Origin of the sequence: Brevundimonas vesicularis NBRC 12165 (assembly GCF_001592205.1) — a bacterium.
In the GTDB taxonomy this organism is placed as follows: Bacteria; Pseudomonadota; Alphaproteobacteria; order Caulobacterales; family Caulobacteraceae; genus Brevundimonas; species Brevundimonas vesicularis.
In genome coordinates this window covers 55,539-113,209 of the sequence record NZ_BCWM01000003.1, presented here as the reverse complement: position 1 = coordinate 113,209, position 57,671 = coordinate 55,539, and the positions used below count along the sequence as shown (strand labels likewise).

Sequence of the window (57,671 nt, the reverse complement as noted above, 5' to 3'; positions counted from 1 at the left end):
GCGCGGATCTGCTGGTTGGTCTCGCTGACCTCGGCCCAGAAGCCCGTGACGTTGGCGAACAGGCCGTTGGCGCGATACTTCATGCCGATTTCGGCCTGGTTCACCGGATCATAGGCCGCGTCGGCCTGCAGCAGGTCGCCGTCGACATTGCTGATGGCCGGCGAACGCAGGATCTTGTCCGCTGCGGCACGCGCGCCCTCGCTGTAACGGGCGAAGGTCGAGAAGCTGTCCGAGACGCGGTAGTTGGCGCTGAGCGAATACGACACATAGTCGTAGTCGTAGTCGACCGGGGTGGCGCTGGCCGCCGGCGCAAAGGCGAAGGTGCGCTCGGCTTCAGAGATGACGCCGTCGTTGTCCACGTCGATGGTGCGAACGTCGGTCAGGCCGTTGGCGATCGTGCGGCCGCTGACGTCGCCGCTGTCGAAGCGGATCGATCCGCCCAGCGCCAGCTTGCCTAGCCGGTAGTTCAGCGAGGCGTAGGGCGCCAGCACCTTGTAGGTCACATCGGTGCGCGAGTTGGACCCGGCGCCCGAGGGACCGAAGAAGTTGACGACGCCGTCCTGCGTGCGGGGCGTGCCGTTCGTATTGAAGATGTCGACCAGGGCCGAGTTTCCACCGCCCACCACGTCCTGAAGGAAGGGGATATATTGGCGATCGAACTTCAGATCCTGCTGTGCCGAATAGACGCCAACGGTGGTCGTCAGGTCGCCGCCGCCGATCTTCCAGACGCGGTTGGCGCGTAGATCGTTGGTGAAGTTGTCCAGGCTGTCGATATCGGTGTGGACCAGGGTCGAATAGGCCAGCAGGCCGTTGCCGTTCAGGGTCGTCGGGCTAGTGATCGCCTGACCGGCGCGCGGTCCCGTCGCATAGGCCAGGGTTCCGGGACGACGACCGAACGCCAGCGGCGCCTGGGCCGCCGGCACAACGGCCAGCGGGTAGTTGAAGGACTGATCGCCCGATTGCTGCGCGTAGCGCATGTGCTCGGAAATCGTCCAGCCGTGCAGGTTGAAGCGGGTCTGGAAGCCCAGCGCGCGCACCTGAACCTGATTGCCGTCCTGCAGATTGACGCGCTTCAGGTTGTTGTCGCCGTCCAGCAACGGGAAGACCGTGGTATTTCGCGACGTCAGGGTGTCGCGCGTCATCGAGAAGTTCGGAACGTCGCTGTAGTTGGGATCGTCGTTCGTGCCGGACACCAGCAGAGGCGTCGGCCCATAGGCGATGACGGTTTCATCCAGGATCTTGCCGTACAGACGCACGAAGCCGCCGTCGAAGGTCTTGGTGATGTTGGCCTTGATCTGGCCGCCCTTGTTGCCCGTGAAGCCGGCGTCGCGCGGGCCTTCACCTTCGCGATAGAAGCCGCCGACGTGGAAGCGCACGGTGTCGCTCAGGTGACCGCCATAGCTGAAGTCGCCGCGATAGGTGTCGTAATCCAGGCCCGAAGACACCTGGACCGAGCCGCCTTCGACCTCACCCGTCTGCGAGATCAGGTTGATCACGCCGCCCGGCGCGTTCGATGCGAAGGTCGAGGACGACCCGCCGCGGATGGACTCGATCTGGCCGACGTTGAAGTCGTAGCGCATGAAATAGTCGGACGTCAGCGCCAGGATGTCGCCGAACTCCAGGACCGGCAGACCGTCTTCCTGGAACTGCAGATACTTCGCGCCGGTGCTGACCATCGGCAGGCCGCGGATCGTATAGTTGCCGTTGGTCTCGCCCGTGCTGGCCTCGGCGCGAATGCCGGGGATGGTGCGGAACAGGTCGTTGATGGAATAGGCGCCGATCTTGGCGATCTCGACATCGTTGATCGAGCTGGTCGAGGTCGCGCTGTCCAGCCTGTCGCGCGCCTTGGCCACGCCCGTCACGATCACGTCGTCACTGGCCCGCGTCCGGCTGGCCTCCCAGGCTGTCTGGCGCTGCGGCGCAGGCTGCGTCTGCGCATGAGCAGGCATGGCGAGGATAAGCGGCGCAAACGCAGCCGTGAGGTACAGGGATTTCAAGGAAGCCTCCAAGGCGTTGTCTTTCAGTGCAGAGACTGGACAACTGATTTTCGTTCGGAAATTCTTCCATGCAGTTTCTTGCATGGCTGTTATCAATAAAACACGGATGTGTTTGATAATTTATAATGCCAGACTACGAATTAATACTGACATAACGGCGCTTACGAAGTTCGGATTGTTGCGCCGGTTTCTTTACCACTCAACTAGATTGATATCTTAGAACTCGTTCCAGTCGTCATCGGCTGCTTCGCTGGACAGCGCGAGCGCACCAACCGTGCGGACGCTCTTAGGCGCCGGTCGCGGCGCGGACGCGGTGTCTCGGCGAGGCGCCGGCGCGGCCGGGGTCGTCGTATTCAGCCGGAACCTGGAAACCAAGGTCGCCAGCTCGTCGGCTTCGGTCGCCAGGATGCGCGCGGCCGCCGTCGCCTCTTCCGCCATGGCGGCGTTCTGCTGGGTCATGCGGTCCATGCTGCCGACGGCGCTGTTGACCTGCTTCAGGTTCTCGGACTGGACCTGCGCCCCTTGCGCGATGTCCACAATTAGGGTGTTGGCGTCGCCGATCTTGGACACGACCCGCGCCAGCATCTCGCTCGTTTCGCCGACCCGATCGACGCCCAGCCGAACCTCGTCCGACGACTTGCTGATCAGTTGCTTGATGTCTTTGGCGGCGTCGACGGTGCGCTTGGCCAGTTCGCGCACCTCGCCGGCGACAACGGCGAAACCGCGTCCGGCATCGCCCGCTCTCGCGGCCTCGACGCCGGCGTTCAAGGCCAGAAGATTGGTCTGCAAGGCGATGGCGTCGATCATGTTGATGATCTCGCCGATCTCCTGAGATCCGGCCTTGATGGCGTCCATGGCGACGATCGCTTCTTCAACGATCACGCGACCGTCCGCGGCGTCGCCATTGGCCAGGGTGATGGCGTTGCGGGCGTTGGCCGCGCTGCGCGCCGTGTCGCCGACCATGTCGGTGACGTGGTTGGTGGCGGTGGTGGTTTGCTGCAGGCTGGACGCCTGCTGTTCGGTTCGCAACGACAGGGTTTCGGACGCGGAGCAGATCTGAGTGGCGCCCAGCCGCACGCTCTGGGCCGACCCGGCGACGCTGGCTAGGCTCTCTTCCAGACCCTGCACCGCCACGTTGAAGGCTGTGCGCAGACGCTCATACTCCGGGGCGAACGGCGTGCGAATGGTGTGGGTCAGGTCGCCGGCGGCCAGAGCCTCCAGCGCCGTGTCCAACGCCTCGACGACGTGACGTTGCGCGGCGTCGGCGACGACCTTCTCGCGCTCGGCGGCGTCCTTGGCCAGGTCGGCGGCCGCCTTGGCCCGTTCGGCCTCGGCCTTGGCCACGGACGTGTCGCGGAACACCAGAACCGCGCGCGCCATGTCGCCCAATTCGTCGGCGTGGCTGGCGTCGACGACGATATCGTTGTCGCCCTTTGCCAGTTGGCCCATGGCCTCGGTCAGAACCGTGATCGGGCGCGCGATCATGCGGCTGAGCATGGCCGACAGCACCATGGCGATCGTAATCAGGGCGATGCCGCCGACAATCAGGGCGATGATCGCGGTGACGATCGCAGCCTGCTGACGTTCCAGATTTTTCTCGGTGACCGCGGCTTCGGCCTCGCGCAGATCGCGCAGAGGCAGGACGGCGTCGCTGACCAGAACCTTCTTGCCCGCGTCGCGCACCTCTTGCTGGGCCTGCTCACGCTTGCCGGCGCGGACTTCGGCGATCATGCGATCGCCCCATTCGGCCCTCCAGGCCAAGGTGGCCAGGCGCGATTTTTCGAGCAGCGCCTGTTTTTCGGCGTTGCCCAGCTGTCCCTTCAGCTCGACAACGACCTTGTCGAACTCGTCGCGCCCTTCGTAGTAGGATTTCAGATAGGTCTCGTCGCCGGTGACCAGAAAGCCCCGGAACTGGCTGTTCTGACGCAGGATCGCGGTTTCCAGCGACATCGCCTGTGCCTCGATCGTGCGGCTGAGATTGTTGCTCTCGATGGACGCGCGGATCATCATGATCGTCGCGAAAAAGACCGCCATCATGATCGCCGCCGAGACGCAGATCAGGATGAAGGAAAGCCGCAACTTTCTCGGAATTCGCATCTTCGACATCATGAGCTCGCCCCCGTTACGCACTTGTACTTACCTAGGGGCAACCGATTACTCAGCTGACGCCACTGCGCACAGCCCGGTTTCGGTTCGAGCTACGCAAAACACCCTGTTTTTCAGGTGACTATCCACCCCTATGACGGAACGACTAAAAAGATAGTTAAGCTGCCGATGCCCGGGCGCTTACATCGACCGGACCTGAACTTCGCGAGATTCATGCGCTGTTAAGCGAGGTGATCATAGGTAAGTCACCCTTCCCGTCCGCGCTTCAAGCAACGCCGGGTCGCAACCCCCGGGTGAATACTTCTTCAGGCCGGGGACACACAAGTAACAGTTCGTTTTATTCGGAATGCGCGACGATGCGATTGGTGACTGGATGATCTGCCCCGTCGCCGACCGTTTCACCCAGGAACTCGCGGCCCAGGCCGACCGCTGCCGCGCAATGGGGTCGCCCTTCGTCGCCCGCGTTCTCGAAGCCGCAAGCCGGCAGCTGTCGCATGCGCCGCTCACCGCCGCACGGCTGTATGACTGGCCGGGAGATCAGGCTGCGGCTGCCCTGGCCCTGCGCTTGAACGGCGCCTTGCACGCCTTGGCGCGTGCGGGCCGGTCCTACGCCCTGACCAGCCTTTATCGTCGCGAACACACCGACTTCGACGCGGCCGTGGCCGACGCCCTGGCCCGGAACGATCGATACATCGCCGACTGGATCCTGCATCCGCCGCAAACGAACGAGGTGGCGCGCGCCGCCGCGCTGATGAGCGCGCTGATGGCCGCCCCTCTGGATCGCGCCATGCCTTTCGAGCTGCTTGAGCTCGGGTCCAGCTGCGGCCTGAACCTGAACTTGGATCGCTACGCCTACGCTCTGGGGGCGGCGTCAGCCGGCGATCCCTTCTCGGACGTGCAGATCGAACCCCTGTGGCAGGGCGCCTCGCCGAGGGTCGGCCCGGTCTCAATCGCGGCGGCGCGCGGCGTCGATCTGAATCCGCTGAACGCCGCAGACCCGGCGCATCGCGAACGACTGCTGGCCTTCGCTTGGGCTGACCAACCGGCGCGCACCCAACGCCTCGAGAACGCCCTACGCATCGCCGCCGATCATCCGCCGCGCATCGATCAGGGCGACGCCGTGACCTGGCTGACCGACCGTCTGGCCGAGCCGCAGCCGGCCGGGCGCTGCCGCGTAGTCATGCACACCATGGTGCTGCAATATCTCAGCGACGACGACCGTCGCCAGATCGTAGCGCTGCTCTCGACCGCAGGCCGCCGCGCCGACGCCGACCACCCGCTGCTCTGGATCAGCTTCGAATGGACCCGCGACCGCAGCCACGTCGAACTGCGCCTGACAGCTTGGCCCACCGGCGAAACCCGCGTCCTAGCGCACTGCCATCCCTACGGCGACGAGTTGGAGTGGCTGGCGTCGCCGGCCTCGATGCTGGCGGCGTAGCTCTAGAACCGACGGCTCGGGTTGTCCCCCAGGCGCCGTTCACTCCCGCCCTCAATCCGCCGGAAGGACGATGGGAACTTGCAGGCCGGTCTGCGAGACCTGGGCGCTGGCGAAGCCACCGGGCGCGTCGATCAGCCCCGTGCCGATGGGCAGCCTGTCATAGAGCTGATAGCGGATCGTCTGCCCCGGCTTGACGGTGGTCGTATAGGTCAGGACCGAGGGATCATCCGAGGACGGGACCAGCCGGATGGCGATCTCACGCGATCCCAGAAAGTCGCCCCACAGCCAAAGGGGGCCCGTCTGGCCGGCGGGCCGACGAATGGTGAAGGTCAGCGGCGCCGGCTGAACATAGTCTTCGCGCGTATAGCCCGCCGCCAAGGTCAGATTGTTGCGGTCGCGCCAGTCGAAGAAGGTCGCGTTCTCCCAGTTCGATCCCACACCCCACCGTGTCGAGCAGGAGGTGGAGACCCAGGCGGGTTCCCAATAGACCACGCCCTTGCCGCCGTTTGAAATGACGGTCTGGGTGATGTCCTTCATATATTTCAGCTGCCCCTCCTGCGTGGCGGGATAGGCGGGCAACAGGGTGTCGGGCCCCAGCAGATTGGGCGAGGCGTCAGCGCCGTCGTTAGTGAACGGATAGGAGGTCTCCACCACGACCACATCGGCGGCATAGCGATGCCGCAGACGGTTGATCGTGCCGCCCAGCCTGTCCAGGTCCTGGGTGGACCATTTGCGATAGTAGCTGATGCCGATCAGGTCATAGCCGGTCACGCCCGATCGCGCGGCGTCCGCAAACCAAGGCTCCACGTTCTCCGGCTGAGCGATGTGAAGCATCACGCGCGGCTTGATTGCACTGGTCGCACCGGCATCGTGAACGGCCTTGATGCCGGCGTTCAGCAGGGCGGCGTTGCGGCTCCAGTTGATGCCGGAGCGCGTAGTCTTCCAATCCGCCTCGCCCATGACCTCGGGATTGGTCTCATTGCCGACCTGCACGACCTCGGGCATCAGGCCGTCTGCGTCCAGCGCCTTCAACGTCTCGAACGTATAGTCGTACAGCGCCTTGGACAGGGCGGGCACATCGTCCCGTATCGATCGCCACGCCTTGGGCACGATCTGCTTGTCGCCATCGGCCCAGTCGTCTGAATAGTGGAAATCGAGCAGAACCTGCATGCCCGCCTCTTTGGCGCGCCGGATCGTCTCGCGAACATCATCCAGATCGCTGTAGCGGGTCCATTCCGCGTCGTTCCACAGGCGCACGCGAACCAGATTGGTCCCCGCATCGGCGAAGATCCGATAGGGATCGCGCGCCTCGCCGCCGACGCGGTAGACGGCCCCGCAGTCCTCCATCTCGTTCACATAGGACAAGTCGGCCCCGAAATAGAAGGCGGGCGGCGCCTCCAACCGCGGCTGGGCCTGGACGGGCGCGAAGACGCCTGACGCCGCCAGGATCGACGCCCCGCAGATCGTGGACATGAGGCGGTTGAAGATCGGCATGGACGAAACTCTGAGATCGGAGGGACGGCCGGGATCGACGCGAGATCGATCCGGCACTGGCAAGGATGGATCACCCGCCGAAGCGGTAGGTCGCGCCTAGGAAGAAGCGACGGCCGAAGCTCTCGTATCGGCCCTGACGCGCCGTATCGCCGTAGTAGGTCTCGAACGGCTCGTCGGTCAGGTTATTGGCCTGGAACAGGAGTTCGACGCCCGACATCCGAGAGCCCTCAGGGAAGGCGTAGGAGGTCTGGAAATCGACCACCGTCTCGGGCGCGGTGAACAAAATGCGGTCGGTGTCGCCCAGCTCGGTCGCGAACTCGCTACGATAGCGGCCTGCGATCCGCGCCTCGAAGCCGTTCTTGTAGTAATAGAACGACAGGTTGGCGACGTGTTCGGACAGGCCCGGCAGAGGAATGTTGCCGATGCTGTTGTCGTTCTCGGCGACGCTGATGTCGCTGTCGGTGTACGAATAGTTGGCATAGACGCCCAATCCATCGAACGGCGCCGGCAGGAAGGTGAAGGCCTGCTGGTACAGAACCTCAAAGCCCTGGATGTATCCGCCCTCGCCGTTAACCGGCTGACGGAAGGTTCCGGTCGTCGGAGTGCCGTTCACATTGACGACGATGTCGGTGATCTGAGGGACGATGTAGGTCTCCAGATCCTTGTAGAAGGCCGAGATGGTGAAGGCCGTGTCCGCCCCGAAATAGTGTTCGTAGGTCAGGTCGAACTGGTTGGCGCGGAACGGCTCCAGCGCCGGATTGCCGCCGAAGGCTTGGGGCGCGCCGAACACGAACACGCCGAAACCGGCGTTCAGATCGTCCAGCGCCGGGCGTGAGATGGCCTTGGACGCCGCAAAGCGCACCTGCTGGCCCTCGCCCACCTTCCACGTCAGATTCAGCGTGGGCAGAGTGTCGGTGAATTCGTTGGTGAAGCTGACGGGCGTCAGCACCACCGCCCCGCCGGTCTGCGCGCCCTGGTCGACGCGGGTGCTGTCCGATGTGGTTTCGGTATGCACCACCCGAACGCCCAGATTGCCGGTCAGTTCACGCCCCAGAAGGGTCGTTTCGAAATCGATGTTGGCATAGGCGGCCTGGGTCTTTTCCGACACTTCCCAGCTGGACCGACGGTCGAAGTCCGACGTCGTCGGATTGATGTCGCCGAAATAGGCGTCGATCACGCCCAGAATGTCGAAAGACAGCGTGCGGGGCACGTTCGAGAAGTCGCCGGGAAAAACCACCGGCGCATTCAGCAGGTTGGCTGGAATCTGCGTGCGGTTCGCCGGGTTGACGAAGCCGAACTGTGTGCGCTGTGTGAAGTCCTTGGACCGATCGGTCAGGCGTCCGCCGAACTGCACGCTGGTGAAGAATCCGTCCAGATCATGTTCGAAGTCGCCGTTGGCGCTGAACAGTTCGTCGTTGATGATTGGCGCGCCGCCGCCGCCTTCCGGAATCTGGAACTCGGTGATCCGATTGATCGACGGATCGGTCAGGTCAACGTTGAAGGCGAAGTCGGCGGCATGTCCCGGCCGCGAGTTGAAGGTGCTAGTCACGCCGGAATTCCGTTCGACCGGCACGCCGCCGATGACGTCGTGAACCTCGGTGCGCACGGTGATGAAGCGTTGGTCGCGCTTGGTCGTCGAATAGGCGACATCACCCGTCGCTTTCCAGCGATCGCCGCGCCAGACCCCGTTCACGCCGCCTGCCCACAGCTCGTCCGTGAAGTTGAACAGCTCGTTGACGTTGCGCAACTGAAGACCGAAGTCCGCCTGTTTTGTCGCCGTGATCCCCGTCACGCCGCCGTTCTGGACCGTGGCGTTCGTGAAGCTGTTGCCGAACGGCAAGTCTTCCAGGCGAAAGCCGCGCTGGGTCTCGTCATAGGCGACCTTGGAGTAGAACAGATCGGCGGTAAGCGACACTTGGTCATTCGGCTTGTACTGAACGGTGGCCAAGGCGCCGTCGCGATTATCCTCGCCTCCCCGCACCAGAGCCTCATAGCCGAAGGGGATTTCGTCGTTGCCCTGACCGTCGCCGTTCAGGTCCGCGAAACTGTTGGTGTAACGGAAGATGTTGGTTCGCGCCGTGGCGACAGCCTGACGCCGCCCGGAATAGCCCAGGGCCACCCCCAGCTTGCCGTCCAGAAACTGGTCCAGATAGGAGAAAGACACGATATAGCCGGCGGGATCGGCATCGGGGATATCCTCGGCCAGATCGCTGTAGACGCCGCGCACATTGGCGACGATGCGGCGCGTTGAGAAGTCCAGCGGCTTGACCGTGCGCAGGTCCACCTGACCGGCGATGGCGCCCTCGACCTGGGCCGCAGTGGGCGACTTGTAGACATAGGCGCCGTTGATCAGTTCGGCCGGATACTGTTCGTAACGGATGTTGCGGCTGGCCTCGGCCGAGACCAGTTCGCGCCCGTTCAACAAGGTGTTGACCAGGTTCGGCCCCATGCCTCGGATCGAGATCTGGGTGCCGTTGCCACGGTCGCGGTTCGACGTCAGGCCCGGCAGGCGGGCAAGAGATTCGGCGATCGAGGCCTCGGGCAAGGCGCCGATGTCGTCGGACGACAGCACCTCAACCACATTGCTTGCGGCTTGCTTGCCGGCCAGGGCGTTGCGCAGCGCCGCCCGAATACCGGTCACCACGACCTCGCCGACCTCTGTCGCGTCCTGATCAGCGCTCTGATCAGCCGTCGTGCTCTGCGGGGTCGATTGCGCCAGGGCAAAACCCGGTGTCGCCATCAATGCCGTCACCAAACCCGTCGCGGCCAGCAGCCTGTATTTGTTGACCCTCATCTTGTCTCTCCCTCTTCACGCCGCCTCGTGTGCGAGCGCCCCTCGTGTTGTGTTTGGTTTCGACGTCTCAGGTCGTCCGCAGACGCACCGCTCCGGATCGCAGGCCGGGCGCCGAGGCGGTCACCGTGATTGCGCCGCGATCGGTCGTCGTCTGAAGGATAGCCTGGGCCAGACCGTTGAAGGCCCGCCGTCGGCCGGTCCTGTCCGGCTCGTGGCTGTTGGGATCGCCGTTGCCCACGCCGATGATCCGGCCGACGCCCTGGACGTCGAAGGTCAGCAGGTCGTTGGCCGCCGGCGCCTCGCGTCCCCTGGCGTCCAGAATACGCGCCTTCAGCATGGCCACGTCCTGACCGTCGGCGTTCAGCCGGGTCCGGTCTGCCGTCAGTTCGACGACGGCGGGCGCGCCTGCGGTTTCGCGGCGTACCGGCGGCAACGCCCTGCCATTGTTCCAGCCGCGCGCTTCGATCACCCCCGGCTCATAGGGGACTGTCCATTCCAGATGTCGGTTCGGCACGACGTCCTTGGCGCCCTGCGAACGGCCGTTCACGAACAGCTCGACCCGATCGACATTGGCGTGGACCCAGACCGGGATCGGCTGACCCTCGCGGCCCGGCCACGTCCAGTGGGGAAACAGATGCACCAGCGGCTCAGGACGCCACCAGGCGCGATAGTACCAATAATTGTCCTTGGGAAAGCCGCAGGAATCCATCGCGCCGAAGAAGGACGCGACGCTGGGCCAACGTCCGAAAGGCGTCGGCTCGCCGCGATAGTCGAAACCGGTCCAGATAAAGCCGCCGGCGATATAGGGTCGCTCGGCCGCCAGCGTCCACCAGGCCTCGGCCGTCGAGGCCCACCAGGGATGCTCAATGTCGTAGGCGCGCACGATGTGACGGGCCGGGTCGTTGAAATATTCGCCGCGCGTGGACACCGTGCTGCCGGTCTCGCTGCCTAGGATCGGCTGATTGGGAAACCGCGCGTGGTAGGCTTCCATCTGATCGGTGCGGTAGTTGAAGCCCAGGATGTCCACGACCTGGGACACGCCCTCGCCGAAGCCGCTGTCCAGGGCCGCCGTCACGGGCCGCGTCGGATCGAGGCGGTTGATCAGGCGCTTTTGCACGCGGGCGATGCGGGCGCCGCGCGCATTGCTCTGAATGGTCTGCTCTTCGTTGCCGATGGACCAGGCGATGACGCTGGGGCGGTTGCGATCACGCCGAACCAAAGCCTCCAACTCGCCCATGGCCGCGACGTCGGTCGCCATCCGCCGCGTCTCGTCGATGACGACCATGCCCAGCCGGTCGCAGGCGTCCAGCAGTTCGGGCGTCGGCGGATTGTGCGAGGCGCGATAGGCGTTGCAGCCCATCTCCTTCAACTGTTCGATCCGCCACGCCTGAAGTCGATCGGGCACCGCCGCGCCGACACCGGCATGATCCTGATGGCAGCAGGCGCCCTTCAGCTTGACCGGCCGGCCGTTCAGCAGGAATCCGCGCGCGGCGTCGAACACCGCCGTGCGCACGCCGAATAGCTGCTCGAATCGATCCGTCAGGCGGCCCGCAACGACGACCTCGGCGACCAGGGTGTAAAGACGCGGCGTCTCAATGGACCACAGCGCCGCACGATCCCACGACAGCGCCGTCGAGACCTGCCCCCGGCTGTGCGGCGCCAGAGTCGTCGCCGCCAGAGTCGTCGCCGCCTGACCTGCGGCGACCGGAACACCCTCGGGATCGATGACTCGAAACGCGATCTCGCAGGCCGCTGCGTCGTCGCCGTCGTTGACGAGATCCAGCTCGATCTCGGCCGTCGCGCCGTCGCCTGCGGGGCTGGCGCGCACAACTGCGCCCCACTGTGGCACGTGGACGGGGTCTGTCGTCACCAGCCAGACATGCCGATAGAGACCGGCGCCCTCGTAGAACCAACCCTCGCCCAGGCTGGCGTCCACCCGCACGACCAGGGTGTTCGGCTCCCCGACCGCGATCAGGTCCGTGATGTCGACGCGAAACGGCGAATAGCCGCCTTCATGCTCGTGGGCGATGAAGCCGTTGATCAGGACCAGGCTCTCGCGAAAGGCGCCGTCGAACTCCAGCCACAGCCGCTTGCCGGCCGCCGAAGCCGGGATGTCCAACGCGCGGCGATACCAGCCGACGCTGGTCGCGGGAAACTCCCGGCCCAGCGGCTTGAACCCATGAGCGGCGCGAGGATCGTCCGTCGGCGCCTCGCCCGGAATGCCGGACGCCTGCGCCAAGCGCGCATCGACGCTTTCGACAAAGGGCAGATCCACCGCCCAATCATGCGGCAGCTGAACCGCTGACCATCCGCTGTCGTCGAACTCGGCGGCTGCGGCCGCTGCGACCTTGCCGCCTGCTTTGGCATAGGTGCGCTGATCCAGCCCGAAGCCGAAATCCTTGTCTGGATCCTGGGCGTGGCCAAGATGAAAACGCCAGCCGGTGGCCAGCCTCTCCCGACTGCGAGGGGCATACCTGCCGCGTTGGACGCTAGCCTTGGAGTTCGCCGCGACAGGCACAGCCAGAGCGATGCCCACCAAGCCAGACCCCTGAAGAAGACCTCTGCGAGACGGCCTCATGACTGCGCGCCCGCCCGCCCCGACAAGGTCGGCCTCCGTTCGATTTGGGCTGCAGACCTAGGCATATCCAAGCGTTTCCCGACGCGAATGTTCTCTTCGCTGCCGGTGTCAGAGACCCCCTCTCACCCACATCCGTCAAGCGCTTTCATCATATGTGGAAGATTTTTTACAAATGAATATGTTCGAAATGACCGTCGATGCTAATCAGTTCAACCTGGCCTTCACCTTACAGGGCGCGCCAATCCCGCCCCTCGGGCCGTGCTATTGAAGCGGCGCCTGTGATCTCGTGCGTCGATGTCTGGGGCCGAGGTTGGCTGGGAGATCGTCGCCTTAAGCGTTCCATCACCGACAACAGAAACGGCATGCGTCACGCGTCGCGCCGATCAGGGTTAGCCGGACCTGCTAACGCGTCGGCAGCAAGCTGCGGGCCTGACCTCGGCAGCTGTCGCCTATCGCTGATAAAAGGCTGGCGATCTGACGCGGGTCAGATCGCCAGCATCTCCCGGGTCATGCCCGCGACCGACTTGGCCCCGGTCAGGGTCATGGCGACACGCATTTCCTTTTCGAACAGGTCCAGCAGGTTTTCGACACCTGCCTGACCGTTCGCCGCCAAGGCATAGATGAACGCCCGGCCCAGCAGGACCGCGTCGGCGCCCAAGGCGATGGCGCGAACCACGTCCAGACCGTTACGGATGCCGGAATCCACCAGGATCTTCAGCTCGCCCTTCACCGCGTCGGCGATGGCGGGCAGAGCGCAGGCAGACGACAGCACCCCGTCCAACTGACGCCCGCCGTGGTTCGACACCACGATGCCGTCTGCGCCGAAGCTGACGGCGTCGCGGGCGTCCTGCGGATCCAGGATGCCCTTGATGATCATCGGCCCGTCCCAGAAATCGCGGATCCATTGCAGATCCTTCCACGAAATCGACGGATCGAAGTTGTTGGCCAGCCAGCCGATATAGTCGGCGAGACCCGTCGGCTTGCCCAGGTAGGCCGAGACATTGCCCAGATCGTGCGGCGTGCCGCGCACCCCGACGTCCCAGGCCCAGGCCGGATGGGTCATGGCCTGGACCATGCGGCGGATCTCGGCATTGGGCCCGCTCATGCCCGAATGGGCGTCGCGATAGCGAGCGCCCGGCGTCGGCATATCGACGGTGAAGACCAGGGTCTTCACCCCTGCCGCCCTGGCCCGCTCCAGCGCATTCTTCATGAAGCCCCGGTCGCGCAGTACATAGAGCTGGAACCACATGGGCCGGTCGATGGCCGGCGCGACCTCCTCGATCGGGCAGACAGACACGGTCGACATCGTGAACGGCACGCCGCGCGAGGCCGCCGCCTTGGCCGCCTGGACCTCGCCCCTGCGCGCATACATGCCGGTCAGCCCTACGGGCCCCAGGATGATCGGCAGGCGCAGGGTCTCGTCGAACAGCTTCGTCTCAAGGCTGAGACTGGTCATGTCCTGCAGCACGCGCTGGCGAAGGGCGATGGACTGCCAGTCCTCGACGTTGCGACGCAGGGTCTGCTCGGCATAGGCGCCGCCGTCGATGTAGTGAAACAGGAAGGGCGGCAGCTTGCGCCGCGCGGCTTCCCTATAATCGCTCGGCGACGAAATGATCACTGCCTGGCCCTACTGAAAGTTGGCGAAGGCGCCGCCATCGACCAGCAGCGCCGCGCCGGACATATAGCCCGCCATGTCCGAGGCCAAGAAGTCGGCGACCGAGGCGATGTCCTCCGGCCGGCCCAAGCCCCAGCGGGATGCGGCCTTCGACGCTGTCCCGGGAGTTCAGGATCAGAAGGGCTAAGTGATGCGACGAACGGGTGGATTGCCTAGATCAGGCAGGTTTGCAACGGCGCCCCGTCGCGACTTCAGCGAACGCCGCAAGCTAAGAGACCACTCGGTGAAAGTGTGTGGCGGACAGAGAGGGATTCGAACCCTCGGTAGGCTTTCACCTACACACGCTTTCCAAGCGTGCGCGATCGACCACTCCGCCACCTGTCCGTTTCACGCTGCGTCTTGCGCGCCGCCGGAGGTCGATCCGGCGGGAGGCGGGCCTGATAGAACACCCTCGCCCCCTCGGCAAGCGCCTCTCGCATCCCCATATGGACTTCAACGTCATTTTCCGATGAGGGAGCCGCAAATGCTGTTCAAGAAGACTGCCGAAATGCCCAAGCCCGAGACGGCCCTGCCCGGCCGCGCCGAGCCGCTGGACACCGATGTGAACCACTATGTCAGCGGCAACCCGCTGAAGGGGCCCTATCCCAACGGTTTCCAGACCGCCATCTTCGGCATGGGCTGTTTCTGGGGCGTGGAGCGCATCTTCTGGCAGTTGCCGGGCGTCTGGGTGACCTCGGCCGGCTATTCCGGCGGGATTACGCCCAACCCGACCTATGAAGAGACCTGCACCGGCCGGACGGGTCATACCGAGGTGGTCAAGGTCGTGTTCGACCCGAGCGTCATCACCTATGCCGAACTGCTGAAGACCTTCTGGGAGAACCACGACCCGACCCAAGGCATGCGCCAAGGCAACGACATCGGCACCACCTATCGCTCGGCCATCTACACGCTGAACGCCGAGCAGCAGGCCGAGGCCGAAGCCTCTCGCGACGCCTATCAGGCCGCCCTGACCCAGGCCGGGCGCGGGACGATCACCACCGAGATCGAGCCGGCGGGCGACTATTTCTACGCCGAGGGTTATCACCAAGGCTATCTGGCCAAGAACCCGGCTGGATACTGCGGCATCGGCGGGACCGGCGTGGTCTGCCCCATCGGGGTCGGCATCGACGCCTGACCCATGCGACGGCCGCCGGGTTTCAACCGGCGGCCAGTCGGCCTATGGATCGGCGAAAAATGGGAGCGCTCATGTCCGCCTTCGTCCATCCTGACGAGATCCGCAGCCGGTTTTCGGCCGCCCTGTCCGCCATGTACCGGGCCGAAGTGCCGCAATACGGCGACCTGCTGACGCTGGTGGCGGACATCAATGCGCAGACGTTGAAGGCCGATGCCGCCGGCGCGGACCGGCTGGCGGCGTCCGGCGAACTGGCGCGTCTGTCAGAGGAGCGCCACGGCGCCATCCGCGTCGGCACGGCCGATGAACTGGCCACGATCGCGCGCGCCTTTGCGGTGATGGGGATGGAGCCGGTCAGCTATTACAACCTGGCGCCGGCCGGGGTGCCGGTCCATTCGACCGCCTTCCGTCCCATCGATCCGGCGGCCTTGGCGCGCAATCCGTTCCGGGTCTTCACCTCGCTGCTGCGGCTGGAGTTGATCGAGGACGACGCCTTGCGCGCGGAGGCGGCCGAGACCCTGGCTCGCCGCGACATCTTCACCCCCGGCGCGCGTGAGCTGATCGAGACGGCGCAGGCCGCCGGCGGTCTGGACGAGGCTCAGGCCGATCGTTTCGTGTCCGAACTGCTAGAGACCTTCCGCTGGCACGCCCAGGCGACGGTCAGCGCCGAAACCTACGAACGGCTGGTCGCCGCCCACCGACTGATCGCCGACGTGGTCAGCTTCAAGGGTCCGCACATCAACCACCTGACGCCACGCACGCTGGATATCGACGCGGCCCAGGCGGCCATGCCCGCACGCGGCATCGCGCCGAAGGAAACCATCGAGGGTCCGCCCGCCCGCGCCTGTCCGATCCTGCTGCGCCAGACCAGCTTCAAGGCGTTGCGGGAGGCGATCACCTTCCCCGGCCCCGACGGCCCCACGGCGGGCGCCCACACCGCCCGCTTCGGCGAGATCGAACAGCGCGGCTGCGCCCTGACCCCGGCCGGTCGCGCCCTGTATGACGAGGCCCTGGCGAAGAAGGACTTCTCCGCCCTGCCCGACGATTGGGACGCCCTGCGCCGCGCAGACCTGGCCTGGTTCCGTTATCGCGCGACGTCTGAGGGGCTCGCCGCCCGCGCCGAGACCGCCGATCTGGACGCCCTGATCGCGGCGGGCCACGTCGTCGCCGAACCCATCACCTACGAAGACTTCCTGCCCGTCAGCGCCGCCGGCATCTTCCAGTCCAACCTGGGCTCGGAGGCCCGCGAAACCGCCTACGCCGTCGATCCCGCCAAGGCCGATTTCGAACAGGCGCTGGGTCGCCCCGTCCAAGACGAGATGGCCCTTTACCGCGCCGAACAGGACGCCTCGATCACGGCGACGCTTAAGGCCTTGGGCCTGACGGAGATGGTCTAGTCCGTTCGCCGGTATGCGGGGCTGGCGGCGCCCGCGTCCATCCGGCGTCTTGCCTGATGCGCAGACGCGGATCATAGACGCGGCCGTGAACCCGTCCGCTTCCCCGACCCAGCGCCGTTATGATCTCGACTGGATCCGGGTCGGCGCCTTCGGCCTGCTGATCCTGTATCATGTGGGCCTGGTTTACGGGGTCTATGACTGGCACATCCACAGCGCCCACACCTTCGAGTGGATGCGTGAGGCGATCCTGGTCACCAATCCCTGGCGACTGACCCTGCTGTTTCTGGTGTCGGGCGCCGCGCTGCGGTTCATGACCTTCCGGCGCACCCCGCGCGAGGTCGCTCGCGCCCGGTTCGAGCGGCTGGTCCCGCCCCTGATCTTCGGCGCCCTGGTTCTGGTGCCGATCCAGTCCTGGATCGAGTCGATGGACAAAGGCGGCTGGCCCGGCGGCGTCGCCGGCTTCGTCGCCTGGCTGGGTCATGAGTTCGGCTGGAGCGGCCTCGCCGACGGCGTGCCGGTCAACCATCTGTGGTTCATCGTCTATATCGCCGTCTACAGCCTGGTCGCCGTCGTCCTGTGGCGCCAGCCCGGCCTAGTCGATCGGCTGGGGAACGGGCTGGAAAAAGCGCTGACAGGCCCGCGCCTGCTGATCGTGCCGATCCTCTATCTGTTCGCCATCCGGTGGCTGCTCTTCCCCTGGTTCGGCCTGACCAACACCCTGCACAATGACTGGTACAACCACGCCCTTTCGCTGGTCGCCTTCCTGTTCGGCTTCAGCATCGTCGGCCGCGAGAGCCTGTGGCGCACGATGGAGCGGTATCGCTGGATCGCCCTGACCCTGGCGGCCGTCGCCCTGCCGATCCTGATGGTCCAGGTCTGGCATCCCGGCGCGCGGGCCTTCTGGGGCGTGCCCAAGGCCGCCGTTTACGCCATCGACCAGTGGGCGGTGATCGTCGCCATCCTGGGCTTCGGCTATCGCCATCTGCGCGACCGAGGCGGCCCTGCACTCAGCTATCTGACCCAGGCCACCTTCCCCCTCTATCTCGCGCACCAGACGGTGCTGGTCGCGGCCGTCTGGATCATCCGCCCGGCGAACCTGCCGGCGCCGGTCGAACTGCTGTCCCTGATCGCCATCACCTTCGTCGGCAGCCTGGCGATCTATGAGGTCGTGAGGCGCATCCCGGCCATTCGCCCCTTGTGGGGGCTGAAGCCCTTAGACGACCGGCCCTGGCCGCTGGACCTTCAGGCTCTGCTGAGGCCGCAGGTTCGCTATCACCGCCGTCGTCGTCTGCTGGGCGTCGGCGTCGCCGCGCCGCTTCTGGCCCTGACGGTGGTCGCCGTGGCTATCCTGGCCTATCCCGGCTTCAACAATGCGACCCAGTATCTGAGCGAACTGGGCGGGGCGACGGCCAAGGCGCCGATCATCTTCAACGGCGGGGTCTTCGTCGCCGGCGTCATGGCCGGGCTGGCGGGAATCGGCTTCGGCCTGGCCATCTACGCCCTGACGGGCGCGCGGGTTGCGGCCTGGGTCATCGCCATCGTCTTCATCCTGGCCGGCGGCGGCATGTCGGCCTCCACCCTGTGGCCCTGGCCCGATCCGCGCCACATGGTCATCAACCTGGCCCTGGGCATTCAGCTGGCGCCGATGCTGCTGCTGTGGGGCCTGGCCAAACGCCGCGACCTGCCGCGCCTGAAGCTCTTCCTCGCCGTCACCTTCGTCGTCATGGCGATCCTGACGGTCCTGACCAAGCACCTCGTCTTCCCGGGCACGGTCAATGACGCCAACGTCGGCTGGTGGGAGCGGCTCTACGCCATTGTCCTGGTCTGCTGGGTTGGGGTTGCAGCCTGGGTACTGGACCGTAAACTGCTGTCGGTCGCCACGGAGTCGCCGCACGGTCGCCCGGCTGCCGCCCCGTTCGACGTCCCGGCCTGACTTCACCCCCACATTTTTTGGTTTCATCAACATTGCGTGATTGAAAATCGCGCGAATGTGATCGATTATGCAGGTCGTGTTGCAGTGCAGCACTCCGCGTCGTCCCCAGCCCTCGGGACGACATCCGGTTCACTCGGGGGCGTCCAGAGCGGCATGAACAAGCTGGCGATCCGGCCTGTCGAACAGGCTGAAATCGAGACGACGATCCACGGCGCGCAAACGCCTAGCTGGTCGTGGCTGCCCGACGAGGCGCCGCTGGCCATGCCGGTTCAGTCCATGTCCGCGCCCGACGCCGTCGCCGACGTGACGCCCGCGACCTCGCCGCGCACGGTCGCGACGCGACGCCTGGCCCTGCTGGCCGGCACCATCGTCCTAACCGGCCTGTCGGCCATCACGCCCTTCTACCTCTATGCCCGCAAGGGTTGGGACGGCACCGAGATCCTGGCCTTCAGCCTGTTCATGGTCCTCATCACCGCCATCTCCTGCTGGTTCGTCAGCGGCCTGATGGGCCTGTTCGTCATGCTGCGCGGCAAGGATCAGGCGGACCTCGCCTTCTCGCCGCATCCGCCGATGCCGCGCACCCGCACGGCCTTGCTGATGCCGCTGTACAACGAGGACGCCCGTTCGTCCTTCGCGCGCCTGTCCCAGATCGATTCCTGCCTGGCGCGTCTGGGCGCCTCATCGGCCTTCGACATCTTCGTGCTCAGCGATTCGACCAAGGAAGACGCCGCCGCCGCCGAGCGTTCGGTGTTCCAGGCGTTCCGTATGGCCGCCAACTCCAAGGCCTTCTACCGTCGCCGCACCGACAATGCCGAGCGCAAGGCCGGCAACCTGGCCGAATGGGTCCGCCGTTTCGGCGGCGCCTATGAAAACATGATCGTCCTGGACGCCGACAGCACCATGGCCGGCGAGACCCTGCTGCGCATGGTCGACGCCATGGAGCGTAATCCCGGCGTCGGCCTGATCCAGACTGCCCCGGTCATCATTAAGGCCCGCACCATCTTCGCGCGCGTGTCGCAGTATTCGGTGCGCCTGTACGGTCGCGTCGCCGCCGCCGGCCTGGCCTACTGGACCGGTTCGGAATCCAGCTACTGGGGCCACAACGCCATCATCCGCACGCGCGCCTTCGCCGCCTGCTGCGGCCTGCCGCACCTGAAGGGCAGGAAGCCCTTCAGCGGTCACATCATGAGCCATGACGTCGTCGAGGCCGCCCTGATGCGCCGCGCCGGCTGGGCCGTCCACGTCACCGCCTCGCTGGACGGATCGTGGGAAGAGACCCCGCCGTCAATCACCGACTTCATCCGCCGCGACCACCGCTGGTTCCAGGGCAACCTCCAGCACCTGGGCCTGATCACGGCCAAGGGGCTGTCGCCGATGAGCCGCCTGCAGCTGCTGATGGGCTGCATGGCCTATCTGTCGTCGCCCCTGTGGCTGGCGTCGCTGATGGTCGGCCTGTTCATCCAGATGTTCTATCCGGTCGACTGGACCAGCTTCTTCTACATCCTGAACCCCCAGTTCACGCCCTTCATGCTGGCCTCCTTCCTGTCCGGCGTGCTGCTGATCGGGCCCAAGTTCATGGGCGCCGCCCTGGTCCTCAGCCGTCCGGCCGAGCTGCGCGCCTTCGGCGGCCGTCGCGCCATCGCCAAGGGCATGGCGGCCGAGATCGCCCTGTCGGCCATCCTGGCCCCCATCCTGATGGTCGCCAACACCAAGGCCTTCATCCAGATCGTCTCGGGCCACGACACCGGCTGGTCGACCCAGCAGCGCGAGGCCGACGGCCTGGCCTGGGCGGACGCCTTCCGCGCCATGCGCTGGCAGATGATCGCCGGCGTCGGCTTCCTGATCCCGCTGGCCGTTCGTCCCGACCTAGCCACCTGGTTCGCCCCGATCGTCCTGCCGCTGCTGCTGGCCGCGCCGATCACCGTCTGGACCTCGCGCGTCCGCTCGGGCGACAAGCTGGCGGCCAAGGGCTATCTGGTCACCCCGGTTCAGGACGGCGTCAGCGTTTCGCCGGCCGTCCTGCACACGCCGCGCTCGCCGCTGCGTGCGGTCGCCGGCGGCGTCTTGGCCCCCGTCGCTGCGCCTGCCATGGTCCCAGCCCGCGCGCCCGAGCGGTAATCGACCGATGCGTGGCGGCCACAGTGCCGCCACAACCGTTACAGCAACGCTCGACGTCAATCTCGATCGGCCTCAACCTAGGCTCCTGTCGTTTGCGGGAGACGTGATTCCATGGCCAAATCCACCGGTTCCGACGCCAAGCCTGACCTGCGGCTCGTCGCGGCCGAGGCCGAGATCTACGACCTGATGAAAGCGCCTGAAACCACCGCCGATCGCGTCAAACGCCTCCAGCTCGAAGCCCATGCCCTGGCGCTGGAAGAGATCGAAGGTCTGGAAAAGCTGTTGCTCGAAGCCGCCGCCAAGGCCAAGGCCATCGCGGACGGCGGCGACGCCTATCCGGTTGGCGCGCGCGAGATCGCCTCGCGCCTCGCCGCCGATCTGCCGACCAGGGCCGAGACCATCAAGACCATCGTCCACCGCGTCGGCTGAAAACCGAAGCTGGGCCGTCGGAACGACCCGCCTGCCCGTCCGCTTTCCTGAAAACCCCCATCTTCAGGAGACGACATCCATGGACGACCGGACCCACGCGCGCGCCGAAGACATCGCCGATCAGGAACGCGCTATCCAGCGCGACATCGACGCCAAGGACAAGGCGTCGGGCGATGACAAACCATCCGGCGCGATGCAGGCCGGCGCCCGCCCCTACCCCGAACCGCCCTTCCCGAAACAGCATCAGACCAAGCCCGGCGACGAGGCCGCGCTGGATCCCGCGCCCCTCTATGATGCGCCCTTCTGGAAGGGTTCGGGCAAGCTGGACGGGTTGGCCGCCCTGATCACCGGCGCCGATTCCGGCATCGGCCGCTCGGTCGCCGTCCTGTTTGCGCGCGAGGGCTGCGATGTCGTCATCTGCCATTTGGACGAGGACGCCGACGCCGAAACCACCAAGGCCGCCGTCGAGGCCGAGGGTCGCCGCGCGGTCGTGCTGAAGGGCGATGTCTCCGATCCCGCCTTCGCCGAGATGGCGGTCAAGGCCACGCTCGACGCCTTCGGCCGGCTGGACGTCCTGGTCCCGAACGCCGCCTTCCAGGAGCACGTCCCCGCCTTCGAGGACCTGACGTACGAGCATTTCGACCGCACCCTGAAGACCAACCTCTACGGCTATTTCAACATGACCAAGGCGGCGGTTCCGCACATGAAGGCCGGCGGCGCCATCGTCATGACCGGCTCGGTCACCGGGCTGATGGGCAATAAGGATCTGCTGGACTATTCGCTGACCAAGGGCGGCATCCACGCCTATGCGCGTTCGCTGGGCACGCATCTGGCGCCGCGCGGCATTCGCGTGAACGTCGTCGCGCCCGGCCCGGTCTGGACCCCGCTGAACCCCGCCGACAAGGATGCCGAGGCGACCTCGAAGTTTGGTGCCGACACGGTGATGAAACGCCCGGCCCAGCCCGAGGAGATCGCGCCCGCCTACGTCTTCTTGGCCTCGCCCCAGATGTCCAGCTTCATCACCGGCGAGATCCTGCCGATCATTGGCGGTTACGCCGGCGGCTGAACCGAATCCGCCGCCCTGCGGTCGCAGGGCGGCGGCATCGCCTAGGCTAGCACGTCGTCGTAATCTGGGTGCCGCTTGTGCCAGGCGACGGCGTAGCTGCAGCGCGGAAACAGCTTCAGCCCCGTCTGGCGCGCATGGTCGGCCAGCGACTGCATGAACCGCCCCGCCGCGCCTGATCCGCGCAGCGACGGCTCGGCCTCGACATGCAAGATGATCCGCGCATCGCCCTTCACGGCATAGTCGGCCCAGACCAAGCCCGCGCCCTTGTCGTCGTCGAACGCCTGTTCGAACCGGTTATCGCCTTCGACGTCCTTGAACTGTCCCATCGGGTTCTCCTTTGACAGATCAACCGCCAAGGCCGTCGGGACGTTCCGCCAGTTCCGGATGGGCCGTCAGATCGACGCTCAGATCGGCTTGTCGTTCAGCAGGTTCAGCAGGCCGATCACGCTCTTGATCGTGAACCAGATCGACAGCACCAGCAGCGCCAAGCCGAAGACGAAAATGGTGACGAAGCCGATGCCGACCGCCATCAGCGGGATGCTGACGAACACCCCAACCCAAGCCGCGATGGTCCACCAGAAGACCGACCAGAACAGCCGGATTTGCGCCTCGGTATGCTGGCGTGCCACGCCCGTCGCCGTCCCGCGCGTCACATAGGACACCACCAGCCCGACCAGAACCAGCACATTGGCGCTGGGGATCGACAGGATGAACAGGGCCCAGGCGATCAGCGCCCCGACCTTGCCCTCGGACGGCTGTCCGGCGATGAAATTGGGTTCATTCGTCATCGTCGGTCCTTCAGAACAACAGGCTGCGGGGGTGAGGAACGGCCTGCCCGCTCTTCAGTTTCAGCACCCCGAACGCGCCGCGCGCCAGAACCCAGATCGCTAGGGCAAACAGCACCAGCACGCCGATGTTGACCACGATCAGAAGGGCACCGACGACCGCCGCCCCGACGGCGCCCACGATGGTGCGCTGCTGATAGATGGCATGGCTGTGCTCCAGCGGATCCGTCGCCCCGTCGCGCCGCATCACCGCCAGCAGCGCCACCAGGCAGGACACGCCCAGCGTCGGCACCGCCAATAGGATCAGCACATAGATCGCATACAGCCGCATCGGCATGATCGGCCCTTCACGGCGCGGCGCGGCCTCGGCCGTCAGACGCTCGCGCACCGCGCGCACGCCCGGCGCCGGCTCGGCCTCGACAGGCGTCGGCTCGGAGCGGGGCGGAAACGGCGCCGTCGGCCGGGTCGTCGGGCCAGACCGGTCGAAAGGCCCCGGCTCGGGCGGGTCGAACAGGTCTGGTTCGCGCTCCTCGGCGGTAAACGGCTCCGGCTGACGCTCACGCGCACGGCCCGCCAGCGACGCAGGCGAGACGAAGCCGACCTCGGCGTCATGATCGTGGTCGTGATCGCGGGGCGCTGCTGGGTCTTTCGGATCGCCGGGTTCGGCCATGAACAACGCTTCTGTCACGCCGGACGCCCGGCTGGAATCTGCCGACGACAATGGCGGTCGGGCCGTTCGGACGCAACCTAGCTTTCGTCATCCTCCGGGCCGCGAAGCGGAACCGGGGGACCCAGCGGCGCCGAAGGCGATCTTGCCACCGCACGATGTTAAAGCGCATGCTTTCGCGACAGGTTCGCGCTCTCGCGCGCCGCTGGGTCCCCCGGTCTCGCTACGCTCGCCGGAGGATGACGAAAGAAAGCTGAAGACTACCGCCCCAGCACGATCTCGCAGCCTGGCGCCGCCACCGCCGCCAGGGCGCCCGGCTTTTCGATCCGCACCGTGGCCCGCTGCACCCGGTCGTCCTCCAGGCACGCCCGCGCCAGCCGTTCGGCGAAGGTCTCGACCAGCCCCACATGCCCCTCTGCGGCGATGGCGCGCGCGGCGTCGGCCACGGTCTCATAGTTGATGGTGTCGCCCAGACGCTCGATGGGGCGCGGCGCCAGCTCCAGCGTCACATCGATCACCAGCCGTTGCAGCCGCCCCTGCTCGTGGTCATAGACCCCGATCCCGGCCTCGACCTCCAGCCCGCGCACGAACACGCTCAGCCGCTCGAAACGCAGCGGATCGTCCGCCGGAACCGGCGTCGCCAGAGGAGAGGAAACCACGCGCTACTCCTGGATGTCGGGGGTGCGCCAGGCCAAGTGCTGGCCCCCGTCGACGGCGATCATCTGGCCCGTGACCAGCCGGGCGTCAATCAGCCACCGCACCGCCTCGGCCACCGCCTCGGGGCTGCCGGGCGTTTCCAGCAGGGTGGCGCGCGCCTCGGCGGCGAACTCTTCGGGGGTCTGGTGGATGGAGGGCAGGGTCGGCCCCGGCCCCACCCCATTCACACGGATGCCCGGCGCCAAAGCCTGGGCCAGGGTCTGGGTCGCCCACCACAGGCCGTTGCGCGACAGGCTGTAGGAGAAGAAGCGCGGATCCGGCTTCAGCACCTTCTGGTCCAGCAGATTGACGATGGCCCCCTCCACGGCTTGCGCCGCGAACGCCTCGGCCAGCACGATCGGCGCCCTCAGATTGGTGTCGAGATGCAGGTCCCAGCTGTCGCGCGTCAGGGCGCCGATCCGGTCGTCCTCGAACACCGAGGCGTTGTTGACCAGCACGCTGACCGGCCCCAGCGCCTCGACCGCCGCGGGGATCAGCGCCCGCACCCTGGCCTCGTCCGTCAGGTCCGCCTGCAACAGGCACGCGCGTCGTCCCAGGCCCGCGATCTCGTCGGCCAGGGTCCGGGCGTCGTCGCCCGACGCATGATGATGGATCGCCACGTCGAACCCGGCCTGGGCCAGTTTCAGACAGATCGCCCGCCCGATCCGCCGCGCCCCGCCCGTGACCAGGGCGACGCCCCTCTCAGAGCGAGCAGCCGCCTCAGTCAACCCGACCGAACTCGAACACGTTGAACGCCGCCAGAACGGCGATGAAGCCGAAGATGATGCCGAGAGCCAGCATGGAATGCTCCTGTTGTCAGTCTTGGCTTAGAGCGGGATGGGGCGGGGTTCAAGCGGGGACGGGTTGAAGAGCCAGGACAAATCCGCTTCTTACGAATGGACGACGTCATCAGAGGTCGCCTTCTAAAGCCGGCCAGGGGCTGACTTTTCTTCTCATATCCTCTACGTGCATAAAAAACAATCACACGGGGAGGTGGCCTTTGGAGAAGAAGACGAAGGGCGCTTGGCTTCTAGCACAATCCAAAAATTTGAGCGGGTATGCCGGCGCTGGCGCTACTCGGTTAGAGAATGTCAGCCATTCCGGGAAGATTGGCAGGCTCTACAACCTCCTGCGGCGCCAGGCCGATGACCAGACGACGTTTACCATCAGCAAGCAGACCATTGAGACCACATGCAAGTTGAACGGCATTGAGAAATCCGACCGGATCATCGGACTCCAAGTCCTCCATGACGCTGGCCGGATCGACGTCGCAAAAGACGGAGCTGTCGCTGTTTTAGGGGCCACTACGCAAGCAGTGTTAGAGGCCACGGCTGAGATTTTTGACGACCAGAATCCTAGCTCGGACGAACAAGCAATCATCGACCTATCAGAGCGGGTGTCCGGCAGGCCACTAAAGCGCGCCGAAGCCGAAGAGTATATCTCTGATACTCACAAGCTGGTCAAAGCTGACGCGTCCTCGCTCGTCGATCTGTCAAAAAAGACTGCACTGATCGACGAGGAAGGGCAGCATGGTCAGGGCATTCTGTTCAACTCGCACACATTCCGTGACGGCAAATATGCAGAAAAAGCGCATCGGGTTTTGGAGCAGCTCAAAGCGGATGAGCGCGTTCGCCTAACTGAGGTTCAGGAAAAGCTTACTCGACATGGGGCATTGTATGATGCGGATGTCGAGAGAATGCTCGGAAAAGAACTCTATAATAGATTGGTGAGCGTCGGGCTATTTGACCGGATGGAAGTTAGCAACAGCACCGAGTCCGTTGGCTATGTCGCTTCCCCAAACGACTTCCAGAAGTATGGCCGCCCCTTTGAGGAAGATCCAATCGACGATGCGAAGGCGCTAATTGCGTCGCTCACCTACGGGCAGTCCCGGAGCACCTATACGCGTGGTCAGATTACCATGCCCGAGGCACTAATCCGGGCCTTGGTTAGGGGTGATGAACTGGCCGCCAGGGCAGGAGGCGTCCGAGCCATCGGTGAGGATTATCGTGAACTTGAAGCGCGCCAAGTCGTCGAAGTGACTCAAAAGAGCTATGGCCGTTACACCATGCGCCTGCTTAAGAAGGACGTCGGCGAACTCGCGCTGACCATCATACGCGGCGGTGCTGCTGCGCAGGAGGCCGTCCTGATGGATGGGTCCCCTGCCCGTGCGTTCAAGGGCCCTCACACAGCGAGGACAGAGGTGCGTTTGAGAAATGAGATTGCTGATAAGCGCTTCATTCACGATACGCTTGATCGCTTAAGGAGTGGAGGCTGATGGCTCAGCCAAAAGGTGCGGGTCTCGAAGAACTGGCACGGGCGTATTTTGCCCGACAGGGCTTTATCGCCGTTCGCAGTGTGTCCCTCAAATTCGAGGATGAAGAGGTCACGGACGTCGACGTGTGGCTTTACGGGCGGCAAGGTGCTGGCACCCGCACTCGCGGTTTGGTAGATGTTAAAGACAAGAAGTCTCCGAAGGCGTTTGAACGCATCCTCTGGGTCCGGGGGATGCAGTTGGCGCTCGGATGTGATCGGGCCTTTGTCGCTACGACTGATGCTAGCCCCAAGGTCACCCGCTTCGCTCAGCAGCAGAAAGTTACTTTGCTACCCGCCTCTTACATTCGACGTCCTGTTGAAAACCAGCCGGACCGGCTGAGTTTAGAAGAACTGATAGCTAACATTCAGCAGTTTTCGTCTCATAAGCAGGATGGTGACTGGTTGAAGCAAATCGCTAACGCCAAGTCTGCTGTGGTTAGTTTGCCGCCCTACCCGGCATTCAATAAAGCTATAAGTGCGTTTCGGTTTTTCGCTGAGCGAGCAGCCACAAGGCCCCAGCACCGAGAGCAGGCCCTAAGGGGTGCATATTTCGCTGCCTCTTTGGCATGCATGGCGCTGGATGCGGCGTCAGAACGACTGGCTTTTGAAGAAAAAACCGGTCGTCACAGGCTGCTCTATGCTGGGGTAACGTATGGCGACGTGGGTGACGGCCGCGTCAAGTCCAGCATCAATACGGTTCTCGACGTGATCGCAAACGGCGTAAAAAACGGAAAGGTCATCGCTCGGCAGACGGGTGACGCGATTGACGAGATGTTCGCAGGACTTCGAGCCGAGATAATTGCTGAGTTTTTCGCAAAAGACGAAAACTCGCAGATGCTGTTTCCCGCAGCGCGGGAACTTGAGGGGAAAGCCCACGCACGATCCCGGGCAGAGCTGACCACGTTGAGCGTGGAAGCCAAATCGGTCTTGGGCGTATTTGCGGATTTCGTTGGCGCCAAACGGACGGCGCTATTCAGTTCTGACTTCGAGTCTCGACCTGCCGCCGCGAGCTCAAAGCCTTCCGTCGCGTCAGAACCAGACCTCACGGGAGTAAGCGCTGTTGGTAGTGGCGACACGTTTCCAGGCGATCGGCCGCCTAAGCTGCTCTAGCCTGCTCATCCGGCGCGTTACCAAGGCTAGAGAATGAAATGACCGCATGACCTGGCGCACCCACGTCGAGCCCTTCACCCGTCCCCTCTTCTTCGTCTGGTCGCGGCTGACGCGGGGCAAGACGTTGGGCGTGCGGGCGGTGGCGGTGGATGAGCAGGGGCGGGTGCTGATGGTGCGGCACACCTATCTCAAGGGCTGGTGGTTGCCGGGCGGCGGGGTGGATCGGGGCGAGACGACGCACGCCGCCGTGGTGCGCGAACTGCGCGAAGAGGCCGGTCTGGTCGCGCGCGGGGCGCCGCGCCTGATCTCGATCCATTCCAACGAGCGGTTCTTTCCCGGCGATCACGTCGCCGTCTTCCGCATCGACGCCTTCGATGTGGGCCAGCGCACCAGCCACGGCGAGATCGCCGAGATCGGCTGGTTCTCGCCCCCCGCCCTCCCGGACGACGTGAATCGGGGCTGTCGCGCGCGTCTGGCCGAGATCTTCGACGGCGCCCCGCCCGAGCCGGACTGGTGAGACGGAAATCGCGCCTCGCTCCGTTGTAGAACGGTCAAGCCTGTTCGGAAGGATCGCACCATGCCTCTCTCGCGTCGCCTGGCCCTTATCGGCCTGGCCATCAGCGCCACCCTCCCCGCCCACGCCCTCGCCCAAACCCGCAGCGATCGTCGACAGCGTCGCATGGCGCCCTCCGGCCCGGTTGTCGCGCCCGCCCATACCTTCACCTTCGGTCCCGACCCGCTTCAGGCCTACGATCTCTATGCGGACAGAGGGACGGGACCGATCCTGATGTTCGTGCACGGCGGCGGCTGGTCAAGGGGCGAACGGACCAATGTCGCCGCCCTGCCTGACTACGCTCAGCGCCACGGCTTTACTCTGGCCTCGACCAGCTATCGGCTGGCTCCCGCCGTCAGCGCGCGCGAGTCGGCTCTGGATGTCGCCGCCGCTGTCGCCGATCTGAAGCGCCGCCTGCCCGGACGGCCGGTCTATCTGCTGGGCCATTCGGCCGGGGCCCATCTGGCCGCGTTGGTGGGAATCGACCCCGACTATCTCGGCGCAGTCGGGCTGAGGCCCTCGGATCTGGCGGGGGTGATCCTGTTGGACGGGGCCGGCTATGACGCCACGGCGCCACGCGGGACCGGCCCGGTCGATCAGTGGCTGGGCCGAACGTATGATCAGGCCTTTGGTGATCAGGCCGCCGCCTTGTCGCCTACTCTGCTTATCCGCCCGGGCGTGGTCTATCCGCCCTTCCTCATCTTCCACGTCGCCCGCCGCCAGGATTCGACAGCACAGAGTCGCGGCCTGGCTGAGGCCTTGATCCGGGTCGGGGGACGCGCCGAGGTCATCGCCGCGCCGGACGACAGCCACATGACCATCAAGCGCGACTTCGGCGTCGCCGGCGATCCGGAAGGGGAACGCGCCGCCCGCTTCATCCGGGGGTAGCAATCGGCGAGCGCCATGCTAGCCAAGGGCCATGAACCCGTCCCTGCTCGCCATCCTCGTCGTCATCCTGGCCGGCGGCGCCACCGCGCTTCAGGCCCCGACCAACGCCAAGCTGGCGACCGCCGTGGCCTCGCCGGTCAACGCCGCCTTCATCTCCTTTGCGGTCGGCACCACGGTGCTGGGGATATTGGCGGCCATCCTGCACACCCGGCCGGACATGGCCGCGACGCGGGCCCTGCCCTGGTACGCTTGGCTGGGCGGGGCCTACGGCGCCTGTTTCGTGGTCGCCGCCGCCTGGGGCGTGCCGCGCCTGGGCGTGGCCATGACCATCACCCTGATGGTCGGCGGCCAGCTGCTGCTCAGCCTGGCGCTGGATCATTTCGGGGCGCTGGGCGTGCCGCGCCAGCCGTTGAACATCGGCCGCGTCGCCGGCGTGGGGCTTGTTCTGGCCGGCGTCCTTCTGGTCCGGCGCTCTTGACCCTATATCGGGCGCGATGACCGAGGAGACGCCTGATTCCCAACTGAAAGCCGCCGCCTTGATCGCCGACGAGGCGCGCCGGGCGCCGGACAAGCCGGGCGTCTATCGCATGTACGGCGAGGACGGGTCGTGCCTGTACGTCGGCAAGGCCAAGTCGCTGAAGAAGCGTATCATCCAGTATGCGCAAGGGCGTTTTCACACCCAGCGCATCGGCCTGATGGTGTCGCAGACCCGGTCGATGGAGCTGGTGGTCACCGCCACCGAGACCGAAGCCCTGCTGCTGGAATCCAACTTCATCAAGAAGCTGAAGCCCCGCTTCAACGTGGTGCTGCGCGACGACAAGTCCTTCGCCGAACTGATGATCCGCCGCGATCACCGCGCGCCCCAGGTCAGGAAGCATCGCGGCGCCCACACGACTCCCGGCGACTATTTCGGCCCCTTCGCCTCGACCTGGGCGGTCAACCGCACGCTGAACACCCTGCAGAAGGCCTTCCTGCTGCGGTCCTGTTCCGACAGCGTCTATGAGACCCGCACCCGCCCCTGCATGCTGCATCAGATCAAGCGCTGCTCGGCCCCGTGCACCGGCCTGATCAGCTTGGACGACTACGGCGAACTGGTCACCGAGGCCGAACAGTTCCTGCGCGGCAAGTCGCGCGCCGTCATCGGCCGCCTGTCCAAGGAGATGCAGGCGGCGTCCGACGAGATGGACTTCGAACAGGCCGCCCGCGTGCGCGACCGCATCCGCGCCCTGTCGGCCATTGCGATGGAGAACTCGGTCAGCGCCGACAGCGTGGCCGAAGGCGACGTCTTCGCTCTGCATTCCGACGGCGGACAGGCCTGCGTCCAGGTCTTCTTCTATCGCGCCGGCCAGAACTGGGGCGGCCGCGCCTATTTCCCGCGCGTGGACAAGACCGACACCGATCCTGAGATTCTGGCCGCCTTCCTGGGCCAGTTCTACGAGGACAAGCCGATCCCGCGCCTGATCCTGTCCAACGTGCGCCCGCACGAGCTGGAGCTGCTGGAAGAGGCCTTCTCGATGAAGGCGGACCGCAAGGTCGAGATCGTCCGTCCGATGCGCGGCGAGAAGCTGGCCTTGGTCGACCACGCCCTGACCAATGCGCGCGAGGCCCTGGGCCGCCGCCTGGCCGAAAGCTCGGCGCAGGGCAAGATTCTGGACGAGGTTTGCGAGGCCTTCGGCCTGGAGAGCCGACCCGAGCGGATCGAGATCTATGACAACGCCCATATCCAAGGGACCAATGCGGTCGGCGGCATGGTCGTCGCCGGACCCGACGGCTTCCAGAAGTCGCAGTATCGCAAGTTCAACATCCGGGGCGAGGATCTGACGCCCGGCGACGACTACGGCATGATGCGCGAGGTGATGCGTCGTCGCTTCTCGCGCCTGATCAAGGATGAAGAAGAAGGCGAGGCCAAGGGCGAAGATGTCGTCCGCCCCGACCTGCTGCTGATCGACGGCGGCGCGGGACAGTTGGCCGAGGTGCTGGCGGTCATGGCCGATCTGGGCGGGCTGGACGACATCACCGTCGTCGGCGTGGCCAAGGGCCCGGATCGCGACGCCGGCATGGAGAAGTTCTTCATGCCCGGCAAGGCCCCCTTCATGCTGCCGCTGAAGTCGCCGGCCCTCTACTATCTGCAGCGGCTGCGCGACGAGGCCCACCGCTTCGCCAACGGCGCCCACGCCAAGCGCCGCTCGATGGACATCAAGAAGAATCCGCTGGATGAGATCGAAGGCGTCGGCCCCGGCCGCAAGAAGGCCTTGCTGCACGCCTTCGGCTCGGCCAAGGGCGTCAGCCGCGCCTCCCTGGCCGATCTGGTCAAGGTCGACGGCATCAACCAACCCCTCGCCGAACGCATCCACGCCTTCTTCCGTAAAAGCTGAGCCGGAGCTAAGACACCGACCATGAGCGACATCGAAGACGAACTGACCGCCGGCTATCGCCGCTTCCGCGCCGAGCACTGGCCGACGGCCCGCGCCGAGTACGAGACCCTGGCGACCAAGGGCCAGAAGCCGCACACCCTGATCGTGGCCTGTTCCGACAGCCGCGCCGATCCGGCCCTGATCTTCGACGCCAAGCCGGGCGAGCTGTTCGTCGTGCGCAACGTCGCCAATCTGGTCCCGCCCTACGAGCCGGACGGCAAGCTGCACGGCGTGTCGGCGGCGCTGGAGTTCGGGGTCAAGGTGCTGGGCGTCAAGCGGATCGTGGTCATGGGCCACGCCCACTGCGGCGGGGTCAACGCCATGATCAACGGCGCCCCTGAAATCGTCGCCGACTTCGTCGCCCCCTGGATCGCCCAAGGCGCGCCCGTCGTCCAGCATGTCGCCGAAACCGTCGCCCCCGACCAACTGGAGCGCGCGGCCGAAGAGGCCATCGTGCGGCTGTCGATCCGGAACCTGCGCACCTTCCCCTGGATCGCCGAGCGCGAAGCCAAGGGCGAGCTTCAGCTCAGCGGCCTGCATTTCGGCATCGCCGAGGGCGCGCTTACGGCCCTCACCGACAAGCCCCGGTTCGAACCGTTGGATTGAGCGGCGAACCGTGCCACACCCGGCGCGTTGCAACGGACATGACAATGACCTCCGCCCACCGCGCCAACCCCATCCCCAACATCCTGACCGGGCTGCGCCTGGCGGCCGGGGTGGTGATGTTCGCCATGATGGCCGGGGCGGCGCCGGGCGCGCTTGAGGCCTGGCTGTCGCCGGAAACCCAGGGGCGGTTCAGCGTCTGGGCCTTCTGGATCTTCGTCATCGCCGCCTCGACCGACTGGGTCGACGGCTACCTCGCCCGGCGCTGGAACGCGACCACGCGCTGGGGCGCCATTCTCGATCCCATCGCCGACAAGGTGCTGGTGACCGGCGCCATCCTGGGCGTCCTGGCCTCGGGTTCGCTGCCCGGCATCGCCCTGCCCTGCGGCCTGATCCTGTTCCGGGAATTCGCGGTTTCAGCCCTGCGCGAGACGATGGCTGGCCGCATCGAACTGCCGGTCACCCTGGCCGCCAAATGGAAGACTACGGTGCAGATGGTGGCGCTCGCCGCGCTTCAGCTGACCCTGCTGTGGGGCGCCCTGGGCCTGCAGAACGACGACGGATCGCCGCTGGCCTGGCAGCCGGCGTTCGAATCCTTCGCCATCTTCCTGATCTGGTTCGCCGCCATCATCACCCTGTGGACCGGCTGGCAGTATTTCAGCGAAGCCCGTCGCCAGATGCGCGACCTCTAGAGCCTGATCGGACGAGGAGGAATCGCTTCGCGATTCCGCTGATGCCGTGAATCAGGCTCCAGATTGATGCTGGAGCGAAATCTGAGCCGAGTTGGACTGCGTCCAACTCAACCGATTTCGCTCTAGGGCCGCAACGTCAGCCCGGCCGGTGTGGCGGAAAAGGCGGAAAGCCGGCCCAGATAGCTCATGCCCAGCAGGGAGTATTCCAGCCCCTGCTCCACCACCAGGGCCTCGACCCGGTCCACCCGCGCGCCTGCGACCGAGATCGTCTTCAGCTGAACCGGCGCGGCACGCACGACCCCCGATGCGGTCTGGACCTTGCCGGTGAAGGCTTCGGGTTCGGGATCGACGCCTAGTCTCAGGGCGTCGGCGCGCGTCAGGGCGACCACGCTGGCGCCCGTATCCACCAGCACCCGCACCGCCTTGCCGTCGATATTGGCCTCGGCCCAGTAGTGGCCGTCCGCGCCCTTCACCACCTGGGCGTCGGTGCCGGAGGCGCCCACCGCCGCCTCGGCCACGGGCGTCGCCGCCTGGGCCATGCCGTCGCCTTCCAGATGGCGGATCGTCAGAGCCGTGCCGAACGACGCCATGAGAGCGAAGCCGAGGACGACGACAGACTGGGTATCGATGCGAACCATGCCTCTGTCTTAGAGGCGCGGCGTTTGGATGGGGTGAAACGACGTGGCTGACGAAAGCTTAAGCCGCTAACCGCGCTAGCCCAGCTTGGCCGGATCCACCTGACTACGGCGCGACGGCAGGTCGGCCATGACCATCGCGCGCTCGGCGTCGCTCAGCGCCCGCCAGCCGGCGATCTCCTTCAGGGTGCGAAAACAGCCGAGGCACAGGCCGCTCTCGCCATCGACCGCGCACACCATGACGCAGGGCGTGGCGATGGCCTTTGGCGGTCCGGGCCGGTTCGGGGTCGTCGCGCTCATTGTGACACAGTGGCGAAAATCACTCCGACTCCTGACGAATAAAGTTGCAAATTCACGAAACTGTCTTATATCGGCTGATGACGCGAAACGACTGACGGTGGAATCCCATTGGTACGACGCGTCTCTTTTCATCGTTCTGCGAAAGGAGACGCCAAGATGAACGATAAGGAGCGTAACCTCCAACACGCCATGATGTCCTTCGCCCTTTGGGGCGGGATGCTGGTCAACAGTCGGCATATGCCGTCGAACTCGGGCCGGGTGGTCAGCCATCCGTCCAACTTCGTACCCTATACGATCAAGAAACGCTGACGGCCCGCTCGGCCCTCAGCCTGAAGAAGCCCCGGTCTCGCCGGGGCTTTTGCAATTCCGGACTTGCCTGACGCGGCGTTCGCGGTCGATGACGGGCTTTAAGACGGAGACGAAGCATGGGCCTGATCACGGAAGAGAAGCGGGGCGCGATCCTGATCTGGACACTGGATCGCGAGGCGCGGCTGAACGCCCTGCCCGATATGGGCGACGGCGACGAGGTCGCGGCGGCGTGCGAGCGGGTCAACGCCGATCCGTCGATCCGCTGCGTGGTCCTGACCGGCGCCGGCCGGGCGTTCTCGGCCGGCGGCGATCTGACGGCGATGCGGGACAAGCGCGACCTGTTCGAGGGCTCGGGCGCCGCCATCCGCGAACGCTATCGCCGGGTCGTCCATCGGATCGTGCGGTCGCTGTATGGGCTTGAGGTTCCGCTGATCGCCGCCGTCAACGGGCCGGCGATGGGGCTGGGCTGCGACATCGCAGGGCTGGGCGATATCCGTATCGCCTCGGACCGCGCCAGTTTCGGCGTGCCCTTCCTGAAGCTGGGCATCATCCCGGGCGACGGCGGGTCCTGGCTGCTGCCACGCAACATCGGCTATGCGCGCGCCGCCGAACTGCTGTTCACCGCCCGCTCCATCGATGCCGCGACGGCCGCCGAATGGGGGCTGGTCAACCGCGTGGTCGCGCACGACGACCTGATGGACGAGGCCCTGGCTGTCGCCGCCCAGGTCGCGGCCCAGCCGCCCCAGGCCCTGCGCATGGCCAAGACCCTGCTGCGTCAGGGCCGAGACACGACCTTCGACCAGATGCTGGAGATGTCGGCGGCGATGCAGGCTCTGGCCCACCTGACCGACGACCATCAGGAAGGGGTCGCCGCCGTGCTGGAAAAGCGGCCGGGCGACTTCACCGGCCGCTGAAACTGAAAAGGGGCGCCGCGGCGCCCCTTTCCTTCGACCTTAGATGGACGGCCTACTTCTGGCCGGAGGGCCGCATGGCCGCCGCCGGGCCGACGCCGGCCTGGACCGGTCGGGCGACACCGGCTTTCTGACCCGGCTTCATGAACTTCACCAGCACCCGCTGGCCGATCAGGAACGGGGTGTTGTCGGCGGAGACCACGACCTCGACCACCCGTTCGTCCGTGCGGGCCGACGGGTCCTCGGACTGCAGCTGGCGAGCCCCGAAGACGGCGGCGCGACGCAAGACACGACCGACAGTGATCTTCGTCGGATCGCCCTCTGGGGTCAGTTCGACCTCCTGGCCGACGGCGACGTTGGGGATGTCGGCCTCGACGATCTCGGCGCGGACGATACGGGCGGTGTCCGGCTCCAGATCGAACATGGCCGTCACGTTCAGGGTCGAGGCGCCGGCGCCGGGCTGGGCGTAGCGGCGGGCGATGCGGCCGTTCATCGGCGCGCGGATGACGGTCAGTTCCTGGTTGTAGCGCGCCTCAGCCAGACGCGACTGGGCGGTCTGGATGGCGGCGTCCTGCGACCCGATGCGCGCCTCGGCCTGGGCGATCTGGTCGCGGGCCTGGTCCAGTCGCTGGGCGGCGACGTTGTTGGCGGCCGCCAGTTTAGACAGACGATCGTATTCGCGGCGCGCCGTGGTCAATTCGACCCGCGACATGCCCAGTTGCGCGCGCGCCTCGGCGACGGCGGCGGCGGCGCTCTGGGCGGCTAGACGCGTCTCGTCGTCTTCCTGACGGGCCAGAATCTGGCCAGCGACGACGCGGTCGCCTTCGTTGACCAGGACTTCGCGGACGTCGCCGCCGCGACGGGCGGCGACCTTGATCACGCCGCCTTCGACGTCGGCCTTGCCGTTGGCGATCGCGGCATAGGGGCTGTCGATCTTCTGGGCCGACTCTTTTTCGACCTGGGCCTTCTTGGCCGCGCCGGCCTTGGTGAAGGCGACGAAGCCCACGCCCAGCAGGACGATCAGGACCAGGCCGATCCAGAGCCATTTGTTTTTCAGGAAGGCGGGCATGACGATGCGGTCCGTTGGAAAGAAGGTCTAGTGGGACGCCAGCTGGGCGTCGGGATCGGGCGTGCGGCGTTGGTCGTCGAGGATTTTGCCGTCCTCGATATGGATGACCCGGTCGGCCCAGGCCTCAAGGCGCGGGTCGTGGGTGACGCAGATGACGGCGGCACCGTGTTCGGTGGCGGCGCGCCGCAGCAGGCGAATGACGACCTGACCGTTCTCGCCGTCCAGGGCCGAGGTCGGCTCGTCGGCGAACAGGATCTGCGGGTTCTTGGCCAAGGCGCGGGCGATGGCGACACGCTGCTTCTCCCCGCCAGACAGAGCGCTGGGGCGCTGGTTCAGGCGATGGCCCAAGCCGACCTCCTCCAGCGCCGTGGTGGCGCGCTTCTTCGCCTCGGACGGCGACAGGCCCTGGTATTTCAGCACCGTCATGACCTGCTGCAGCGCCGTCAACGACGGGAACAGGTTGAAGCCTTGGAAGATGAAGCCGCAGTGGTCCAAGCGGAACTTGTCGATCCGGCCCGAGCCGTATTTCCACAGGTCGTCAACGTCCAAAATGTCCACCCGACCCTCCTCCGGCTTAAGCAGGCCCGACAGGTTGGCGATCAGGGTGGATTTGCCCGAACCGGACGGCCCCATGACCATGGTCAGGTCGCCGTGACGCGCGTCGAAATCGACCCCCTTCAGCACCTCGACCCAGCTGCGGCCGGTCTTGAAACGTTTGACCAGGCCCTTGGCCTCGATGGCGAAGTCGCCGTGCTTGCCTTGGACTTTCGTATGACTGTTCATCGCAGCAGGTCCGCAGGCTGGCTCTTCTTCAGGACGCCCAGCGACAGGAAGCCGGAGCCCAGGGCGATCAGCACCAGCATGGCCGAAACCATCAGCACCATCGTCGGGGGGAAGGACATGGTCAGGCCTGTGCCGGCCGCCAGCAGGCTGACCAGCCATGTCAGGACATAGGCCGCGAGAACGCCCGCGATCCCGACCCAGAAGCTGAGCTCCAGCACGATCCGACGCAGCGAACCCATCGACACGCCCAGAGCCCGCAGCGAGGCGAACTCCTTGATGTTGGCCATGATGGCCCCGCGCAGGGTCTGCCAAGTGATGGCCACCCCGATCAGAATGCCGAGGAACAGCGAGAAGCCCAGCATGATGGCGATGAAGCTCTCCTTCATCATCGCCCCCTCATTGGCCTTGGCCAGGTCCTGACGGGTCCAGGCCTTGAACTGGCCGTTCGCGATGGCGTTGAGCTGGGCGACGACGATGGGCGCACGGGCAGGGTTCTTGATCTGCACCATCAGGGGGCCGACCCGCTCGCCGGTGTTGGCCTCGCCCAGCATCCGCAGGGTGTCGCGCGACATGACGACCGTCGCCTGCATCATATTAGGATAGCCCTGGGTCACGGCCGCGACCTTGACCGTCTTGCCGTTGTAGGAGGCCTGATCACCCAGTTTGACGCCCAGGCGACCCAAGGCGGTCTGGTCCACCGCCACAGCGTAGGGCTGACGCAACGCCTCCACCAGATCATCGGAATAGTCGACCGGCACCGTTACCGCGCCGGGCAAGGCGTCGATGGTGGTGACGTTGACAAACTCCATCTTCTTGGCGCCCGGCGCGCTGTCGGCTTCGCCCTTGTTGTCCTTGACGATGTTCTGCCAACGCCCGCCCGACCCATCCAGGTCCGCAACGGCGATCACCTCGGGATGCTGATAAACCACCGGCATGATGCGGCGCGGCACGCCCGACGGCCCCCCGTTGAACAGGGCCGTGGCGCCGGGGCTCAGGATCATGATGTCGGCGCGGGCGCGGTCGATCTGGGCCGTGAAGGCCTTGCCGATGCCCATGAACATGCCGACCTGTGCAAGGACCAGCAGACCGGAAAAGGCCAGCGCCACGATGGCCGCCATATAGCGGCGCCACTCGTAGAGCAGGGTTGATAATGCAAGCGACATGAACCGATGGTTCCCCCGAACTTGCGCCTATCTGACCGTGCGCCCTCTCACCGCCAAGTTAAATCGGGGTAAGGCTTGTGAAGCCTTATCGTTGCGGGTTCGAAATCAGGGGATTAAGGGCCTTCCAGCCTCTTGGCGCCCACCCTTCGTCGGCGCTAGTTACAACATAACAGATGGGACAGGCCGTCCCACGCTCTGGGAAACACGCCTTCATGTCCTTGCCCTCGCTTCGTCTCACCGCCTCGCTGGCCGCGCTCGGCGCCGCCACCGCCGTCCTGTCGGCGCCCGCGACCTCCGCGCGCGCCGACGAGGGCATGTGGACCTTCGACAACTTCCCCATCGCCACGGTGAACGAGAAGTACGGCACCAACATCGACCAGGCCTGGCTGGACCGCGTGCGCAACGCCGCTGTCCGCCTGCAGGGCTGCTCGGCCTCGCTGGTGTCGAACGAAGGCCTGGTGCTGACGAACCACCACTGCGTCGTCTCGTGCGTTCAGGACCTGTCCACGGCCCAGAACGACTACGTCAAGAACGGTTGGATGCCCGCCACCCGCGAGGAAGAGAAGAAGTGCCCCGGCCAGACGGCCGAAATCCTGACGGACATCACTGACGTCACCGATCGGGTCGTCGGCGCCGGCGCCGGTCTTGAGGGCGCCGCCTTCGTCCAGGCCCGCGCCGCCGAGATCGACAAGATCCAGAAGGAGACCTGCGGCGACGACCAGAAGCTGACCTGCCAGGTCATCAGCTTCTACCGCGGCGGACAGTACAAGCTCTACAAGTTCCGCAAGTATGACGACGTGCGCCTGGTCTTTGCGCCCGAGTTCCAGGCGGCCTTCTTCGGCGGCGACCCGGACAACTTCAACTTCCCGCGCTACGCCCTGGATGCCGGCTTCCTGCGCATCTACGAAGACGGCAAGCCGGTCGCCACGCCGAACCACCTGACTTGGAACGCCAATGCGCCCAAGGAAGGCGACGTCACCTTCGTCGCCGGCAACCCCGGCTCGACCCAGCGCCTGCTGACCGTGGCCCAGCTGGAAACCCTGCGCGACCAGCAACTGCCCATCAGCCTGATCCAGACCTCCGAACTGCGCGGTCGCCTGCTGGAATATTCGACGACCGGCGAAGAGGCCAAGCGCGTCTCGGTCGATCCGATCTTCGGCCTGGAGAACGGCTTCAAGGTCAACTACGGCCAGCAGGGCGCCCTGACCGACCCGGCCTTCATGGCCACCAAGCGCCGCGAAGAGCAGGAGCTGCGCCAGCGCGTCGCCGCCGACCCGGCCCTGGCCCAGCGCATCGGCGATCCGTGGGCCGATCTGGAACGCGCCTCGAGCGCCCAGCGCGACCTGTATCTGCCCTATCGCCAGCTGGAATCGGCGGCCGGTCAGCGCTCGTCGCTGTACAGCTACGCCAAGGCCATCGTCCGCGCCTCCAAGGAACGCGCCAAACCCGTCGCCGAGCGTCGCGCCGGCTATTCGGACGCCGACATCGCCGCGCTGGGCCGTCGCCTGGCGACCGAGACGCCGATCTCGAACGACCTTGAGAAGATCTATCTCGACTTCTGGCTGTCCAAGACCCGCGAATATCTGACGGTCGACAATGCGAATGTGAAGGCGCTGCTGGGCAAGGAAAGCCCCGAGCAGATTGCGGAGCGTCTGGTCGACGGCACGCGACTGGCCGATCCCGCCTTCCGCGCCCAAGCCTTGGCCATGACGCCGGAGCAACTGGCCGCCTCGGGCGATCCGCTGATCCAGTTCGTCCTGGCCAATGACGATGCGGCCCAGGCCGTGCGCACCCAGTGGGAATCGGCCGTGTCCGGCCCGACCAGCCGCGCCGGCGAAAGGATCGCCCAGGCCCGGTTCGCGGTTTACGGCACCAACCTGTACCCCGACGCGACCTTCTCCTTGCGCCTGTCCTACGGCCAGGTGAAGGGCTGGACCTATCGCGGCGTGACGGTCGAACCCTTCACCCAGATCGGCGGCCTGTATGAGCGCAACACCGGCGCCGAGCCCTTCAACGCGGCCGAGGACTGGCTGGCGGCCGAGGGCAAGGTCAACAAGTCGACCGTCTATGACTTCGTCTCGACCAACGACATCATCGGCGGCAACTCGGGCTCGCCCGTGATCAACGCCAAGGGCGAAGTCATCGGCGCCGCTTTCGACGGCAACATCCACTCGCTGGGCGGCAGCTTCGGTTACGACCCCGAGCTGAACCGCACGGTGACGGTCTCGACCGCCGCCATCACCGAGGCCCTGCGCAACGTCTACAACCAGCCGCGCCTGCTGCGCGAACTGGGCGTGCGTCGCTAGAACGACAACGAAGAAGTCTCCTCCCCGCTGCGCGGGGAGGGGGACCGCGAAGCGGTGGAGGGGCTCTTCACCAACACACAATCGCCTGTAAACTGCCCAAGAGCCCCTCCGTCACGACGCTGAAGAAGCGCCGCGCCACCTCCCCGCAAGGCGGGGAGGAGACTTAAAGGACACCGCCCATGCGCCCTCTTCTCCTCGCCTCCGCCGCCGTTCTCGCTTTCGCCGCCGCCACCTCGGCCAGCGCCGAGGAAGGCATGTGGACCTACGACAACTTCCCCATCGCCCGCGCCAATCAGACGCTAGGCACGAATATCGATCAGGCCTTCCTGGATCGGGTGCGGCTGTCGTCGGTGAAGTTCGGCGGCTGTTCGGCGGGCGTGGTGTCGGGCCAGGGTCTGGTGATGACCAACAACCACTGCGTCGCCACCTGCGTCGCCAACCTATCCACGCCGCAACAGCAGTACGGCGAGACGGGCTTCACGCCCAAGACGCGCGAGGAAGAGCGCAAATGCCCCGGCGCCACGGCCGAAATCCTGACCGACATCTCCGACGTCACCGAGCGGATGCACAAGGCCGGCGAAGGGCTTGAGGGCCAGGCCTTCACCCAGGCACGCGAGGCCGAGGCCGGGCGGATCGAGACCGAAGCCTGCGGAAACGATCCCAAGATTCGCTGCCAGGTCGTCAGCCTGTACCGGGGCGGCCAGTTCAAACTCTACAAATACCGCAAATACAGCGATGTGCGCCTGGCCTGGGCGCCGGAAGACCGCGCCGCGACCTTCGGCGGCGATCTGGACAACTTCTCCTTTCCGCGCTTCGCCATCGATGCGGCCTTCATCCGCCTGTACGAGGACGGCAAGCCGGTCGAGACGCCGATCCACTTCGCCTGGAACGCCGACAAGCCGACCGAGGGCGAGGCCGTCTTCATCACTGGCAATCCCGGCGCGACCCAGCGCCTGCTGACGATGGACCAGCTGGCCACGATCCGCGACGTGGTCCTGCCACTGGATCAGTTGATCGCCTCGGAGCTGCGCGGTCGTCTGATCCGCTATTCTGAAGAGGGCGAGGACCAAGCCTTTATCGCCATGGACCCGATCGTGGGCGTGGAGAACACCTACAAGCGCGGCCTGGGCCGGATGCACGCCCTGACCGACGCCCAGTTCATCCAGTCCAAGGCGGCGGCCGAGGTCGACTTCATGCAGCGCTACGCCGCCGCCAACGGAAATGGTCCCGATCCCTGGGGTGCGCTGGAAGCGGTCCAGCCCATCGCGCGCGAACTCTATGCGCCGACCGCCCTGCTGGAAGGCGGCACGGGCCTGGGCACCACCTCGGTCGCGGGCGGATCGCAGCTGTTTCAGTGGGCCAAGGCCATCGTGCGCGGCGCGCAGGAGCGGGCCAAGCCGTCGGACCAGCGTCTGGCCGAGTTCGCCGACAGCCGCCTGCCGGGCGTCGAATCCGGTCTGTTCGCCGAACGGCCGACCTATCCCGAGCTTGAGCAGATCCGGCTGGAATGGTGGCTGTCCAAGACGCGCGAATGGCTGACGGTGGACAGCCCCTACGTTCGCACCCTGCTGGGCAAGGAAAGCCCCGAGGCGCTGTCGGCCCGCGTCGTCTCGGGCACCAAGCTGGCCGATCCGGCCGTGCGTCGCGCCCTGTGGACCGGCGGCCTGGCGGCGGTTCAGGCGTCGGACGATCCGATGATCCAGTATGTGCTGTCGATCGACGCCGACGCCCGCGCCGTCCGCACCGAATGGGAGAATAAGGTCAAGGCGCCGACCGACCGCGCGTCGGAACAGCTGGCGGCCGCCCGCTTCGCCGCATATGGCGACGCCGTCTATCCCGACGCGACCGGCACTCTTCGCCTGACCTATGGCAAGGTCGAAGGCTCCGACGTGCCGGGCCAGCGCTTCGGCACCTTCACCACCTTCGCCGGCCTGTGGGACCGCGCCACCGGCGCCGAACCGTTCAAGGTCGCGCCCAAGCTGATGGCCGCCAAGGACCGGATCGATCCGAACGCGGTGATGGACATGGCCGTCTCGACCGACACCATCGGCGGTTCGTCCGGGTCGCCCGCGGTCAACGCCCGGGGCGAGATCATCGGGGCCAACTTCGACTCCACCGTCCTGACCCAGCGCAACGCCTATGGCTACGATCGCAACACCCACCGCAGCGTGATCGTCACCACCCAGGCCGTCACCGTGGCCCTGCGCGACGTCTATGGGATGGATCATCTGCTGACGGAGCTGGGCGTCAGCCGGTGACGGAGATCGCCATCCGCGCGGCGACGCCCGATGATGTCGCCGCGCTGCATCCGCTGATCGAGCGCGCCTATCGCGGCGACACCGCCAAGGCCGGCTGGACGCATGAGGCCGACCTGCTTTTCGATGATCGCACCAGCGCGGCGGAGCTGTCGGCCCTGATCGCCGATCCCGACCGGGTCATCCTGCTGGCCCATCGCGAGGGCGCGCTGATCGGCTGTGTCCAAGTGGCCCGCGCCGGCGACGACCTGGCCTATCTCGGCATGCTGACGGTCGAGCCGGCCTTGCAGGCGTCCGGCCTTGGCCGTCGTCTGCTCGCGGCCGCCGAAAGCGAGGCGATCGCGCGTTTCGGCGCGCGCCGCATGGAGATGACTGTCATCCACCGGCGGGCCGAGCTGATCGCCTGGTACGAACGACGCGGCTACGCCCAAACCGGCGAGACCCGCCCCTTCCCCGTCGATCCGCCCCGACCCGAGCTGGAATTCGCGGTGCTGGAAAAAGCGCTTTAGCCGCCCCTTGCAAAACGGACAGTCGTGTCCATTTACGCGCCTCATCATGACGCGCCCTGCCGAAAAACCTGTCCGCAAGGACGCCGCTCTGAACCGGGCGGCGGTGCTGGAGGCCGCGCGCGCGGTCTTCGCCAGCCAAGGGTTGGATGCGCCCCTGGATCTGATCGCCGAACGGGCCGGTGTGGGGCGCGGGACTCTGTATCGGCATTTCTCCGACCGCACGGAATTGGCCCTGGCGGTGCTGGAGGCCGACGTCGCGGACCTGGGTCGGCGCACCGCCGATCAGGGCGATGATCCGCAGGCCTTCTTCTGGTTTCTGGACCGGCTGGCCGAGGACATGGTGCGCAATGCGGGACTGGCCGGCGTCGTGCGGAACGTGCGGTCGCCAGATGCGCTTACACCGTTGCGGCAGAGCTTGATGGAGGCGGGCGCCGCACCGCTGAAGCGGGCCCAGGCCGCCGGCCTGGTGAGGGAGGATCTGCGGCCGATGGACATCCGTCTGATCGCCACCCTGCTGGGCGCCGGTTTTCAGGGCGCAGACGAAGCCGAGCGTCAGGCCGTGTCGCTGCGCACCCGCGCGATTGTTCTGGACGGGCTGAGACCGCGCGGGGAACCGCGCTGATGGCCCGCAACAACTGGCACCTGCCCTGGGAACAGTATGTCGAGACGCTGAAGCCGCACGAGCGGCCGATGATGCCCGGCTCGCCCGCCACGCCCGATCACCCCTGGCCGATGCGGATCCAGTACGCCCTGACCGGCCTGCTGGTCGCCATGGTCGGATCGCTGGGCAACGCCGCCGTCACCGCCAACATCCAGAACCTGCAAGGCTCGCTGGGGATCACGATCACCGAGGCCGCATGGCTGCCGGTCGTCTTCGTCATGACCAACGCCTGCATGAACCTGATCCTGGTCAAGTTCCGGATGCAGTACGGCCTGCGCCTGTTCACCCAGATATTCCTGGGGGCCTTCGTGCTGGTCTGCGCCGCTCATCTGTTCGTCGACAACTATCAATCGACCCTGCTGGTGCGGGCCATCGCCGGCATGGCGGGCGCGGGCCTTTCCAGCCTGGGCTTCCTCTACATCATCCAGGCCTTTCCGGCGGCGCATAGACTCAAAGGGCTGATCATCGGCATCGGCCTGGCCAGTTTCGCCGTGCCGATTTCGCGGCTCGTCATGCCCGGCCTGCTCCAGCTGGGCGACTGGCGTGCCTTCTATCTGTTCGAGCTGGGCCTGTGCCTGGTCGCCTGGGGCGCGGTGCAGGTGGTCAAACTGCCGCCGTCCGAGCGGCTGCGCGTGTTCGACCGGCTGGACTTTTTGACCTTCGCCCTGTTTGCGCCAGGCGTGGCCCTGTTGTGTGCGGCCCTGGGTCTGGGGCGGATCGTCTGGTGGACGCAAGCCGCCTGGATCGGCTGGGCCTTGATCGGGTCCGTCATCCTGCTGACCGCCGCCTTCCTGGTCGAGCACAATCGCAAGAACCCGCTGATCAACACCCGCTGGCTGACCGGACCGGATTTGCTGCGCCTGTTCGGGGCGATCCTGCTGATCCGCATCGTGCTGTCGGAGCAGACATCCGGTGCGGTGGGCTTCCTGACCGTCGTCGGCCTGGGACCGGATCAGCTTCACGGCCTCTTCGTCGTCATCCTGCTGTCGATGATCGCCGGCACCCTGGTCAGCGCCTTCACCCTGAACATGGAGAAGCTGAACAAGCCGATCGCCATCGCCCTGGCGCTGATCGCGGTCGGCGCCTGGATCGACAGCCATTCGACGGTTCTGACGCGCCCGGCGCAGCTGTATTTCAGCCAGGCCCTGATCGCCTTCGCCTCGGCCATGTTCATCGGCCCGGCGCTGATGATCGGCATCGTCAAGGTGCTGACCCAGGGCAAGCAGAACCTGATCAGCTTCATCGTCATGTTCAGCGTGCTTCAGAACGTCGGCGGTCTGGCGGGTTCGGCTCTGACCGGGACGCTTCAAATCCTCCGCGAGAAATACCATTCCAGCCAGCTGGCGGCCGGGATTTCGGCGTTGGACCCGCAGGTGGCCTTGCGGCTGCGCCAGCTGTCGGGCGCCTATGCCTCGACGATAACGGACCCCGCGCTGGCGAACGCCGAAGGCGCCGTCCTGCTGGGCCGACAGGTGACGCAGCAGGCCAATGTGCTGGCTTACAACGACGTCTTTCTGGTCATCGCCGTGATCGCGGCCCTGGGCTCCGCCTGGGTGACCGTCACCCACCTGCGGCCGCGCTGGAAAGCGCGCCGCGACGCCAAGAACAACAACAATGCAGACGCTGCGGTCCAGAGCGCCGCCGTCGCCGCCGCCGACTGAACCGAGACCCACAATGACCGACGCCGCCCCGCCCGCCCCCGCCTCATCCGCCCCCGCCGCCCCGCAAGCGCCCGCCGCTGCAGCACCTGCGCCTGCGCCGAAGAAGAACGTCATGTGGACCGTCATCGCCGCCGGTGTCGCCCTGCTGGGCGTCCTGATGGTGCTGTACGCCTGGCAGTTGCCGCCCTTCCGGGGCGCGATACAGCGCACGGACAACGCCTATGTGCGCGGCCAGGTGACGATCATCAGCCCGCAGGTGAACGGCTATGTCGTCCAGGTGCCGGTCCAGGACTTCCAGACCGTCCAACAGGGGCAGTTGCTGGCCCAAGTGGACGACCGCATCTATCGCCAGCGGCTGGAGCAGGCGGAGGCCAGCCTGCACTCGGCCCAGGCGGCCCTGTCCAACTCGGCCCAGACCCAGGCGTCGGCGCGCGGATCGGTGGCCCAGCAGCGCGCTTCCATCGCCGCAGCCGAAGCCACGCTGACGCGGGCCCAGGCCGACGCCAACCGAGCTCGCACCCTCAAGGCCGGCGGCTGGGTCGCCCAGGCTAACGTGGACGTCGCCGAAGCCGCCCTGCGCAGCGCCCAGGCCCAGGTCGCCCAGGCCCGCGCCGCCGAGGGCATCGCCCAGACCGGCGTCACCTCCGCCGTCGTCGGCCGCGACAGCCTAGCCGCCGCCGTCGAGAACGCCCAGGCCGCCGTGCGTCTGGCTCAGATCGACCTGGCCAACACCCGCATCGTCGCCCCCCGCGCCGGCCGACTGGGCGAGATCGGCGTGCGTCAGGGCCAGTATGTGACGGCGGGCACCCAGCTGATGGGTCTGGTGCCGGACGTGGTCTGGGTCACGGCCAATATGAAGGAGACGCAGATGAAGAACATCCGCGTCGGCCAGCCGGTCGAGATCACCGTCGACGCCCTGGGCGGCCAGACCCTGCGCGGCCATGTCGAACGCATCGCCCCCGCCGCCGGATCGGAGTTCAGCGTCATCCGTCCCGACAACGCCACCGGCAACTTCACCAAGGTGGCCCAGCGCATCCCGGTCCGCATCCGCATCGACCCGAACCAGCCCGCCGCCGAGCGTCTGGCGCCGGGCATGTCGGTGGTGGCGAAGGTCAATACGGCCGGCTGACGGAACGCGCGGCTCCCGATCGCGCTACCTCTCCAAGCAACGGAGAGCACCATGGACCGCGAACAGACCAAGGGTCGTGAAGAGAACGGCGCCGATCCCGCCGGCAAGCCGGACGCCCTGACCTCCGACAAGGCGACCAAGGCGGTCGGTCAGGCCGAGCGCCAGAGCGCAGGACCGGACGGTCCGGACGCCGCCGAGATCGGCGACACGTTCAAGCGCAAGCCCTGACGCCGGATCAGGCCGATCGCGGCGACAGGCTGGCGGCGAGCAGATGCACGTCGTGCGCCCGCATCCGCTCAAAGTTTCCCAACCCCAAGGCCAGGGCGCGCATGATCTCGGTCTGGCGCATATGTTCGGGATGAGCGGGCAAGGACGGCTCCGCCCGCGCCAGTTCCGCATCCAGTTCGGCCATCATATGAGCCAGGATTCCGTCGTTCATCTGATCCTCCATCACGCCGCCGACCGCCGCAAACGGTTAGAGCATGACGAGAACAAATACGGAACACATGGACAGTCGCCAAACTGTGGACGAACGAAAAAGGGCCGGGCGATGCAACGCCCGGCCCTCTTCTTTCAGCATCGCGACGCGATCAGCTGTCGGCTTGCCAGCCGCCGGCCAGGGCGCGGAACAGGGCGATTTGATAGGTCGTGACCAGGGCGTCGGACTGAGCCAGGGCGGCGTCGGCCGCCGCCTGGGTGCGTTCGGCGTCGAGCACCAGCAAGAAGCTGTCGGCGCCGGCGTTGAAGCGCAGACGCGACAAGTCGGCGGCGCGGGCGGCCTGATCCCTGGCTTCGGTCAGGGCCGCACGGCGGTCCAGTTCGTTGGCGTAGTTGGACAGGGCCGTTTCCGTCTCTTGCAGGGCCGTCAGCACGGTCTGGTCGAAGGTCGCCAGCGCAGCATCCGAACGGGCGCCGGCGGCCTTGATCTGAGCGCGGGCGGCGAAGACGTTGGGGAAGGACCAGCTGATCAGCGGACCGAAGCTGAAGCGGAAGTTTTGGTCGTTGCCCAGTTCACCCGAGTCCAGCGCGGTGGAGCCGAAAGAGCCCCCCAGGCTGATCTGCGGAAACAGGTTGGCGGTCGCCACGTTCACGCGCGCGGCAGCGGCGGCCAGTTCGGCCTCGGCCTGGCGCACGTCGGGACGGCGGGCCAGAAGCGCCGCGCCATCGCCGACCGGGATCGGCTGGCTGAGCTGGGGCGGACGCACGCAGGCGGCGGCGGCCTGGCTGGCCTCGGCCGGGGTGCGGCCCGTCAGGGTCGCCAAGCGGAACAGCGCCTCGTTACGGGCCGCGCGCAGGGTCGGCAGGGTCGCCGCCGTCTGGGCGAGGGCCGCGCGGGCGCTGGCCACGTCCAGCCCCGTACCCGCCCCGCCGTCGAGCAGGGTCTGGGTCAGGTTGGCGGTGTTGCGTTGCAGCTCCAGCGTCCGTTCGGCCACCGCGATCTGCGCATTGGCCGAGCAGGTGTCGGCATAGGCGCGGGTCGTTTCGGCCGCGACCGTCACCTGGACCGTAGCCAGGGCGGCCTCGGCGGCGCGGGCGTCGGCGCGGGCGGCGCGGATGGTGGATTCCACCCGTCCGAACAGATCGACCTCATAGGCCGCCTGAATGCCGACGTCATAGGTGTCGATTTCGGGCGCGTCTTGCCCTGCGGGCAGGCCCTGGACCGTGGCGGCCGAGGCGCGGCTGCGCTGGGCCTGGGCGCTGGTCGTCGTGGTCGGGAAACGGCCGACGCGGGCCTCTGACAGCGACGCCCGGACCGCGCGCAGATTGGCGAAGGCGGCCTCGAGCTGGTTGTTCTCGGCGAAGGCCTGCTGGATCAAGGCGTCCAGCGTGGGGTCTTCGTACAGCCGCCACCAGTCGTCGCGCGCCGCAGCGGTCGAGACAGTGGGGCTGGCCGAGCCGACGAAGGCGCCTGTGCCGGCGACGGGCAGGTCGGCGACCGGCGCCTTGGGCCCGACCGCGCAGGCGGCCAGCAGGGCGCTGGAGGCTGCGGCGGTCAGGAAGCTGAGGGTCTTGTTGCGGGTCATCAGATGTCCCCTCCCCGGCCGGTCGCGGGCGCAGGCGCGTTCGGATCGGTCAGGTCGCTGGTTTCGTCATAACGCACGGGCCGGTCCGAAGGACGGTCAGGCGTCGGGGTCGGTTTCTTGCCTTGCGGCAGTTTCGAGGACAGCCAGCGGCTGACCACATAGAAGACCGGGGTGAAGATCAGGCCGAAGAAGGTCACGCCCAGCATGCCCGAGAAGACGGACGTGCCCAGCGATTGACGCATCTCGGCGCCCGGCCCCGAGGCCAGCATCAGCGGCACGACACCGAGGATGAAGGCGAAGGAGGTCATCAGGATCGGACGCAGGCGGGTCTTGGCGGCGGCGACCGCAGCCTCGAACCGGTTCATGCCCTGCTCTTCCTCGGCCTGTTTGGCGAACTCGACGATCAGGATGGCGTTCTTGGCCGCCAGGGCGATCAGAACGACGAGCCCGATCTGGACCAGAATGTTGTTGTCCAGGCCACGCAGGTTCACCCCGATTATGGCCGCCAGCAGACACATCGGCACGATCAGGATGACCGCCAGCGGAAGCGTGAACGCTTCGTACTGAGCCGCCAGCACCAGGAAGACGAACACCACCGCCATCAGGAAGATGACCGTCGCGCCGGAACCCGCCGCCTTCTGCTGATAGGCCAGACCCGTCCATTCGTAGGAGAAGCCCTGCGGCAGGGTCTGGGCGGCCATGGTTTCCATGACCTGCAGCGCCTCGCCGGAAGAGACCCCTGCCGCGGCGTTGCCCTGAAGCTCGGCCGCGGGGAACAGGTTGTAGCGCACGATCCGCGCCGGTCCGGAATCGTTGACCAGATTGGCCACCGACCCGATCGGCACCATGGCGCCCGTGGACGACTTGGTCTTCAGATTGGCGATGTCGGCGATGTCGTCGCGCGCCGTCGGCTCCGCCTGCGCCGTCACCCGGAAGGTGCGGCCCAGCATGTTGAAGTCGTTGACGTAGGACGAACCCAGATAGACGCCCAGGGTGTCGAAGACCGCGCTGGGTTGAACGCCCAGCATCAGCGCCTTGTCACGATCGACGTCGGCGGTCACGCGGGGCGAGGCCGTGTTGTAGGTCGAGAAGACCTGGCTGACCTCGGTCGGCTTCTGGGCGGCGGCGCCCATCATGGCGAAGGTCGCGCCTTCCAGCGGACGATAGCCGGCGCCTTCGCGGTCCTGGATCATCATCGAGAAGCCGTTGCCGGTGCCCAGACCCTGGACCGCCGGCGGGGCGATGACGAAGATCTGCGCGTCCTCGATCTGTCCGGTCGCCTGGGTGATGGCGCCGGCCAGGGCCGTGGCGGCCTCTTCCTTGGAGCGTTCCTCGAAGCCGTTCAGGCGCACGAAAATGGTGGCGGCGTTGGAGCCGAACGAGAAGCTGGAACCATCCAGACCGGCGAAGGCCACGGTGCCGTTCACCCCGGAAGTGCCCTGGATGATCTTGGTGGCGCGTTCCATCACCGCCTGGGTGCGATCCAGAGACGCGCCCGCCGGCAGTTGGATGACGCCGATCAGGAAGCCTTGGTCCTGTTCAGGGATAAAGCCCGAGGGGGTATCGACCAAGCGCCAGGCGGTCAGGCCCAGAAGACCGGCGTAGATGATCAGCACCAGACCGACCGTGCGCACCAGACGCGCGGTCAGGCGTCCGTAGCGATCCGACAGCCAGTCGAAACCCTCGTTGAACTTCCGCCCGGCCCAGCCGCCGTAATAGACGACCGTGCCCAGGACGCCCGGCTTGCGAGCGTGCTCGTGATCCTTCTTGTGCGGCTTCAGCAGCAGGGCGGCCATGGCCGGCGACAGCGTCAGGGACACGAACAACGAAATGACCGAGGCCGAGGCGATGACGACCGCGAACTGGCGATAGAAGATGCCGGGAATGCCGGGCACGAACATCGTCGGCACGAACACCGACACCAGCACCAGGCCGATGGCGATCAGGGCGCCGGAAACCTCCTGCATCGATCGATAGGCGGCCTCCTTGGGACTGAGCCCCTCACCGATGGCCCGCTCCACGTTCTCGACCACGACGATGGCGTCATCCACGACGATGCCGACCGCAAGGACCAGGGCGAACAGGGACAGGGAGTTGATCGAATAGCCCAGCGCTAGCTGCACCGCGAAGGTGCCGACCAGGGCGACGGGAATGGCGACGATGGGGATGATGGCCGCGCGCCAAGTCTGCAGGAAGACCATGACGACGATGATGACCAGGATGACGGCTTCGACCAGGGTGTGCTGAACCGACTCCACCGACGCGGCGACGAATTCGGTCGGGTTGTAGGGCACGTCCACCTTCATGCCGGCGGGCACTTCGGACTTCAGGGCCTCGACCTCTTTCAGGACGCGGTCGGCGGTGCCCAGGGCGTTGGCGCCCGGCTGCTGAACGATGGCGATGCCGACGCCGCGCTGGCCGTCGAAGAAGCCGCGGATGCCGTAATCCTGGGCGCCCAGTTCGATCCGCGCCACATCACGCAGATAGGTGACGCGTCCCTGAGCATCCGTCTTCAGGACGACGTTGGCGAACTCATTGGGATCGCTGAGACGACCTTGGACCTGGACCGGCAGTTGGAAGGCGGCCGCGCTGTTGGGGAACGGCGGCTGGCCGATGGAGCCGGCGGCGGCCTGGACGTTCTGGGCGCGCAGGGCGGAAACGATCTCGGGGCCCGTCAGACCGCGCTCGGCCGCCTTGGCCGGGTCGATCCAGACGCGCATCGAATAGTTGCCGCCGCCGAAGACCTGAACTGCGCCCACGCCCTCGATCCGCAGCAGACGGTCCCGCAGCGTGGAGTTGGCGTAGTTGCCGACATAATCGTTATCCAGCGTGCCGTCGGGCGACGTCAGGCCCAGGATCATCAGGAAGCCGCTCTCGGCCTTGTTGACCACGACGCCGGTCTGGCGAACCGCCTCTGGAAGGCGGGGTTCGGCCAAGGCCACCCGGTTCTGGACCAGCACCTGAGCGGAATCCAGGTCTGTGCCGGGCTGGAAGGTCACGGTGATGGCCACCGCCCCGTCCGATGTGGACGAGGAGGAGATGTAGAGCATGTTCTCGACGCCGTTCACCTCCTGCTCGATGGGGGCGGCGACGGTTTCGGCCAGGGTCTCGGCCGAGGCGCCGGGATAGGCGGCGTTGATGGTGATCGTCGGCGGCGCGATCTCCGGGTACTGCGACAGCGGCAGCAGCGGATAGGCGGCGATGCCGATGATGGAGATCACCACCGCGATCACGGCCGCGAAAATCGGCCGGTCGATGAAGAAGCGGGAGATGTTCATGGCTTAGCCGGCCGGCAGGCTGTTGGCGAAGGAAGCGCTGGACGCGGGCGCCGCCTGGGTGACGGGCGCCTGGGACGCATCGCCGGCGACGGGTTCGATCTTGCCGTTCTTGGGCGTGACCTTGGAGCCCGGCTGGGCGGCGCGTTGCAGACCCGCGATGATGACGCGGTCAGTCGGGGCCAAGCCCGAACGGACGACGCGCAAGCCCTGCACGATCGGGCCGAGCTGAACGGCCTTGTTCGTCACTGTGCCGTCGGCGTTGACCACGGCGACGGTGCGGCGGGCCTGATCGGTGCCGATGGCCGAATCCGGGACGAGCAGGGCGTCATAGGCGCCGGCGCCTGCGACTTGGGCGCTGCCGAACATGCCGGGGCGCAGGAAGCCGTCGGCGTTGGGCAGGATGGCGCGCAGACGGATCACGCCCGAGGCGGTGTCCACGGCGTTGTCCGAGAAGTCGAGACGGCCGGTATGCTTGTAGGTGCTTTCGTCCTGCAGGCGCACATTGACGACCGCGCCCTGATTGGCGCCGCCCTGACGCAGGTATTTCAGCAGGACCGCTTCCGAGCCGTCGAAGACGAAGTGGATCGGGCCGCCCGAGATGATGGTGGTCAGGATGTCGCCGGCTGACGAACCGCCTGCGATGACATTGCCCGGATCGACGCGACGGTCGGACACGCGACCCGAGGTCGGCGCGGTGACGCGGGTGTATTCCAGGTTCAGGCGGGCATTGCGAACGGCGGCGTTGCCGGCCGCCAGATTGGCTTGGGCCGCATCGACGGCCGCCTTGTTGGAATCATATTCAGCCTTGGACACGGCTTGCGAGGCCAGCAGGGCCTCGCTGCGGGCCAGGTTGGCGCGGGCCAGCGACAGTTGCGACTGGGCCTGGGCCACCTGGGCCTGAGCCTGCGCCAGCGCGGCCTGGGCCGGGCGCGGATCCAGGGTGAACAGCAGTTGGCCCTTCTGGACCATCTGACCGTCGCGGAAGTGAACCGCCTGGATATAACCGCCGACGCGGGCGCGCACGTCCACGCTCTCAACCGCTTCGAAGCGCCCGGTGAACTCGTCCCAATCCCGCACCTGCTGCTTCAGCGGCACAGCCACCGTCACGGGCGGCGCGCCTTGTGCGGGCGCCTCTGCCTTTGGGGAACAACCATAAAGCGCACCCGTCACCATGACGGATACCGCCGCAATCTTCAGCCCGCGCATCTGCGCATCTCCCTGTCGGAGGTAAATCCCTGTCGTGCGGACAGAGGCCGATGGGGAGTCGGCCTTGTCAACGCGTGGTGACTTAATGGTCGGAGCCGTGGCGCTTGTCAACAGACGTTGACAAAGCCATATGTGATCTACGGTTATTGTCTGTGGAGTGTCATCACCTTGTTATGTCCCGGCCCACGCCCGAGAAACGCCGCCGCCACGCGCACGGCCATTCTCGATGCTGCGCGCGAGAGATTCGCGGCCGAGAGCTATGACGATGTGGGCATGCGCGACATCGCCCGCGACGTGGGCGTCGATGCGGCCCTGATCAGCCGCTACTTCGGCTCCAAGGACGATTTGTTCCTCGCCGCGCTGGACAGCTGCGGCGACGGCAGCGCGCTTATGCAGGGTGAAAAGGGCGAGTTCGGCCGGCGCGTGGCGCACGAGATCGTCTTCGAACCCAAGAAGGCCGAAAAGCTGAAGGGCATGTCGATCATGTTGCGCTCCATCGGCTCGGCCAAGGCGTCGGAGATGGTTCAGAACACCTGCACCCAGCGGTTCTTCGGTCCGCTGGAGGAATGGCTGAGCGGGCCGGACGCCACGGTCCGCGCGCGTCTCCTGGCCGGCTTCATCATGGGCATGTCGGTCAGTCGCGAACTGGGCGGCGGCAGCTTCAACATTGAACCCGCCCAATGTGAGGAGATGCGCGACCGCCTGGCGCCCATTCTTCAGTCGCTGATCGACGGCTGACCCCATCGCCGAAATGAAAAAGGGCGCGGAGGCTGACCTCCGCGCCCTTTGTCTTGTCTGACGATCAGCCTCAGTGGGAGGCGGTCGAGGTCACTTCGGTCCGCGCCTTGGTGCGGATGCAGCCGATGGCGAAGATGGTCAGGCCGACGTAGCCCAGCATCGGCACGATGAAGGCGGGCTGAAGCTTGCCGGCCGCATCGGCGATATGCGCCGCGACTTGAGGCAGCAGAGCGCCGCCGATGATGCCGAACACCAGCAGGCCCGACGTCGCCGACGTCGGGGCGGTCGAGCGCTCCAGCGTCAAGGTGAAGATGGTGGGGAACATGATCGAGTTGAACAGGCCGATCGACAGGACAGCGTAGGCCGCCGTCGGGCCGCCGATCTGGCTGACGGTCAGGCACAGGACGGCCGCCGCGACGGTGCAGCAGGCAAGGACGATGCCGGGGCGCACCTTGGTCAGCACGGCCGAGCCGATGAAGCGGCCGACCATGGCGCCGCCCCAGTACAGGGCGACCATCTTGCCCGCCGTCTCGATGGGGGCGTTCAGGATGTCGGGGCTTTCCAGGAAGTTGGTCAGCATGCCGCCGATGGCGACTTCGGAACCAACGTAGAGGAAGATGGCCAGGGCGCCGAACACGGCCCAGGGCGACGACATGGCCTTCAAGGGCGAAACCGCATTGTGCGATTCGGGCGCCGCCGCATTGATCTTCTTGCGCGCGGTGAAGATGAAGACGGCGATCAAGGCGAAGAAGGCGCCCATGCCCAGGAAGGCCATGTCGATGCTGCGCAGCGACTGGGTGCGGGTTGCGGCGGTCACCACAGCGCCAGCGGCGAAGACGCCGCCCGTCAGCAGGACGTGCGAGCCTAGCCAGGGGCCGACGGTCGTACCCAGCGAGTTGAAGGCCTGCGACAGGTTCAGACGGCTGGAGGCGCCCTTGGGGCTGCCCAGCTCGGCGACCAGCGGGTTGGCCGCGACCTGCAGCAGGGTGACGCCGGAGGCGATGACGAACAGGGCGATCAGGACGCCGGGATACCAGTCGGCGGCGGTGGCGGCCGGCACGATCAAGCAGCCCGCGACCATGACGATGAGGGCGCCGATGATCGAGCGGCTGTAGCCCAGCTTGCTGAGGACGGAGGCCGCCGGCAGGGACATCAGCCCGTAGGCGATGAACCAGGCGAAGGTGGTCAGGAAGGCCTCGGCGTTGTTCAGGTCGAACACCCGCTTAACCGCCGCGATCAACGGGTCGATCAGCGAGGTCGCAAAGCCCCAGGCGAAGAACAGCGTGGTGACATAGGCGAAGGCCAGGCCTGCGCCCTGGCGTTTTCCGGCGTCCGGAACGGTCATGAATAATCCCCCAGTGAGATCGAACGGCCGCGCTGTGATCGCGCGGTTCTCATCCTGCTTGGTTCGGACATCGCGAAAGGCGCGTCCAGCCGAAAAGCGCGCTCTGTAACGAAACTTTCCCGCCGGGCCGGGGCGCAGGCAAAGAAAAGGGCCGCCTCGCGAACGCGGCGGCCCAAGTTTGCTCAGAAGAGAGAGGGGAAATCAGAACTTGTAGTTCAGCCCGACGGCGAAGGTGCGGCCGTAGTGCTGATAGTCGATGGTCCGGCGCTCATCGCCGTTCTCGAAGGTCTTGAACGGCTCGTCGGTCAGGTTGTTGACCTGAGCCAGAACCGACAGGCCTTCCAGCGGACCGGACTGGAACTCATAGCCGACCTGGGCGTCGACCACGGTTTCCGCCGCGACCGAACGCAGGGTGCGGCCGTTGCCGAAGCCGGCGACTTCGCCCAGGTAATCCGAGCGATAGCGGGCCGAAATCCGCGACTGGAAGCCGTAGCGCTCATAATAGAGAGAGCCGTTGATCACGTTCTCCGACAGACCCGGCAGGGCGGTCGGCGCTTGGGTGGGGTCAGGCCGCACTTCGCTGTCCGTGGTCGAGGCGCTGAATTGGGCGCCAAAACCCTCCAGGTCCGGATGGAAGATGTCGAACGGCGCCGAGATCGAAAGCTCCAGACCCTTGATCCAACCGCCTTCGCCATTTTCCGGGGTCGAAAGAGTGCCCAGATTGGTCACAGGCGTAATACCCCCCGTCGGATAACCGCTGAAATCGAAAAGACGGTTGTAGCTATAAACGTAGCTTTCCAAGTTCTTGTAGAAGGCGGCCAGCGAGACGTAGCCCTTGCGATTGGCGAAGTATTTCTCGAAGGAGAGGTCCACCACGTCCGCGATATAGGGCATCAAAGTAGGATTGCCGCCACCGCCGCCCCACGGCGAGTTTTTGGCGGGGTCGGGCGTTCCGTTATTCTTGCCCGCGTCGAATGAGAAGTTACGCGACGCACGCATGTCGTCCATCCGCGGACGCGCCAGTGTACGCGCAGCTGCGAAACGCACGAAGGCGTCGTCGGCGACCTGCAGAATGAAGTTCGAACTCGGCAGGACTTCAAGATACTTGGCGCCGCCTTGAAGATTGGCGACAGCAGCCACGCCTTGGCTCAACTGCTGGGCCTCGAAGCCTTGGCCCGCTTGGTCCGTGTAGACGAACTGCATACCAACATTGCCGGTCAGCGGCAGGCCGAAGAGATTGTGGTCAATGTTGGCACGGACATAAGAGGTTGAAACCTTCTCGGTCACCGACCAGTTGCCAGCTGCAACATCAGCGTTCGGATTACGGATACGATCCAGCGCGCCGCTGTTGACCAAGCCTAAGGCATCGTAGCTCAGGACCTGCGAGATACCCAGATACCCCAAATCGGTCGGGTCCAGCAGGAATGCGCTAGGCACGGTCAGATCGCCGCCGCCGGGGACACCGAGATAGAACTGGTCGTTGACGAAGCTCTTCTGACGCTCGGTGTAGTTAAAACCGAAATCGATCGACTTGAAAGGGCTCTGATGCAGTTGGCGCGTAACAGAGAAGCGCGCGCCCTTGATCTCGTCCTCGATGGAAGGAGTGTTCATATAGCCGGCCTGACCGCCGGTAATAACGTCGCCGCCCCAGCCTTGCGGGCTGGTGATGCGGATCAGGTTCGGATCGGCATAATTCAAACGGCTGGTGAAGCGAGTGACGCCGTCGTCGGTCAGTTCAAAGCCCAAGGTATCCAGCGCGCCGTTGATATTGCGGCCGGTGCCGGCGTTTGTTTCCAGGATGATGTCGTTACGCTCGACCTTCGAATAGCTGAGGTCCAGATTCGCCGACCAGTCGTCGCTGAGCGTGAATTCGGTGTTCCAGCCTAAAGCGGTGATGTTGCTGTCGCGCTTGTTCAGGTCGTTACGGACGACGCCCTTGATGTTGTCCCAGGTGCCGGCGACGATGAGGCCATCTTCGACGGTGTAACCGGGACGCAGCGACGGTGCCGGACGGCAGACCGCCGAGGGGACGTTCACGGTGCAATTGCCGGCCGAACCACCCCATGCCAGCGGGAATTCGATGCCGCGCAGAACCTGGGTGTTCTTGAACTCGGAATAGAAGGCGTCGATCGTGGAGTGGATGCGGTCGTTCGGACGCCATTCCAGCACGCCCATATAGCCGTCACGCTCCAGCTCCGACGACATCACATAGGGCTTCACGCCGCCGGTCAGCAGATTGCCGTCCGTGTAGTTGGGATAGCCCCAGGCGTTGAAGCGCTCGGACTGATAGGGCGAGCTCATGTGAGCGTAGCCCAAGGCCACGCCTAGCGTACCGTCAAGGAACTGGTCGATGTAGGAGATGGTGTAGCGGTCGCCGTTGTCGGTCGTGCCTGAGTTCAGGGCGCCGATCTCGTTCCACTCGTGGCGGTAGTTCATGGCGATGGCTTGGCGGCCGTAGGCCAGCGGGCGAACGGTGCGCAGGTCGACGGTGCCGCCCAGACCTTGACCAATCAGAGCCGCGTCCGGGGTCTT

General features: G+C 66.0%; 48 protein-coding genes and 1 tRNA gene (2 of these 49 cut by a window edge). 25 read left to right on the top strand and 24 right to left on the bottom strand.

All coding sequences use genetic code 11. From position 1 onward, the window contains the following. Window positions 1-1,997: the 5' portion of a TonB-dependent receptor domain-containing protein gene (locus BVE01S_RS03515; RefSeq protein ID WP_066624552.1), read on the bottom strand. The gene continues 493 nt to the left of window position 1, outside the view; 1,997 of the gene's 2,490 nt are visible here — the first part of the coding sequence; it begins with the start codon at window positions 1,995-1,997; its stop codon lies off the left edge, out of view. 216 nt (window positions 1,998-2,213) lie between these two features. After that, entirely contained in the window at window positions 2,214-4,094 is a 1,881-nt protein-coding gene (locus BVE01S_RS03510) for a methyl-accepting chemotaxis protein (RefSeq protein WP_084375280.1), read from the bottom strand. Window positions 4,095-4,449: 355 nt separating this feature from the next. On the opposite strand from BVE01S_RS03510, the gene BVE01S_RS03505 reads away from it, so the two are divergent. Further along, on the top strand, window positions 4,450-5,541 hold the full coding sequence (locus BVE01S_RS03505) for a DUF2332 domain-containing protein (protein ID WP_066624361.1): 1,092 nt from the start codon (window positions 4,450-4,452) through the stop codon (window positions 5,539-5,541). Window positions 5,542-5,592: 51 nt separating this feature from the next. Here the strand turns inward: BVE01S_RS03505 and BVE01S_RS03500 are convergent, their stop codons facing one another. The 6 genes from BVE01S_RS03500 to BVE01S_RS03480 form a co-directional block, all read right to left on the bottom strand. Continuing rightward, entirely contained in the window at window positions 5,593-7,035 is a 1,443-nt protein-coding gene (locus BVE01S_RS03500; protein WP_240612062.1) for a glycoside hydrolase family 53 protein, read from the bottom strand. 70 nt (window positions 7,036-7,105) lie between these two features. Further along, window positions 7,106-9,829 (bottom strand): TonB-dependent receptor, encoded by a 2,724-nt coding sequence (locus tag BVE01S_RS03495; protein ID WP_066624358.1) that lies wholly within the window; start codon window positions 9,827-9,829, stop codon window positions 7,106-7,108. A gap of 67 nt (window positions 9,830-9,896) precedes the next feature. After that, the gene (galA, locus tag BVE01S_RS03490) at window positions 9,897-12,365 is read right to left on the bottom strand and encodes a beta-galactosidase GalA (RefSeq protein WP_306301760.1); all 2,469 of its coding nucleotides are present in this window, start codon (window positions 12,363-12,365) and stop codon (window positions 9,897-9,899) included. Window positions 12,366-12,891: 526 nt separating this feature from the next. Continuing rightward, entirely contained in the window at window positions 12,892-14,025 is a 1,134-nt protein-coding gene (gene lldD, locus BVE01S_RS03485) for an FMN-dependent L-lactate dehydrogenase LldD (protein ID WP_066624352.1), read from the bottom strand. A gap of 9 nt (window positions 14,026-14,034) precedes the next feature. After that, the gene (locus BVE01S_RS16460) at window positions 14,035-14,151 is read right to left on the bottom strand and encodes an SDR family oxidoreductase (RefSeq protein WP_174523841.1); all 117 of its coding nucleotides are present in this window, start codon (window positions 14,149-14,151) and stop codon (window positions 14,035-14,037) included. A gap of 165 nt (window positions 14,152-14,316) precedes the next feature. After that, window positions 14,317-14,406, bottom strand: a tRNA-Ser gene (locus BVE01S_RS03480). Between the two features lie 139 nt (window positions 14,407-14,545). On the opposite strand from BVE01S_RS03480, the gene msrA reads away from it, so the two are divergent. From msrA to BVE01S_RS03450, 6 genes are all read left to right on the top strand, one after another. Next, a complete protein-coding gene (gene msrA, locus BVE01S_RS03475; protein WP_066624350.1) occupies window positions 14,546-15,196 on the top strand; it encodes a peptide-methionine (S)-S-oxide reductase MsrA in 651 nt (216 codons plus the stop codon). 71 nt (window positions 15,197-15,267) lie between these two features. Further along, on the top strand, window positions 15,268-16,590 hold the full coding sequence (locus tag BVE01S_RS03470; RefSeq protein WP_084375260.1) for a VOC family protein: 1,323 nt from the start codon (window positions 15,268-15,270) through the stop codon (window positions 16,588-16,590). A gap of 85 nt (window positions 16,591-16,675) precedes the next feature. Then, window positions 16,676-18,523: an acyltransferase family protein gene (locus BVE01S_RS03465; protein ID WP_240612061.1), complete on the top strand. Its 1,848-nt coding sequence runs from the start codon at window positions 16,676-16,678 to the stop codon at window positions 18,521-18,523. A gap of 153 nt (window positions 18,524-18,676) precedes the next feature. After that, window positions 18,677-20,641, top strand: coding sequence for a glucans biosynthesis glucosyltransferase MdoH (gene mdoH, locus BVE01S_RS03460; protein ID WP_066624347.1), 1,965 nt, complete (start codon window positions 18,677-18,679; stop codon window positions 20,639-20,641). Window positions 20,642-20,752: 111 nt separating this feature from the next. Continuing rightward, window positions 20,753-21,070 (top strand): hypothetical protein, encoded by a 318-nt coding sequence (locus BVE01S_RS03455; protein ID WP_066624345.1) that lies wholly within the window; start codon window positions 20,753-20,755, stop codon window positions 21,068-21,070. Between the two features lie 79 nt (window positions 21,071-21,149). Continuing rightward, window positions 21,150-22,136, top strand: coding sequence for an SDR family oxidoreductase (locus BVE01S_RS03450; RefSeq protein ID WP_066624343.1), 987 nt, complete (start codon window positions 21,150-21,152; stop codon window positions 22,134-22,136). Window positions 22,137-22,177: 41 nt separating this feature from the next. On the opposite strand, the gene BVE01S_RS03445 is transcribed toward BVE01S_RS03450, so the two are convergent. The 5 genes from BVE01S_RS03445 to BVE01S_RS03425 form a co-directional block, all read right to left on the bottom strand. Next, a complete protein-coding gene (locus tag BVE01S_RS03445) occupies window positions 22,178-22,462 on the bottom strand; it encodes a GNAT family N-acetyltransferase (RefSeq protein WP_052689639.1) in 285 nt (94 codons plus the stop codon). 78 nt (window positions 22,463-22,540) lie between these two features. After that, window positions 22,541-22,924, bottom strand: coding sequence for a hypothetical protein (locus BVE01S_RS03440; protein ID WP_066624340.1), 384 nt, complete (start codon window positions 22,922-22,924; stop codon window positions 22,541-22,543). Between the two features lie 10 nt (window positions 22,925-22,934). After that, entirely contained in the window at window positions 22,935-23,591 is a 657-nt protein-coding gene (locus tag BVE01S_RS03435; RefSeq protein ID WP_066624337.1) for a hypothetical protein, read from the bottom strand. Window positions 23,592-23,848: 257 nt separating this feature from the next. Next, window positions 23,849-24,247 (bottom strand): dihydroneopterin aldolase, encoded by a 399-nt coding sequence (gene folB / locus BVE01S_RS03430; RefSeq protein WP_205678476.1) that lies wholly within the window; start codon window positions 24,245-24,247, stop codon window positions 23,849-23,851. Window positions 24,248-24,250: 3 nt separating this feature from the next. Then, window positions 24,251-25,012: an SDR family oxidoreductase gene (locus BVE01S_RS03425; RefSeq protein ID WP_066624334.1), complete on the bottom strand. Its 762-nt coding sequence runs from the start codon at window positions 25,010-25,012 to the stop codon at window positions 24,251-24,253. 272 nt (window positions 25,013-25,284) lie between these two features. Between BVE01S_RS03425 and BVE01S_RS03420 the strand changes: the two genes are divergently transcribed. From BVE01S_RS03420 to pgsA, 8 genes are read left to right on the top strand one after another with little or no spacing between them, the layout of a single operon-like run. Continuing rightward, window positions 25,285-26,559: a hypothetical protein gene (locus BVE01S_RS03420; protein WP_066624331.1), complete on the top strand. Its 1,275-nt coding sequence runs from the start codon at window positions 25,285-25,287 to the stop codon at window positions 26,557-26,559. After that, the gene (locus BVE01S_RS03415; protein ID WP_066624329.1) at window positions 26,559-27,707 is read left to right on the top strand and encodes a hypothetical protein; all 1,149 of its coding nucleotides are present in this window, start codon (window positions 26,559-26,561) and stop codon (window positions 27,705-27,707) included. Before BVE01S_RS03420 ends, BVE01S_RS03415 begins: the two co-directional genes overlap by 1 nt. Window positions 27,708-27,753: 46 nt before the next feature. Further along, window positions 27,754-28,224, top strand: coding sequence for an NUDIX domain-containing protein (locus tag BVE01S_RS03410; protein ID WP_066624328.1), 471 nt, complete (start codon window positions 27,754-27,756; stop codon window positions 28,222-28,224). 60 nt (window positions 28,225-28,284) lie between these two features. Then, window positions 28,285-29,148, top strand: a complete 864-nt coding sequence (locus BVE01S_RS03405; protein ID WP_066624326.1) for an alpha/beta hydrolase — start codon at window positions 28,285-28,287, stop codon at window positions 29,146-29,148. 31 nt (window positions 29,149-29,179) lie between these two features. Beyond that, window positions 29,180-29,626, top strand: a complete 447-nt coding sequence (locus BVE01S_RS03400; protein ID WP_066624324.1) for a DMT family transporter — start codon at window positions 29,180-29,182, stop codon at window positions 29,624-29,626. Between the two features lie 16 nt (window positions 29,627-29,642). Then, window positions 29,643-31,523: an excinuclease ABC subunit UvrC gene (gene uvrC / locus BVE01S_RS03395; protein WP_066624322.1), complete on the top strand. Its 1,881-nt coding sequence runs from the start codon at window positions 29,643-29,645 to the stop codon at window positions 31,521-31,523. Window positions 31,524-31,544: 21 nt separating this feature from the next. Beyond that, the gene (locus tag BVE01S_RS03390; protein ID WP_055753092.1) at window positions 31,545-32,168 is read left to right on the top strand and encodes a carbonic anhydrase; all 624 of its coding nucleotides are present in this window, start codon (window positions 31,545-31,547) and stop codon (window positions 32,166-32,168) included. A 44-nt stretch (window positions 32,169-32,212) separates the two neighbouring features. Then, window positions 32,213-32,857, top strand: a complete 645-nt coding sequence (gene pgsA, locus BVE01S_RS03385) for a CDP-diacylglycerol--glycerol-3-phosphate 3-phosphatidyltransferase (protein ID WP_026108402.1) — start codon at window positions 32,213-32,215, stop codon at window positions 32,855-32,857. A gap of 122 nt (window positions 32,858-32,979) precedes the next feature. Here the strand turns inward: pgsA and BVE01S_RS03380 are convergent, their stop codons facing one another. Together BVE01S_RS03380 and BVE01S_RS03375 are read right to left on the bottom strand one after the other, a co-directional pair. Then, window positions 32,980-33,495, bottom strand: a complete 516-nt coding sequence (locus BVE01S_RS03380; protein WP_066624321.1) for a retropepsin-like aspartic protease family protein — start codon at window positions 33,493-33,495, stop codon at window positions 32,980-32,982. 75 nt (window positions 33,496-33,570) lie between these two features. Beyond that, window positions 33,571-33,792 (bottom strand): DUF1289 domain-containing protein, encoded by a 222-nt coding sequence (locus BVE01S_RS03375; RefSeq protein WP_066624319.1) that lies wholly within the window; start codon window positions 33,790-33,792, stop codon window positions 33,571-33,573. Window positions 33,793-33,948: 156 nt separating this feature from the next. Here BVE01S_RS03375 and BVE01S_RS16990 point away from each other — a divergent pair, with 156 nt between their 5' ends. Continuing rightward, on the top strand, window positions 33,949-34,101 hold the full coding sequence (locus tag BVE01S_RS16990; protein ID WP_017505113.1) for a hypothetical protein: 153 nt from the start codon (window positions 33,949-33,951) through the stop codon (window positions 34,099-34,101). A 116-nt stretch (window positions 34,102-34,217) separates the two neighbouring features. Then, window positions 34,218-35,015: a crotonase/enoyl-CoA hydratase family protein gene (locus BVE01S_RS03370; RefSeq protein ID WP_066624318.1), complete on the top strand. Its 798-nt coding sequence runs from the start codon at window positions 34,218-34,220 to the stop codon at window positions 35,013-35,015. A 52-nt stretch (window positions 35,016-35,067) separates the two neighbouring features. On the opposite strand, the gene BVE01S_RS03365 is transcribed toward BVE01S_RS03370, so the two are convergent. From BVE01S_RS03365 to BVE01S_RS03355, 3 genes are read right to left on the bottom strand one after another with little or no spacing between them, the layout of a single operon-like run. Next, window positions 35,068-36,081, bottom strand: coding sequence for an HlyD family secretion protein (locus BVE01S_RS03365; protein ID WP_066624310.1), 1,014 nt, complete (start codon window positions 36,079-36,081; stop codon window positions 35,068-35,070). Window positions 36,082-36,108: 27 nt separating this feature from the next. After that, window positions 36,109-36,864, bottom strand: coding sequence for an ABC transporter ATP-binding protein (locus BVE01S_RS03360; RefSeq protein ID WP_066624307.1), 756 nt, complete (start codon window positions 36,862-36,864; stop codon window positions 36,109-36,111). Further along, a complete protein-coding gene (locus tag BVE01S_RS03355) occupies window positions 36,861-38,027 on the bottom strand; it encodes an ABC transporter permease (RefSeq protein WP_066624305.1) in 1,167 nt (388 codons plus the stop codon). Before BVE01S_RS03355 ends, BVE01S_RS03360 begins: the two co-directional genes overlap by 4 nt. A gap of 212 nt (window positions 38,028-38,239) precedes the next feature. Here BVE01S_RS03355 and BVE01S_RS03350 point away from each other — a divergent pair, with 212 nt between their 5' ends. The 7 genes from BVE01S_RS03350 to BVE01S_RS16985 all read left to right on the top strand — a co-directional run bounded on the left by BVE01S_RS03350 (window position 38,240) and on the right by BVE01S_RS16985 (window position 46,776). Then, window positions 38,240-40,333, top strand: coding sequence for a S46 family peptidase (locus BVE01S_RS03350; RefSeq protein ID WP_066624304.1), 2,094 nt, complete (start codon window positions 38,240-38,242; stop codon window positions 40,331-40,333). 179 nt (window positions 40,334-40,512) lie between these two features. Continuing rightward, window positions 40,513-42,591 (top strand): S46 family peptidase, encoded by a 2,079-nt coding sequence (locus BVE01S_RS03345; protein WP_066624301.1) that lies wholly within the window; start codon window positions 40,513-40,515, stop codon window positions 42,589-42,591. After that, window positions 42,588-43,097 (top strand): GNAT family N-acetyltransferase, encoded by a 510-nt coding sequence (locus BVE01S_RS03340; RefSeq protein ID WP_066624298.1) that lies wholly within the window; start codon window positions 42,588-42,590, stop codon window positions 43,095-43,097. The genes BVE01S_RS03345 and BVE01S_RS03340 overlap by 4 nt, the downstream gene beginning before the upstream one ends. Before the next feature lie 46 nt (window positions 43,098-43,143). Beyond that, the gene (locus BVE01S_RS03335; RefSeq protein ID WP_066624295.1) at window positions 43,144-43,719 is read left to right on the top strand and encodes a TetR family transcriptional regulator; all 576 of its coding nucleotides are present in this window, start codon (window positions 43,144-43,146) and stop codon (window positions 43,717-43,719) included. Next, entirely contained in the window at window positions 43,719-45,419 is a 1,701-nt protein-coding gene (locus BVE01S_RS03330; RefSeq protein ID WP_066624292.1) for an MFS transporter, read from the top strand. Before BVE01S_RS03335 ends, BVE01S_RS03330 begins: the two co-directional genes overlap by 1 nt. A 13-nt stretch (window positions 45,420-45,432) precedes the next feature. Further along, window positions 45,433-46,548 carry an HlyD family secretion protein gene (locus BVE01S_RS03325; protein WP_066624289.1) on the top strand — a complete coding sequence of 372 codons (1,116 nt, stop codon included), beginning with the start codon at window positions 45,433-45,435 and terminating at the stop codon, window positions 46,546-46,548. A gap of 51 nt (window positions 46,549-46,599) precedes the next feature. Further along, on the top strand, window positions 46,600-46,776 hold the full coding sequence (locus BVE01S_RS16985) for a hypothetical protein (RefSeq protein ID WP_017505124.1): 177 nt from the start codon (window positions 46,600-46,602) through the stop codon (window positions 46,774-46,776). 7 nt (window positions 46,777-46,783) lie between these two features. Here BVE01S_RS16985 and BVE01S_RS03320 read toward each other — a convergent pair whose 3' ends face one another. From BVE01S_RS03320 to BVE01S_RS03305, 4 genes are all read right to left on the bottom strand, one after another. Beyond that, entirely contained in the window at window positions 46,784-46,987 is a 204-nt protein-coding gene (locus BVE01S_RS03320) for a hypothetical protein (protein WP_240612060.1), read from the bottom strand. A 151-nt stretch (window positions 46,988-47,138) separates the two neighbouring features. After that, complete coding sequence (locus tag BVE01S_RS03315) at window positions 47,139-48,572, bottom strand: efflux transporter outer membrane subunit (RefSeq protein WP_066624282.1); 1,434 nt, start codon at window positions 48,570-48,572, stop codon at window positions 47,139-47,141. Further along, complete coding sequence (locus tag BVE01S_RS03310) at window positions 48,572-51,850, bottom strand: efflux RND transporter permease subunit (RefSeq protein WP_066624279.1); 3,279 nt, start codon at window positions 51,848-51,850, stop codon at window positions 48,572-48,574. The genes BVE01S_RS03315 and BVE01S_RS03310 overlap by 1 nt, the downstream gene beginning before the upstream one ends. Window positions 51,851-51,853: 3 nt before the next feature. After that, window positions 51,854-53,056 (bottom strand): efflux RND transporter periplasmic adaptor subunit, encoded by a 1,203-nt coding sequence (locus BVE01S_RS03305; RefSeq protein ID WP_039244573.1) that lies wholly within the window; start codon window positions 53,054-53,056, stop codon window positions 51,854-51,856. 132 nt (window positions 53,057-53,188) lie between these two features. Between BVE01S_RS03305 and BVE01S_RS03300 the strand changes: the two genes are divergently transcribed. Further along, window positions 53,189-53,794, top strand: coding sequence for a TetR/AcrR family transcriptional regulator (locus BVE01S_RS03300; RefSeq protein WP_280513205.1), 606 nt, complete (start codon window positions 53,189-53,191; stop codon window positions 53,792-53,794). Window positions 53,795-53,864: 70 nt separating this feature from the next. On the opposite strand, the gene BVE01S_RS03295 is transcribed toward BVE01S_RS03300, so the two are convergent. After that, complete coding sequence (locus BVE01S_RS03295; protein ID WP_066624257.1) at window positions 53,865-55,139, bottom strand: sugar MFS transporter; 1,275 nt, start codon at window positions 55,137-55,139, stop codon at window positions 53,865-53,867. A gap of 201 nt (window positions 55,140-55,340) precedes the next feature. After that, window positions 55,341-57,671, bottom strand: the 3' portion of a protein-coding gene (locus BVE01S_RS03290) for a TonB-dependent receptor (RefSeq protein WP_205678475.1). 465 nt of this gene lie beyond the right edge of the window; 2,331 of the gene's 2,796 nt are visible here — the last part of the coding sequence; its start codon lies beyond the right edge, outside the window; it ends in the stop codon at window positions 55,341-55,343.

What these genes read in the sequence shown, in the direction of transcription:
- BVE01S_RS03510 (WP_084375280.1), bottom strand. Translation starts at nt 4,094, where the DNA reads ATGCGAATTCCGAGAAAGTTGCGGCTTTCCTTCATCCTGATCTGCGTC.
- BVE01S_RS03505 (WP_066624361.1), top strand. Translation starts at nt 4,450, where the DNA reads ATGCGCGACGATGCGATTGGTGACTGGATGATCTGCCCCGTCGCCGAC.
- BVE01S_RS03500 (WP_240612062.1), bottom strand. Translation starts at nt 7,035, where the DNA reads ATGCCGATCTTCAACCGCCTCATGTCCACGATCTGCGGGGCGTCGATC.
- BVE01S_RS03495 (WP_066624358.1), bottom strand. Translation starts at nt 9,829, where the DNA reads ATGAGGGTCAACAAATACAGGCTGCTGGCCGCGACGGGTTTGGTGACG.
- msrA (WP_066624350.1), top strand. Translation starts at nt 14,546, where the DNA reads ATGCTGTTCAAGAAGACTGCCGAAATGCCCAAGCCCGAGACGGCCCTG.
- BVE01S_RS03470 (WP_084375260.1), top strand. Translation starts at nt 15,268, where the DNA reads ATGTCCGCCTTCGTCCATCCTGACGAGATCCGCAGCCGGTTTTCGGCC.
- mdoH (WP_066624347.1), top strand. Translation starts at nt 18,677, where the DNA reads ATGAACAAGCTGGCGATCCGGCCTGTCGAACAGGCTGAAATCGAGACG.
- BVE01S_RS03455 (WP_066624345.1), top strand. Translation starts at nt 20,753, where the DNA reads ATGGCCAAATCCACCGGTTCCGACGCCAAGCCTGACCTGCGGCTCGTC.
- BVE01S_RS03450 (WP_066624343.1), top strand. Translation starts at nt 21,150, where the DNA reads ATGGACGACCGGACCCACGCGCGCGCCGAAGACATCGCCGATCAGGAA.
- BVE01S_RS03445 (WP_052689639.1), bottom strand. Translation starts at nt 22,462, where the DNA reads ATGGGACAGTTCAAGGACGTCGAAGGCGATAACCGGTTCGAACAGGCG.
- BVE01S_RS03440 (WP_066624340.1), bottom strand. Translation starts at nt 22,924, where the DNA reads ATGACGAATGAACCCAATTTCATCGCCGGACAGCCGTCCGAGGGCAAG.
- BVE01S_RS03435 (WP_066624337.1), bottom strand. Translation starts at nt 23,591, where the DNA reads ATGGCCGAACCCGGCGATCCGAAAGACCCAGCAGCGCCCCGCGATCAC.
- BVE01S_RS03415 (WP_066624329.1), top strand. Translation starts at nt 26,559, where the DNA reads ATGGCTCAGCCAAAAGGTGCGGGTCTCGAAGAACTGGCACGGGCGTAT.
- BVE01S_RS03410 (WP_066624328.1), top strand. Translation starts at nt 27,754, where the DNA reads ATGACCTGGCGCACCCACGTCGAGCCCTTCACCCGTCCCCTCTTCTTC.
- BVE01S_RS03405 (WP_066624326.1), top strand. Translation starts at nt 28,285, where the DNA reads ATGCCTCTCTCGCGTCGCCTGGCCCTTATCGGCCTGGCCATCAGCGCC.
- BVE01S_RS03400 (WP_066624324.1), top strand. Translation starts at nt 29,180, where the DNA reads ATGAACCCGTCCCTGCTCGCCATCCTCGTCGTCATCCTGGCCGGCGGC.
- uvrC (WP_066624322.1), top strand. Translation starts at nt 29,643, where the DNA reads ATGACCGAGGAGACGCCTGATTCCCAACTGAAAGCCGCCGCCTTGATC.
- BVE01S_RS03390 (WP_055753092.1), top strand. Translation starts at nt 31,545, where the DNA reads ATGAGCGACATCGAAGACGAACTGACCGCCGGCTATCGCCGCTTCCGC.
- pgsA (WP_026108402.1), top strand. Translation starts at nt 32,213, where the DNA reads ATGACCTCCGCCCACCGCGCCAACCCCATCCCCAACATCCTGACCGGG.
- BVE01S_RS03380 (WP_066624321.1), bottom strand. Translation starts at nt 33,495, where the DNA reads ATGGTTCGCATCGATACCCAGTCTGTCGTCGTCCTCGGCTTCGCTCTC.
- BVE01S_RS03375 (WP_066624319.1), bottom strand. Translation starts at nt 33,792, where the DNA reads ATGAGCGCGACGACCCCGAACCGGCCCGGACCGCCAAAGGCCATCGCC.
- BVE01S_RS16990 (WP_017505113.1), top strand. Translation starts at nt 33,949, where the DNA reads ATGAACGATAAGGAGCGTAACCTCCAACACGCCATGATGTCCTTCGCC.
- BVE01S_RS03370 (WP_066624318.1), top strand. Translation starts at nt 34,218, where the DNA reads ATGGGCCTGATCACGGAAGAGAAGCGGGGCGCGATCCTGATCTGGACA.
- BVE01S_RS03365 (WP_066624310.1), bottom strand. Translation starts at nt 36,081, where the DNA reads ATGCCCGCCTTCCTGAAAAACAAATGGCTCTGGATCGGCCTGGTCCTG.
- BVE01S_RS03360 (WP_066624307.1), bottom strand. Translation starts at nt 36,864, where the DNA reads ATGAACAGTCATACGAAAGTCCAAGGCAAGCACGGCGACTTCGCCATC.
- BVE01S_RS03355 (WP_066624305.1), bottom strand. Translation starts at nt 38,027, where the DNA reads ATGTCGCTTGCATTATCAACCCTGCTCTACGAGTGGCGCCGCTATATG.
- BVE01S_RS03350 (WP_066624304.1), top strand. Translation starts at nt 38,240, where the DNA reads ATGTCCTTGCCCTCGCTTCGTCTCACCGCCTCGCTGGCCGCGCTCGGC.
- BVE01S_RS03345 (WP_066624301.1), top strand. Translation starts at nt 40,513, where the DNA reads ATGCGCCCTCTTCTCCTCGCCTCCGCCGCCGTTCTCGCTTTCGCCGCC.
- BVE01S_RS03335 (WP_066624295.1), top strand. Translation starts at nt 43,144, where the DNA reads ATGACGCGCCCTGCCGAAAAACCTGTCCGCAAGGACGCCGCTCTGAAC.
- BVE01S_RS03330 (WP_066624292.1), top strand. Translation starts at nt 43,719, where the DNA reads ATGGCCCGCAACAACTGGCACCTGCCCTGGGAACAGTATGTCGAGACG.
- BVE01S_RS03325 (WP_066624289.1), top strand. Translation starts at nt 45,433, where the DNA reads ATGACCGACGCCGCCCCGCCCGCCCCCGCCTCATCCGCCCCCGCCGCC.
- BVE01S_RS16985 (WP_017505124.1), top strand. Translation starts at nt 46,600, where the DNA reads ATGGACCGCGAACAGACCAAGGGTCGTGAAGAGAACGGCGCCGATCCC.
- BVE01S_RS03320 (WP_240612060.1), bottom strand. Translation starts at nt 46,987, where the DNA reads ATGAACGACGGAATCCTGGCTCATATGATGGCCGAACTGGATGCGGAA.
- BVE01S_RS03315 (WP_066624282.1), bottom strand. Translation starts at nt 48,572, where the DNA reads ATGACCCGCAACAAGACCCTCAGCTTCCTGACCGCCGCAGCCTCCAGC.
- BVE01S_RS03310 (WP_066624279.1), bottom strand. Translation starts at nt 51,850, where the DNA reads ATGAACATCTCCCGCTTCTTCATCGACCGGCCGATTTTCGCGGCCGTG.
- BVE01S_RS03305 (WP_039244573.1), bottom strand. Translation starts at nt 53,056, where the DNA reads ATGCGCGGGCTGAAGATTGCGGCGGTATCCGTCATGGTGACGGGTGCG.
- BVE01S_RS03295 (WP_066624257.1), bottom strand. Translation starts at nt 55,139, where the DNA reads ATGACCGTTCCGGACGCCGGAAAACGCCAGGGCGCAGGCCTGGCCTTC.